Annotated in this window: 40 protein-coding genes, 1 pseudogene and 1 other annotated feature; of the genes and pseudogenes, 33 read left to right on the top strand and 8 right to left on the bottom strand. The window is 35.5% G+C overall.

Annotation, left to right across the window (positions count from 1 at the left end):
* Positions 1 to 102 precede the first annotated feature (102 nt).
* The 3 genes from JOD14_RS08970 to JOD14_RS08960 all read left to right on the top strand — a co-directional run bounded on the left by JOD14_RS08970 (position 103) and on the right by JOD14_RS08960 (position 4302).
* Positions 103 to 477, top strand: coding sequence for a phage holin family protein (locus tag JOD14_RS08970; RefSeq protein WP_204654490.1), 375 nt, complete (start codon positions 103 to 105; stop codon positions 475 to 477).
* A 272-nt stretch (positions 478 to 749) separates the two neighbouring features.
* Positions 750 to 1700: an NAD(P)-dependent oxidoreductase gene (locus JOD14_RS08965; RefSeq protein ID WP_204654489.1), complete on the top strand. Its 951-nt coding sequence runs from the start codon at positions 750 to 752 to the stop codon at positions 1698 to 1700.
* Positions 1701 to 1953: 253 nt separating this feature from the next.
* Positions 1954 to 4302, top strand: coding sequence for an ATP-dependent DNA helicase (locus tag JOD14_RS08960; protein WP_204654488.1), 2349 nt, complete (start codon positions 1954 to 1956; stop codon positions 4300 to 4302).
* A 98-nt stretch (positions 4303 to 4400) separates the two neighbouring features.
* Here JOD14_RS08960 and JOD14_RS08955 read toward each other — a convergent pair whose 3' ends face one another.
* On the bottom strand, positions 4401 to 4892 hold the full coding sequence (locus JOD14_RS08955) for a YajQ family cyclic di-GMP-binding protein (protein ID WP_204654487.1): 492 nt from the start codon (positions 4890 to 4892) through the stop codon (positions 4401 to 4403).
* A 257-nt stretch (positions 4893 to 5149) separates the two neighbouring features.
* Between JOD14_RS08955 and JOD14_RS08950 the strand changes: the two genes are divergently transcribed.
* From JOD14_RS08950 to nifJ, 30 genes and pseudogenes are all read left to right on the top strand, one after another.
* Entirely contained in the window at positions 5150 to 6067 is a 918-nt protein-coding gene (locus JOD14_RS08950) for a YitT family protein (RefSeq protein WP_204654486.1), read from the top strand.
* Between the two features lie 72 nt (positions 6068 to 6139).
* Positions 6140 to 6475, top strand: a complete 336-nt coding sequence (locus JOD14_RS08945; RefSeq protein WP_204654485.1) for a metal-sulfur cluster assembly factor — start codon at positions 6140 to 6142, stop codon at positions 6473 to 6475.
* Positions 6476 to 6563: 88 nt separating this feature from the next.
* The gene (locus tag JOD14_RS08940) at positions 6564 to 7109 is read left to right on the top strand and encodes a DUF3267 domain-containing protein (protein ID WP_204654484.1); all 546 of its coding nucleotides are present in this window, start codon (positions 6564 to 6566) and stop codon (positions 7107 to 7109) included.
* 12 nt (positions 7110 to 7121) lie between these two features.
* Positions 7122 to 7634, top strand: coding sequence for a GNAT family N-acetyltransferase (locus JOD14_RS08935; protein WP_204654483.1), 513 nt, complete (start codon positions 7122 to 7124; stop codon positions 7632 to 7634).
* Positions 7635 to 7751: 117 nt separating this feature from the next.
* Complete coding sequence (locus JOD14_RS08930) at positions 7752 to 9986, top strand: glucosaminidase domain-containing protein (protein ID WP_204654482.1); 2235 nt, start codon at positions 7752 to 7754, stop codon at positions 9984 to 9986.
* 81 nt (positions 9987 to 10067) lie between these two features.
* Entirely contained in the window at positions 10068 to 10253 is a 186-nt protein-coding gene (locus JOD14_RS08925; protein ID WP_204654481.1) for a hypothetical protein, read from the top strand.
* 104 nt (positions 10254 to 10357) lie between these two features.
* Positions 10358 to 11215, top strand: coding sequence for a viral A-type inclusion protein (locus JOD14_RS08920; RefSeq protein ID WP_204654480.1), 858 nt, complete (start codon positions 10358 to 10360; stop codon positions 11213 to 11215).
* Positions 11208 to 12104 (top strand): hypothetical protein, encoded by an 897-nt coding sequence (locus tag JOD14_RS08915; protein ID WP_204654479.1) that lies wholly within the window; start codon positions 11208 to 11210, stop codon positions 12102 to 12104. The genes JOD14_RS08920 and JOD14_RS08915 overlap by 8 nt, the downstream gene beginning before the upstream one ends.
* A complete protein-coding gene (locus JOD14_RS08910) occupies positions 12101 to 12832 on the top strand; it encodes a methyltransferase domain-containing protein (RefSeq protein ID WP_204654478.1) in 732 nt (243 codons plus the stop codon). The genes JOD14_RS08915 and JOD14_RS08910 overlap by 4 nt, the downstream gene beginning before the upstream one ends.
* Positions 12819 to 14237 carry an AcpB/EbpR/MafR family transcriptional regulator gene (locus tag JOD14_RS08905; protein WP_204654477.1) on the top strand — a complete coding sequence of 473 codons (1419 nt, stop codon included), beginning with the start codon at positions 12819 to 12821 and terminating at the stop codon, positions 14235 to 14237. Before JOD14_RS08910 ends, JOD14_RS08905 begins: the two co-directional genes overlap by 14 nt.
* 17 nt (positions 14238 to 14254) lie before the next feature.
* Entirely contained in the window at positions 14255 to 15610 is a 1356-nt protein-coding gene (locus tag JOD14_RS08900) for an FAD-dependent oxidoreductase (RefSeq protein WP_204654476.1), read from the top strand.
* Positions 15611 to 15774: 164 nt separating this feature from the next.
* Positions 15775 to 16722: an ABC transporter permease gene (locus JOD14_RS08895; protein ID WP_204654475.1), complete on the top strand. Its 948-nt coding sequence runs from the start codon at positions 15775 to 15777 to the stop codon at positions 16720 to 16722.
* On the top strand, positions 16719 to 17678 hold the full coding sequence (locus JOD14_RS08890) for an iron chelate uptake ABC transporter family permease subunit (protein ID WP_204654474.1): 960 nt from the start codon (positions 16719 to 16721) through the stop codon (positions 17676 to 17678). The genes JOD14_RS08895 and JOD14_RS08890 overlap by 4 nt, the downstream gene beginning before the upstream one ends.
* Positions 17675 to 18433, top strand: a complete 759-nt coding sequence (locus JOD14_RS08885) for an iron ABC transporter ATP-binding protein (RefSeq protein ID WP_204654473.1) — start codon at positions 17675 to 17677, stop codon at positions 18431 to 18433. Before JOD14_RS08890 ends, JOD14_RS08885 begins: the two co-directional genes overlap by 4 nt.
* A gap of 12 nt (positions 18434 to 18445) precedes the next feature.
* Positions 18446 to 19417 (top strand): siderophore ABC transporter substrate-binding protein, encoded by a 972-nt coding sequence (locus tag JOD14_RS08880; RefSeq protein WP_204654472.1) that lies wholly within the window; start codon positions 18446 to 18448, stop codon positions 19415 to 19417.
* Between the two features lie 120 nt (positions 19418 to 19537).
* Positions 19538 to 19870 (top strand): PadR family transcriptional regulator, encoded by a 333-nt coding sequence (locus JOD14_RS08875; RefSeq protein ID WP_204654471.1) that lies wholly within the window; start codon positions 19538 to 19540, stop codon positions 19868 to 19870.
* Positions 19867 to 20799 (top strand): permease prefix domain 1-containing protein, encoded by a 933-nt coding sequence (locus JOD14_RS08870; RefSeq protein ID WP_204654470.1) that lies wholly within the window; start codon positions 19867 to 19869, stop codon positions 20797 to 20799. The genes JOD14_RS08875 and JOD14_RS08870 overlap by 4 nt, the downstream gene beginning before the upstream one ends.
* 170 nt (positions 20800 to 20969) lie before the next feature.
* Positions 20970 to 21530 carry an alkyl hydroperoxide reductase subunit C gene (gene ahpC, locus JOD14_RS08865; protein ID WP_204654469.1) on the top strand — a complete coding sequence of 187 codons (561 nt, stop codon included), beginning with the start codon at positions 20970 to 20972 and terminating at the stop codon, positions 21528 to 21530.
* A 13-nt stretch (positions 21531 to 21543) separates the two neighbouring features.
* Positions 21544 to 23076: an alkyl hydroperoxide reductase subunit F gene (ahpF, locus tag JOD14_RS08860; RefSeq protein WP_204654468.1), complete on the top strand. Its 1533-nt coding sequence runs from the start codon at positions 21544 to 21546 to the stop codon at positions 23074 to 23076.
* A gap of 212 nt (positions 23077 to 23288) precedes the next feature.
* Positions 23289 to 23336 (top strand) — a sequence feature (sodium ion sensor (DUF1646 type); this cis-regulatory element may regulate processes involved in with the transportation of sodium ions).
* Positions 23337 to 23421: 85 nt separating this feature from the next.
* On the top strand, positions 23422 to 23742 hold the full coding sequence (locus tag JOD14_RS08855; protein ID WP_204654467.1) for a hypothetical protein: 321 nt from the start codon (positions 23422 to 23424) through the stop codon (positions 23740 to 23742).
* Positions 23732 to 25708, top strand: a complete 1977-nt coding sequence (locus JOD14_RS08850; RefSeq protein ID WP_204654466.1) for a V-type ATP synthase subunit I — start codon at positions 23732 to 23734, stop codon at positions 25706 to 25708. The genes JOD14_RS08855 and JOD14_RS08850 overlap by 11 nt, the downstream gene beginning before the upstream one ends.
* A complete protein-coding gene (locus tag JOD14_RS08845) occupies positions 25701 to 26174 on the top strand; it encodes a V-type ATP synthase subunit K (protein WP_204654465.1) in 474 nt (157 codons plus the stop codon). Before JOD14_RS08850 ends, JOD14_RS08845 begins: the two co-directional genes overlap by 8 nt.
* 24 nt (positions 26175 to 26198) lie before the next feature.
* Positions 26199 to 26783: a hypothetical protein gene (locus JOD14_RS08840; protein ID WP_204654464.1), complete on the top strand. Its 585-nt coding sequence runs from the start codon at positions 26199 to 26201 to the stop codon at positions 26781 to 26783.
* 11 nt (positions 26784 to 26794) lie between these two features.
* Positions 26795 to 27787, top strand: a complete 993-nt coding sequence (locus JOD14_RS08835; RefSeq protein WP_204654463.1) for a V-type ATPase subunit — start codon at positions 26795 to 26797, stop codon at positions 27785 to 27787.
* The gene (locus JOD14_RS08830) at positions 27777 to 28088 is read left to right on the top strand and encodes a V-type ATP synthase subunit F (protein ID WP_204654462.1); all 312 of its coding nucleotides are present in this window, start codon (positions 27777 to 27779) and stop codon (positions 28086 to 28088) included. The genes JOD14_RS08835 and JOD14_RS08830 overlap by 11 nt, the downstream gene beginning before the upstream one ends.
* Positions 28089 to 28101: 13 nt before the next feature.
* On the top strand, positions 28102 to 29874 hold the full coding sequence (locus tag JOD14_RS08825; protein WP_204654461.1) for a V-type ATP synthase subunit A: 1773 nt from the start codon (positions 28102 to 28104) through the stop codon (positions 29872 to 29874).
* A gap of 1 nt (position 29875) precedes the next feature.
* Positions 29876 to 31252: a V-type ATP synthase subunit B gene (locus tag JOD14_RS08820; RefSeq protein ID WP_204654460.1), complete on the top strand. Its 1377-nt coding sequence runs from the start codon at positions 29876 to 29878 to the stop codon at positions 31250 to 31252.
* Positions 31253 to 31256: 4 nt separating this feature from the next.
* Entirely contained in the window at positions 31257 to 31886 is a 630-nt protein-coding gene (locus tag JOD14_RS08815) for a V-type ATP synthase subunit D (protein ID WP_204654459.1), read from the top strand.
* A 24-nt stretch (positions 31887 to 31910) separates the two neighbouring features.
* Positions 31911 to 33266, top strand: coding sequence for a TrkH family potassium uptake protein (locus JOD14_RS08810; RefSeq protein ID WP_204654458.1), 1356 nt, complete (start codon positions 31911 to 31913; stop codon positions 33264 to 33266).
* Positions 33267 to 33415: 149 nt separating this feature from the next.
* Positions 33416 to 36946: pseudogene (nifJ, locus tag JOD14_RS08805) on the top strand (pyruvate:ferredoxin (flavodoxin) oxidoreductase); the annotation flags it as partial.
* A 140-nt stretch (positions 36947 to 37086) separates the two neighbouring features.
* On the opposite strand, the gene JOD14_RS08800 reads toward nifJ, so the two are convergent.
* The 7 genes from JOD14_RS08800 to JOD14_RS08770 all read right to left on the bottom strand — a co-directional run.
* The gene (locus JOD14_RS08800; protein ID WP_204654457.1) at positions 37087 to 38232 is read right to left on the bottom strand and encodes a cation diffusion facilitator family transporter; all 1146 of its coding nucleotides are present in this window, start codon (positions 38230 to 38232) and stop codon (positions 37087 to 37089) included.
* A 475-nt stretch (positions 38233 to 38707) separates the two neighbouring features.
* A complete protein-coding gene (locus JOD14_RS08795; RefSeq protein ID WP_204654456.1) occupies positions 38708 to 38911 on the bottom strand; it encodes a hypothetical protein in 204 nt (67 codons plus the stop codon).
* A gap of 30 nt (positions 38912 to 38941) precedes the next feature.
* Positions 38942 to 40066 (bottom strand): replication initiation factor domain-containing protein, encoded by a 1125-nt coding sequence (locus tag JOD14_RS08790; RefSeq protein WP_204654455.1) that lies wholly within the window; start codon positions 40064 to 40066, stop codon positions 38942 to 38944.
* A complete protein-coding gene (locus tag JOD14_RS08785) occupies positions 40067 to 40318 on the bottom strand; it encodes a hypothetical protein (protein WP_204654454.1) in 252 nt (83 codons plus the stop codon).
* A gap of 352 nt (positions 40319 to 40670) precedes the next feature.
* Positions 40671 to 41372, bottom strand: coding sequence for an ATPase (locus JOD14_RS08780; protein WP_204654453.1), 702 nt, complete (start codon positions 41370 to 41372; stop codon positions 40671 to 40673).
* 80 nt (positions 41373 to 41452) lie between these two features.
* Entirely contained in the window at positions 41453 to 41701 is a 249-nt protein-coding gene (locus JOD14_RS08775; protein WP_204654452.1) for a hypothetical protein, read from the bottom strand.
* Positions 41691 to 43136: hypothetical protein (locus JOD14_RS08770; RefSeq protein WP_204654451.1), on the bottom strand; the 1446-nt coding region annotated here is incomplete at its 5' end. The genes JOD14_RS08770 and JOD14_RS08775, both read right to left, overlap by 11 nt.

Here is a 43136-nt window from a genome sequence, read left to right as displayed (position 1 = left end):
ACACAATATCCAAGCAATATGATTTTAAGGAATGAAAATATTTTATTTAGTTTTCAAGGAGCGTAATTTGCTTCTAAATATATTATACGAGGAGGGAGGAGAATGCAATTAAGAGAATGGCTGGAATTAATTCGCATGCAAAAAGTTCTTTATATTTTATCATTATTATCGATTGCAATGGTGATTGACTTCATTAGTGGTACCTATGCCGCAAAACTTCGTAAGAAAATCACTTCAAAAATTGGCATTAATGGCATTATTCGAAAAATAGCAAGTTTAATTTTATTAGTCTTTTTTATTCCTGTAGCCTATATTATTCCTGGACAAACAGGAGTCGCGTTATTAACGGTTTTATATGTTGGGTATTTAGGGCTAGAAATCCAATCAATTTTAGAAAACTATCGAAAAATAGGAATCGATACAGCGCTTTTTCAAAAAATATTCGATTGGTTGAAAGAAGAAATGATGAAAAAATAAATTGAATTTAAAATTGCGACTATTATCAATGGTCGCAATTTTTTGTATAATCAAGTGTGTACTGCCTAACTAACAGCGGGATTATGCATCATTTTTATAGAAAGTAAAAGATTGAATAACACCGCCTAACCTAAAATCTATACACTCGTCTCCGATAGAAAACAGGTAAATCGATAAAACAATAATGATTATACTAAAATTAGAAAATTATTGAATAAATGCTATAATAGAGTAGACAGCAACCGTACCATAGAAAATGGAGGAGAGGTAGAATGAAAATTGTTTTATTGGAATCCCTAGGTATTGATAAAGAGAAGTTGGCTAGTGTAACGAATTTGCTAGTAGAAAATGGCCATGAATTAGTTATTTATGAAGACAAAGTTGATGAGGCAACACTGAAAACGAGGGTGAAGGATGCAGAAATCTTAGTACTGGCAAATATGCCTCTTAGCGGAGAAGTGATTGAGGCAGCAGAAAGGCTAAAATATATTTCAATCGCTTTCACAGGATATGATCATGTTGATTTAGACAAGTGTCGCGAAAAAGGAATTCAAGTATCCAATGCGGGTGGCTATAGTACGAATTCAGTCGCAGAACTAGCCATTGGACTGATGATCGGACTTTTACGTAACGTTGTCGATCTGGATGGTGTGGCAAGAAATGGAGGCACTAAAGTAGGTTATCCGCAATTCGATCTTAAGGGAAGAACCATAGGAATAATAGGGACTGGAGAAATAGGAAGTGCTGTTGCTAAATTAGGGATAGCTTTTGGCTGTAATGTGATTGCTTATAATCGGAGTAAGAATCAAGACTTAATTGATCAAGGCGTAAAATATCTGTCTTTAGATGAACTTTTAAAAGAAAGTGATATTGTTACCCTTCATATACCATTGACTGATGAAACAAGAGGGATGATTAATGAAGAAAAGTTGAAGCTTATGAAACCGACCTCGTTCTTAATTAATACAGCGATTGGCCCAGTTGTTGACAATGATGCTTTAGCAAAAGCTTTGCACGAAGGAACCATTGCGGGTGCAGGCTTAGATAGGGTTGATATGGAGCCACCAATTCCAGCAAGCTATCCATTACTAGAAGCACCAAACACAATTATTGTTCCCCATATCGGCTTTGCAACCGTAGAAGCTTTGGTAAGAAGAGCTGAAATCACCTTTAACAATATTGTTATGTGGGAAAAAGGCGAACAAGAAAATATTGTTCTATAAAGATAAAAACCTTGGCCTAGCCAGGTTTTTTTGTCTTTATAAAATATGAACGAGTCACGATAAAATTAAGTAGGACACCTAACCTAGGCATAAAAATATTTTGGTTAGATAAGCCATATTTAGTTAAGAGGTAGAGAATAAAACAGCAAAGAAAACATTGGATAAATTTGAAAATCGGTGAGCAGCAAAAGAAAACGATTATTCGCAACGATTCTTTTTTTGTGTATAATAAAAAAGCAAAGAAGGTGAATAAATGCAAAAACATAAAATTGCTGTCCGAGAATTAGTTGAATTTATTTTAAGAAAAGGTGATATTGATAACCGCAAAACAAGTAACCATACTGCGCAAGAAGGAGCTAGAATTCATCGGAAGTTACAAAAAGAAGCTGGTGAAGCGTACCAAAAAGAAGTCTTTTTAAAAACGGAATATAAACGAGCACCTTACTTAGTCCAGCTTGAAGGACGTGCAGATGGTGTGTTTAAACAAGATGAGTGTTGGACAATTGATGAAATAAAAACATCAGAAATTGCATTTGAAGACTTGCCAGTTGAGCAAAAAGAACAATATTTTGCCCAAGGAATGGTCTATGCCTATTTATTTAACCAAACCAATTGCGAAGATCGTTTAGCGGTTCGGCTGACTTACTACCAAACGCTTACACAAAAGATTCATTACGAAACGCGTGTGTTCACGAAAGAAACCCTAGAAAGTTTTTTAGAAGACTTGATGAATGAATACCATCGTTGGTTGATGTTTCAATCCGATTGGCGAAAAGTTCGGAATCTGTCTTTAATGGCATTAAAATTTCCGTATGAAGCTTACCGTAAAGGACAAAGAGAATTGGCGGTGGTTGCCTATAAGGCCTTAAAGACGCAACAAACACTTTTTGTTGAGGCACCAACGGGCACAGGAAAAACAATCTCGACGCTTTTTCCTGCGTTAAAAATTCTTGGCGAAGAATCCAATGACCGAATTTTTTATTTAACAGCTAAAACAATTACTCGCACAGTAGCAGAAGATGCAATGAAAGCTTTAAGTCAAGTAGGGGCTAAAACAAAAAGTGTCACACTGACAGCAAAAGACAAAATTTGCTTTCTTGATGAAAGAAAATGTAATCCCGATGATTGTCCTTATGCTAAAGGTTATTACAATCGCATCAATGAGACACTTTGGGATCTTATAAACCATGAAACACTAATGACACGTGAAGTGATTGAAGCCTACGCACAAAAATATCAGGTTTGCCCATTTGAACTATCACTTGATGTTAGCTTGTTTTGTGATTTAATTATAAGTGATTACAATTATTTGTTTGATCCTGTTGTTTATTTAAAAAGATTTTTTGAAGAAGAACAAGCAAAACAATATTTTCTTGTTGATGAAGCACATAACCTTGTTCCACGCTCACGAGACATGTATTCAGCAAGTATTAACGACCAAATTTTTGTTCAATTGAAAACGGAGATACCAAAAGGAGCTAGAAAAATTCACCGAAAAATAAATCAAATCCTCTCGGAGTTTGATTTATTGAAAGAACAGGCGATAAAAGATAATTGGCATTACAAGCATCAGAAACTACCCCCGGAAACGCTGGTTCAATTGTTACTTACTCTAACGGAGCAAGTAAAAGAATGGTTAGCCAAACAACAAGAAGGTTTAGGAAAACAAACGATCTTAACGCTTTATTTTGACTGTATTCGCTTTTTAAAAATTAATGAATTCTATGATGAGCATTATGAGACAACCATTGAAATTGGTTATCGACAAATACAGATTAAACAATTTTGTTTAGATCCATCCTTATTTTTAGCGGACACTTTGAATAAAGGGCAAGGCAGTTTGTTGTTTTCAGCAAGCTTTTCGCCGCTTGATTATTATCAAAAAAGTTTAGCGAATACCCAAAATTCCTATGCTTATCGTTTGCCTAGTCCTTTTCCAAAAGAAAATTTAGCGGTGTTGATTGCCAATGATATTCAAACAACTTATCAACAAAGAAAAAGCAGTATTCCAAAAATTGTCAAAGCGATTCAAAAAATGGTTTTTGCTAAAAAAGGCAATTACCTAGTGTTTTTCCCTTCTTATCAGTATTTAGATGCTGTTTATGAAGTTTTTAAAAAGACTTTTCCCGAAGTGCAGACACTCATTCAAGGAAGTGGAATGAATGAAAGTGAACGGGAAGCTTTTTTAGCTCACTTTCAAAATGATCCAGAAGCATCACTTGTTGGTTTTTGTGTACTAGGGGGCATTTTTTCTGAAGGGATTGATTTGAAAGGTTCTCGTTTAATAGGTGTCGCAATTGTGGGTGTTGGCTTACCACAAATAAATGAAGAGCAGAGTTTATTAAAAGACTATTTCCAAGGAGTTTATCAAGCAGGTTTTGATTACGCTTATAAATTGCCAGGTATGAATAAAGTCTTACAAGCAGCTGGACGAGTGATTCGAGATACTTCTGATTATGGTGTCGTCTTATTGCTTGACCAACGTTTTGCAACTGCTCAATACCATTCGTTGCTACCGGCACACTGGCTACATCGTAAAATTTGCAATAATGAGGCTGAATTAGAAATCAACCTACGCCGATTTTGGCAAAATCACCCCTAAAAAAAGCCAGAAGTCTTAAACTTTTGGCTTCAAAATATAAATATTATAAGCAATTAATACAGGGCTCGAATCGAACCCTGTATTGACTGCTGATAGTTTTAACGATAGTTGGTAAATTGTAATTCAATTGGTAAGTCAAGTTTTCGAAGTAACTGGATAACTGCTTGTAAATCGTCGCGGTTTTTACCCGTTACCCGAATTTGGTCTTCTTGAATTTGGGCTTTCACTTTTATTTTTGAATTTTTAATTGCTGTCGTGACTTTTTTGCCATTTTCTCGGTCAATACCGCTGATAAGTTGTGCAACTTGTCGAGCTTTTGAACCTAGTGCGTGTTGTGTTTCGCCAAATTGGATATTTTTAATTGGTACACCGCGTTTGACTAATTTGCCAAATAAGACATCTTTGATTTGTTCAAGTTTAAAATCGTCATCACCAACAATCGTTAAGTGATTATTTTCCATTTTTATTTCAACCGTTGAGCCTTTAAAATCAAAGCGGTTGGTCAATTCTTTTGTGGTCATTTGAATTGCATTTTTTACCTCTTCTAAATTTAATTCAGAAACAACATCAAAACTTGCTTCTTTCGTCATGTGAACGACTCCTTTATAATAAATATTAATCTGATTCAGATTGTTTTGTTTATTATAGCAATCTTTTTAGTTTCTGTAACGTATCCGTCTTTTTTATTTTGTTCACTCGAATTTTCAAGTCTAAAAAGTTGATTTTATTACTTATCAGAAAGAACTTACGTTACTGACAGTAAATTTTCATATGAAGTCTCTTTATTTTCACAAGGGAAACTGCTATTCTTATAACGATTGATTTTGAAAGGATGCTTGATAAAAGAATGAATAAAAAGCAACAGATTGAATTGTTAAAAAAAATAGGAACAATTCTCATTACAGGAGTTACAAGTGCTATCGGATTAAACTACTTTTTAGCTCCTGCTCAAGTATTATCAGCTGGGGTAAATGGTATTTCCCAAATTACCGTCGCCATTGCGCAAAACCAGTGGAACATTCATTTGAGCATGGGCGCTCTTATTTTACTTTATAACATACCGATTTTTATTTTAGGCTTTATAAAATTAGGCAGAGATGCAACGATTTTTAGTTTTTTAAATGTTCTTTCGGTTTCATTAATGACAATGGTTATTCCGGAAGGCCAATTTTCAGACAATATTTTGTTGAATGCCATCGTTGGTGGGGTATTAGTTGGCGTTGGGGTAGGGCTATCTTTAAAGCTAGGTTTTACAACAGGTGGAATGGATATTATCTCATTGATTTTTGCAAAAATGACTGGTAAAACAGTTGGAAGTTATATGATGATTTTAAATGGTATTATTATTTTAGTTGCGACGAGTATCTTTTCGGTAGAAAGTGCGCTTTACACGATTATTTCTTTATATGCGATGAGTCGGTTGATTGACGTCATGCATACTAGCCATCAAAAGATTACGGTGTTTATTGTAACAACGAGAGCAGAAGCGGTTGGTAAGAGCATTACAAGACGTTTGTTTCGTGGGATGACACTGTTGCCTTCAGTTGGCGGCTATTCTGGTTTACCAAGTAGTACAATTATGATTGTTGTGACTCGTTATGAATTATATGATTTAGAACAAGCGGTTTTAGAAGAAGATCCGAATGCTTTTATTAACGTCGTGGCAACGAACTCTATCATTGGGCGTTTTGCGAATGATGATGAGCAAAGAAGTTTTAAAGCAACCGGCGTTTTTCCAGATATTAAGATTGCTAAAAAACATTAATTTGATTCGTTTTACAAAAGAATCGAAAAATAGTATGATAAACTCTATCAATGGTAAGAGGAGGTCCTTTTTATGAGCGAAGCATATACGGAACAAGAAATTCAAGAAATTAAAGATCGTATGATGACGGCCCTAGAAACAGTAATTGATCCAGAATTAGGAATTGATATTGTCAATCTAGGATTAATATATGAAGTTGAATTTGATGGTGAAAGCGGCGAGGCAATTGTCAAAATGACATTAACAACCATGGGGTGCCCACTAGCCGATGTCATTACTGATAATATTCATGATGCATTAGAAGAAGTTACTGAAGTAAAAAAAATTGAAGTGAAACTCGTTTGGTATCCGGCTTGGACGACTGATCGCATGTCAAGATATGCGAGAATCGCCCTAGGAATCCGCTAAATTAATGAGGTCAATAGAAGGCTGTCTTTTTTATCCAATAAAAAGAGGCCTTTTTTTATTGGTAATACCAAAAAGGAGGAGCGATAACATGAAACAAATTAAAAGCTTGAATTTGATGGAAAACAAAAAGATTATTTTTAGGTTAAATATCGCTAGTGTTTTGTTAGTATTCTTATTCTTTCCATTGTTTACGGCACTTGTTTTGAAAACAAAAGACATCGATATTATGCGTTTATCTTTGAATCACTTGTTTCAAACGCTTGTTTTAGCGCTTTGTTTAATTGTTATTCACGAACTAATTCATGGCTTGTTTTTTAAATGGTTCCATCCAAAAGGAAAAGTGAAGTTTGGCTTTAAAAATGGTTTGGCGTATGCAACGAGTCCAGGCTCACTTTATAATAAATGGCAATTTGCTTGGATTAGCATTGCTCCTTTTGTTTTAATTACTTTTTCTTTATGGTTAGCACTGGAACTGAATAATCTTGAACCGATTGTCTTTATTTACTTAGCAACGTTTCACGCGAGTGCTTGTGTTGGCGATTTTTATTGGATTTATTTAATTTTTAAGGCACCTAGAAAGGCATGGGTTGAAGATACAGAAGTGGGCATTAATTTTTATCTAAAAGAAGATTAAAAGGAGTTTTATATGAAATTAAGACAAGCGACGAAAGAAGATTTACCAATAATTATGACAATTATTCAAGAGGGAATTGACGCTTTAAAGGAGCAACAATCACCTCAATGGCAAGACGGTTTTGGTCCTAATCAAGAAAAAATGGAAAAAGATATTGAAACAAATGCGTGCTATGTACTTGTTGATGGTCAAGATGAAGTGATCGCAACAGCTTCACTGATTCAAGGAATAGATCCAGTATATACAGCTATTGAAGATGGCCACTGGCTTGGTTTAAATTCATATATTGCGATTCATCGAGTGGCGATTGCAAAAGGGCAACGTGGGAAAAAGCGAGCGTCTTTACTTTTAGATTTATTAATTAGCCAAGCGAAAGAGCTAGGGTATCATGATATTCGAATTGATACGCATCGTTTGAACCTTCCAATGCAAAAAGCAATTTTAAGTAGTGGTTTTTCCTATCGCGGACTGGTCCATTTCCCAATTCCAAACGGCGAACGCTTAGCCTACCAAATCATATTGTGACCAACAAAAAAGAATTGTTGGTCTTTTTCGTATTTTATAGAAACAACATCCTACAATTTTTAAGTATTTCTAAAATGTGATATAATTAAAACAGGATTAGAATTGGAGGTTAAGCGAATGAAGATGAATAAAAAATTAACGCAAGCAATTTCGTTATTTACAGTGGCTCTTTTGCTAATTTCTTACACTCCACCAGTTTTTTCTTCAGAAAACGATCAACTATCTGAAGAAGAAAGTGTTGTCGAAAATGAGGATTTAGTCATAGAGACAGAGACGTCCACCACGCAAGAATCAATCGAAGAAGAACTTATTCCTGAAGAAACGTTCGAAAACGACTTAAACAATGAAAGCGCTAACGGTGATTTAGTAGAAGCCCCCGCTACATCTGAAGAAATAGTAGAGGAATCGACTGAATTTTCAAGTGTCTCCACGGATGTAGCGCCTGAATCTACAACAGACACTTCTGTAGAAATTTCAAGTGAAGAAAATTCAAGCCCTTCTATCAGTGAAGAAACAACAGCATCAAGTGAAGGGAGTCATTTACCAGAAACGAATTCACCGCCAATCGTTGAAACGACAGAAACAACGACAGATTTATCAAATGAGTCAAATGCACTGGATTCATCCGATTCAGCTGAACCAACTCCGGAACAAACGGCTCCACCAGCATCAAGTAATAATCCGACAGAAGAGAAAAACACGACGGAGGAATCTTTAGGAAACCAAGAAGAAAACAACTCAAAAGAAAGTCACGAAGAAATAAAACCAAATGGAATGACTCCTACTCAAAAGACTTACCCGACTCTTAATGTAAACATTGCGACACAATTACTCGCAAGAGAATTTGTGGCTTCAGATCTAAACGGCTTTGAATTACCGAATCTTTCTTTTTACCAAACAAGACAGCAAGCTGCAATTGTTTATGCTAGTTTAAAACTTCTTAGTCAACCTTATAACGTGTTAAACGAAGAAGGAAAAGGATTTGATCAGCTAGGTTTTATCCAGTTTATTTATAATAAAGTTTTTGGATTAGCGATCAATGAAGACTTTGATGATTTGCAAACAATTGGCGAAAAAATCAATCTTGCTGAAATTCAAATAGGAGATTTACTTGTTTGGGAAAAAGAGCAAAAAATGGCTATTTATTTAGGCCAAAATAAATTTATTATGGCCGATGATACGTTATTAAACGAGCAACTAGAAAACGAGGAACGAACAGAAGAAAATTTAGCGAAAATTCCAGGCGTGCGTATTTTCACCTTGCATATGGAGCAACTAGAAGATGAAACAATGTATGATCAAGATTTGTTAACACGCTATGATTTTGTGCAAATGCCCTCTTATGCGATTCAATTAAATCCAAAGCTCTCCTTATCTGCGTATGGAGAAGAACAAATCGCCAATTATCCGGTTACTTTTAACTTTCAAAAAAATGAACAAACGCTGGCCTTTATTGATTTGATCAGCGAGAGTGCTCGAGAGCTAGGGTTAAAATATGATTTGTTTGCTTCGGTTCTCATCGCTCAAGCAATTTTAGAAAGTGGATCGGGAACAAGTGGACTAGCTCGTTATCCTTACTACAATTTATTTGGAATTAAAGGAGGATTAGGCGTTGCTTCAGTGATGTTACCAACTCAAGAAGATGATGGCACAGGTAATTTATTTACAATTTCATCTGCCTTTCGCGTTTACCCTACCTATGAAGACTCACTGGCTGATTATGTTACTTTGATTCGAAATGGGCTTTCTTCAAACACTAGTTTTTACCAAAAGGTTTGGCGTTCAAATGCGAAAAATTATTTACAGGCAACGAGTGAATTAACGGGGAAATACGCAACAGATACTAGTTATTATAATAAGTTAAATTCAATTATTGCGACCTACCATTTAACACAATTTGATGAACCAAAAGTTGAAGTTGGACAAATGCTTTACGACATTAATCAAGTGCCGGCTATTTATCGTGAAAGGATGCTTTTCCCAACGTTTAACGGGCAAAATTACAATACTTCTGCTTCTTATGGTATGGATCAATGTACATGGTACGTCTTTAATCGAGTGACGCAACTTGGTGGGAAAGTTGGCGATTACATGGGCAATGGCGCGGATTGGAAAGAAACAGGGATAGCGCAAGGTTATCAAACAGCGACGACACCAAAAGCCGGGTACGTCATTAGTTTTAAACAAGGCGTTGCAGGTTATCATCCTTTATATGGCCACGTCGCTTTTGTGGAGGCCGTCACTGATGAAGGAATTTTAATTTCAGAAGGAGATGCATCTTATTTAAGTTATCGGGTGATTCCAAATGAAATTGCTTTATCGAGTGGTGTCGGTTATTTAATCCCAAATTAATGAAACCCCCTTCATTTAAAAAGAGTATTGTAAGTTTTCCCGACTCTTGATAAGATACTCTGGTAGAGGATGGTGCAAATAATGAAAAAACGATTGCGAAAAAAGAAAGCTTACAAACAGTATATTCAAGACATTTTTAAAGGTTATGAAACGATGCTAGAAAATAAGGACTTGCCCGAGTTGCATTTTTCTTATTTAAAAGAAGAAACAATTTTAAAACGCGATGAAAAAAATCAAATTCGTTTTCGAACATTTGATAAAGAATAATTAAAAGTGATTAGAAGTTTTATGATTTTTATAAAGCTTCTAATCACTTTTTTTATCAAAAAATGATACACTAGAACTAAGAGGATTTCTAAGGAGGGTGTTTTATGACTGATTCAATAAAAAAAGAAGACGTATTTGAGGAAATGTCATTTTTAGAAACGAAGGAAAATGCTTCAAGAAACATTGGTTCATTATTGAAGGATTTACAGGCATTTGAACAAGCCATACAAGAAGAAAATATTCAAGAAATTTATCGGATTTACAATGGACGCTTGCATAAGGAATTGAAAGAAACATCGAATCAAAACCATGAGATTGACCATTTACTCACTCGGAAATTTCATGATAGCTTTATTGCTCGTTTTCCTTTTATGAAGCAAAACCATAAACTTTCTTCAACTGTTACCCATTATCAAATTGGGCAGTATTATCGAGAAAGACCGGCCATCTTGATGGATGCCAGCATTCCAGAATTATTAATTTTACCAGAAGTGCAAGAAGATTGGTTGGCTACTTCGGACTCATTTGAAGAGCGCTTAGTTGCTCTTCAAACACAAATGGATGAATTAGAAGCAAAACAAATTAATGCAAAAGTGGCCCTTGCCCAAGTTGATGCAAAAATTAAAGAGCTTCAAAAAGAAAAGGCTCAAATTGAAAGTAATAAAGGATTCTTTAACCGTAGTAAAATGGAGGAAGACTTAGCTTTAATTCAACAAAAACTCCAACCGCTTGAAATAGAAAAAGAAACGTGGTTACCATTTGCAACGGATATTTCTGAAAAAAATGCTGAGAAAAAGCGATTAAAAGAACAATATAAGGCAATCGAGTTAAAACGAGCGTTGATTACGAAAGAACATCGCTTAATTGAACAATATTTTGGTTCGTTCGAAGAAATGCAAAAACAAATTACACTTTTCTTAGAGACGTACCTATCAGGTAAGGAGGGGTCTGAAAATGAATGAAGTTAATCAAACGACCGGTGATGAAACTTACGAAAGCACTTATATGATTTTAAAAAAAGAGTACCAAAATGAAATCACCTCATGGATTCAAGAATCTGAGAAGGAATTAGCGGATCTTTATTTAAGAAAAAAATTATTAGCGGCCAATTTTAAAGAGTTGCTTGAACAATATCAAACGATTATTTTACAAAATCAAGAAGTTTCAACGATTGCTAAAACCAACTTGCTAGAGTATTTCTCCTATGAACTACTCTTACCGTTTCACTCAATTGGCTTAGAAGGAACAGAACACTACAATACATGGGAAACGAAGCAGTTTTTTGTCGCTTACCAATTGGATGAACAAGGGCATTTGATTTTTTATTTCAAGTTAAAAGTATTAGATGATCGCTTTGTTGTTGATTACATCCCTTTAGTACGCTTAGATATGCAAGAAATGACGGTCACAATTGAAGAAAAGCAAGTACAAACACTAATTTCTTTATGGTTTTCTGATCATTTTCTTTCACGTAGTCAATTATCGTTATTCAATCATGACTTAAACCGTTTGCTCATTCATTTAAGAGAGCTTGGCTTTACGGTGGCACCAAGCTTACTAGATAATACGCAACCTCTTTCGTTTCATTTAGTTAGTGATTTTCCACTAACCAGTGAAATTTTAGACGAAATTTTTATAAAAACAATGGCTTCAAAGGAATATGATTTTAATAAGTTAGAAGAGCAGACGTATCAAGTACAATTAAACCAAGAACAAAATGTCATTATTCATTTAAAAGAAACGCAAACCGAACTTTATATTGACTCAAATGAAAGACGTCGTTCGATTCTTGATTTTGTGACAAGTTATCCTTTTCTAGTGCCTTTAATTGTACCCGGAAAAGAGAAATGAATTTAAACGAACAACAAACTTTTTGGGATGACTTTGCCCAAGAGTACACAGAAATTCAAGCGGAAACAGTAACAAAAATTGGGGAAGATGTTGCACATTTTTTAGCAGAAACAGCTTTGTTTCCAGTTACTTCTTTTGTTGATTTAGCTGGGGGAAGTGGGAAATATGTCCCTTACTTGCGTTCATTTTGTCAAGATTATTATTTAATTGATTTTTCAAAAGAGATGCTTCAAATTGCGAGCACACAATTTAAAGGAGAAGACATTAAATACTGGCAGATCGATCAACAGGCTTTTTTTGAACAAGCATCGCCCGCTTCTTATGATTTTATTTTTACCGCGATGAATCCGGCTTTGCAAACAAAAGCGGACCTGGATCAATTAGTCCGAATTGCAACGAAAGGCGTCGCGATATTACGATTAACGTCAGATTCCGATGTATTGTTTTCTCCTTGGGAAGAAGGGGTTGATGATTCCTTGATGGCGCAGTACAAAAATTGGTTGGACGTGGATTTTGAAAGTAAATTATTTACTTATACTATGGTAGAGGAAATTGAGCGCTCTTTTTTTGAAAATTATTTTGAAGGAGAACTTCAACAAGAGTTAATGATACAGTTACTGCAAAAGTATTTTAGTCATTCAAATACGTACCAAAACAAGCGGACGATAACGTTTGAGTTGCTGTTAGTAAAAACGTATAAATCGAGGGGAATTAATGAAGATTATTAATTTATTAGAAAAAAACCAGCAAGTTCAATTTGCTATTTTTGACTTTTTTTTAGACCATCAAACGGGTATTCATTTAAAAAAACTCGAAAAAAATATTCAAATCTCTTTCCCAACTTTACAAAAAGAAATAAGCGCTCTACAACTTGAGTTACACGCTTACCATGAAGAAGCGCAAATTGAAAAAGGGGAGGGCGATTTGTACCATCTTTTTTTACCAAATAATTTTTCAAGGAAAGGCTTTTTAAATCATTACTTGCAACAATCGCTCAATTATCAATTGTTAATTGCGATTATTCAAAGTAAAAGTATCTCTATTCCCCAATTGATGATTGATTTTCAAATTAGTGAAGCATCTTTATTTCGACGTTTTAAAGCTTTAAATCAATTGTTAGAAGAGTTTGATTTGCAAATAAAAAATAAAAAGCTTATTGGTGAAGAAAGACAAATTCGCTATTTCTATTTTCAATTGTTTTGGCAAGGGAGTTACCAAAAACAATTAAGAAAAAAATTAAACGCTTCTGTTAGTAAAAACTTGGTAGGAGTTTTAGCAAATGAATTAAAGCGAACATTTTCAAAAGAAGAAGAATTAAAGTTATTGCTTTGGTTTTATTTAATGGAATTACGGTTTAATTACCAAGGGAATAAAAAAACGCAATTGCCTATTGATGACCAGCTCGTTATTCAAGAAGACCCCATCTTTCAAATACTAAAAGAAGTTTTAGCACGCTATTTAAGTCGTTTTGCGTATCAAAACTTTGAAGACGAAACACTTTATTTGTACTTGTTTTGTTTTGCGGAAGGCTTTTTTTTAATTGATGAACAAACTTTGTATCCTTTAGAAAAAATTGCGCAAACGAATAAACAAGTGGCAAAAATATTGTTTGAAGAGGTCGCTATGCCAATAAAGACGGCTCTTTTTCTTTCACCGATTCATTGTCAAATTGCTTTTTTTAAGGGGTGTTTTGAAGAGAGTTCTTCTTTGACTCACGGACGCTTATCTGACGATCATGCAGATAAACTTCGTGCTTGTATGAATGTTATCGAAAAGAAACTATCAAAACAAGTGAGTCACAACCAGTGGCAAAAACTTGATTTAGTCTACGGCTACTTGATTTACTTTTTTGAAAGAAGTCAAGTGCAAACAATTGAAATTGGCCTGGCGTACACGAACCCGCTAATTGCTCAAAATTTCTTGATTGTCTTACAAGATAAACTCCAACTCTTACAAGGTGTTCATTTGGAATTAGCAGAACCAAATAAAAAGTATCAAATTTTAATTCAAGATGAATACATTGACTCGATGGTTTATCAAGGTGTGATTCAATTATTTTTAATTGCTAATCTATCAAATTTTGATATTGAGCGAATTGTTCAGCTGGTTCACCAATTGAAAAGAAATAATTAGGAAAAGGGGAATTCAATTTGCGTGTTTTAATTATTGGCGGTTCGCATGCAGGAATCGCAACTGCCCGACATTTAAAAAAGATTAATCCAGCAACTGAAGTAATTTTAATTGAACAATCAACCGTTTTAGGCTATATCGGTAGTAGTCTAAACTTATTTATGGAAAAATATATCGAACACCTTGAAAATTGTCGGACAACAAGTGCTAGCGAATTGATGTCAGAAGGAATCAATGTGATGCTTCAGACAAAAGCGACGCAAATTGATGAAAAAAATAAAATTTTGCATTTGCTTTTAAAAGACGGCGAAACAACGGTGAAAGATCAATTAAGTTACGATTACCTTGTTTTAGCGATGGGCTCTAGTCAATATAGCACTTCTTTTTCTCCAGAAGGACAAGATCTATTGACGAACTTCAAGAGTTTACCGCAAGCAAAGGCAGCCGCAAAAACGCTTTACGATAGTCAAAAAGTGGTTATTATTGGGGCAGGATTAATCGGTTTTGAACTAGCGGAGACACTCAGTCAATTAAATAAAAAAGTGGTCTTGCTCGATCGGATGAACCAAGCGTTATTTCGTTATTTCGACAAAGAGATTTTATCGATTTTTTTATCCAATATTCCAGCTAACGTCGAATTAAAATTAAATAGTAATGTTGAACGAATTCAATTTGATGAGACAAATAAGTTTAAAGGTGTCTATTTAAGTGGGAATGAATTTATTCAAGGCGATACGATTGTTTATGCGATTAATCCAAGGCCTAATATTGATTTGGTAAAAGATTTACTTGAAATGAATCGAGATGGTACGATTTGCACAAATGAATTTCTTCAAACTTCAGATAAGAGCATCTATGCAGTGGGGGATCTTGTTTCAGTCTTTTTTAACCAACAAGAAAATATGAGTTATATTCCTTTGGTAACTAACGCTTATCGGACGGGGATTATTGCAGCAACGAATATTTTATTAAATGAAAAAAGACGTTTGCCGGTGGTGCAACGAACGATTGCGAGTCATCTCTTTGATTTTTATGTGGCGAGTACCGGAATGAATGAAGAGGAAGCACCGTATTATGGTTTGAGTGTTGCTTCTGTTACTAAAACATACACGAAAAGCGCCTTGTTTGGCAAAGACGATTCTTTTGAAATGACTTTAAAATTTGTCTTTGAACAACAAACTGGTCGCTTAGTTGGCGGGCAATTAATTTCTAATCGCGAAAAGTCATTAGAGCTCATTAATACATTATCGGCGTTAATTACGAGCCATGTGACGCTAGATGCAGTTTTGACGATGGATTTTTACTTTAACCCTAAGTTTTCTAACCCCGTTCATTTTTTCAACGATCTGGCTTTGGAAGGAATTTTATTAAAATAATAATAAGTAAGGAAGTACACAAGCGAATGTTCGTGTATTCCCTTGCTTTTTTTTGAGCCTTTAACATATTTTAAAAATAAGGTTGCTATTTAGTGAAAAATAACATAAACTAACTTAGAGAATGATAATCATTCTCATTTGAAAAATAAAGGAAGGAGTTCATCATGAGAAAGGTTCTATTTGGACTGGTACTAATCGCATTAATTGTTCTTTCTCTGTTTGTAGGTGTACATAGTGTTTCACTTCGAGGGGTTCTCGTTGGCGATGAACTTCAAAGGCTTTTGTTGGTCAAAACAAGAATTCCACGGACAATTAGTTTGGTTTTAGCCGGTGGCATGTTGAGTTTATCGGGAAAAATTATGCAGCATTTAATGCAAAATAAATTCGTTTCAGCAGGGACAATCGGGATGACAGATAGTGCGCGGTTAGGTATTTTATTTGTTATGTTGTTCATTCCAAATGGATCAATTTTAACCCGTTCGTTGGTTGCATTTATTTTTTCATACTTAGGAGTGCTACTTTTTTTAAGTTTAAGTCGCGTACTTCCAAAAGGCGATCCGATGATTTTGCCTTTAACTGGGGTAATGTTTGGGAATATTATCGGTTCACTCGCTACGTTTTTAGCCTATCAAAATCAACTGGTTCAAAATCTATCTTCTTGGCTTCAAGGAAACTTTGCAACAGTGATGGCAGGTAGTTACGAATTAATTTATATTACAATTCCCGTCTTTTTTCTATTATATTTACTTGGTTATCAGATCACCGTGGCAGGATTAGGGGAAGAACACGCAACAAACTTAGGCTTAAATTACCAAAAGCTACAGTGGATTGTCTTTGCTTTAGTTGCTTTAGGTAGTAGTTCAGTCTTAATTATGGTCGGCAGCATCCCGTTTTTAGGGGTTGTCGTTCCCAATTTGGTATCTCTGTACTATGGCGACCATCTTAAAAATACGGTCGGGTTAACCGTGGTTTCAGGTAGTATCTTTCTTTTAATTTGTGATATTTTAGCGCGTATTATTATTGCGCCTTATGAAATTCCAGTTAGTGTCGTTGTTGGTGTAATCGGCGGTATCCTTTTCTTATTCATTTTAACGAGGAGGAAGCGCACATGAAAAACACAAATTATTGGTTAAAGATTTTAGGTTTGACCATTTTGAGTCTTATTTTTATTGTTTTATTTTTAACTTATAACACACATGGAAACTGGGCATTTGCTTTTTCTTTAAGAGGAAAGAAAGTAGCAACTTTCATTGTGGTTGCCTTAGCGACTTCGATTAGCACGATTTCATTTCAAACATTGACTGGTAATCAGTTTTTAACACCGGGCATCTTAGGATTAGATAACTTGTATGTCTTCATTCAAACAATCTTATTCTTTTTTGTCGGAGGAATTACGATGTTATCACAAGAATCATTGTGGATGTTTTTTGCCAATGTTGTGATTATGACAACGCTAAGTGTTTTTTTCCTACTTTACTTTTTAGAAAAAACAACAGGGAATCTCTTCTTATTGTTGATGGTTGGTATGGTAAGTGGCACGTTGTTTTCAAGTTTAAGTACTTTTATGCAAGTGCTAATGGATCCAAATGAATATGACTTACTCCAAGGAAAGCTATTCGCTAGTTTTAGTAATGTGAATAGTCAATATTTATTGGTTGCAACGTTGTTAATTGTGTTAGGTTCTGCTTATCTATGGTATGTAGCGCCTGAATTAAACGTTTTGTTACTTGGCAACGATCAAAGCATCAACTTGGGGATTCAACTAGCCTCTTTTCAAACGCGGGCACTAATTAGTATTATCTTACTGACAGGAGTAGCAACTGCTCTAGTTGGCCCAACGATTTTCTTAGGGTTTATTGTTGCGACAATTAGCTACCGTTTGTTTGACACTTACCAGCATCATCGCTTGTTTTTAGGGAGTTTCTTAGTGGGAATTCTACTTTTAGTTAGTGGGCAATTCTTAGTTGAGCAAATTTTCCACTGGCGAACAACAATTAGTATTGTGATTCAATTTGTTGGAGGCGTATTTTTCCTTCTTAAAATTATTGCCGAAAGGAGAAAATCATGATTAAAACAACCGCTATTTCAAAAAAATATGCTGATAAGGTTATTTTATCTGACATAGAAGTTGATTTACCAAAAGGGCAATTAATTGCGTTTATCGGGCCCAATGGTGCTGGGAAAAGCACGTTTTTATCGCTTATTAGTCGCTTACAGCCACAATCAACAGGGGAGATTTATATCGACCGAGATGAGATTCGCAATTGGAAGTCAAAAGAGCTAGCGAAAAAGTTAGCTATTTTAAAACAAAGCAATGGTGTACAACTCAACATCTCCGTTTATGATTTAGTTTCGTTTGGTCGTTTTCCATACAACCGTGGTAAATTAACAAAGGCGGATAGTCAGATAATTGATGAAGCGATTTGTAAAATGGAGCTAGAAGAATTAAAGCATGCCTCCATTCATGAACTTTCAGGAGGCCAGCTACAGCGCGTTTACATCGCGATGATTTTAGCGCAAGACACAGAATATATTTTATTAGACGAACCATTGAATAATTTAGATTTAAATCATGCGAATCAAATGATGCAACTATTAAAAAAATTAGTCAAAGAACAACAAAAAACAGTCATCATCGTTTTACACGATATTAATTTTGCTTCAGGTTTTGCCGATTACATTGTTGCTATGAAAGATGGAAAGATTTTTGCCCAAGGACAAACCGAAGAAATTATTGTTCCTGAAGTTTTAAATCGTCTTTATAGCATGGACGTTAGAGTTTGTGAAATTGAAGGAAAACGATTTTGTATGTATTTTAATTAGGGGGATTTATTTATGAAAAAAGTATTTAAAGGTATTTTAGTTTTTACAGCAGTCCTAACATTAGCAGCTTGTGGGCAAGGAAAAACAAATGAAAGTTCATTAACGAAAGAATCAACCCTTTCTTCTACCTCAAGCGAAGCAAAGAAAGACACACTAGAAATTACGGATGCTGAAGGAACCGTAACGGTGCCTTTTCAACCAAAAAAAGTGGTTGTTTTTGATAACAGTGCTTTAGATACGATGCAAGTCTTGGGCGTAAGTGAAACAGTAATTGGCGCAGCAACCGATAGTTTACCGGAATTTCTGGCAAGCTTTAGTGATGTTGAATCAGCAGGTGGCATTAAAGAACCTGATTTAGAAAAAATTAATCAATTAGCGCCAGATTTAATTATTATTTCGGGTCGTCAAAGAGATTTTAAAGCAGATTTAGAAAAAATTGCACCAACTATCTTTTTGAACGTAGATGCAGCGGATACCTGGAATTCAGTGAAACACAATGTTGAAGTTATCGCTCAAATTTTTGGAAAAGAAGACGTTGCAACTGAAAAACTAGCGGCACTTCAAACAAAAATTGATGAAACAAGTGAAAAAGCACAAGCGAGTGGTTTAAAATCACTTGTCGTATTAGTTAACGAAGGTAGTTTATCTGCTTACGGCCAAGGTTCTCGTTTTGGCATTGTTCATGATACGTTTGGTTTTTTACAAGCAGATGATAACATTGAAGCTTCTACGCATGGTCAAAACGTTTCATATGAATATATTTTAGAAAAAAACCCAGATCTTCTTTTTGTTATTGACCGTACAAAAGCAATTGGTGGCGATGCTTCACAAAATGCTGTAGCGGATAATGACTTAGTGAAAGAAACAAATGCCGGTAAAAATAATAAAGTAATTGCTTTAAACCCACAAGTTTGGTACTTAGCTGGTTCTGGCTTAGAGTCGATTGAAATTATGTTAGACGATGTTAACCACGCGTTTGAATAAAATAACAAAAAAAGTAAAGCAGAGAAGTCATTCAATGATTTCTTTGCTTTTTTACTTTACCTGTCGTAGTAGTTGCGTTATAATTACTACGACAGGTAAAGTAAAGATAGGAGGTTACCGATGATTACTAGTGATAGTATCCGTGGTTATAACGATACGATTATATTGTCACTCTTGGCAAATGGTGACTCTTATGGTTATGAATTATCTAAGCAAATTCGAGAAGGGACGAAAGAAGCTTATAGCATCAAGGAAACAACGATGTATTCCGCTTTTACGCGCCTCGAAAAAGCAGGTTACATTACTTCATACCCTGGGGATATAACCCATGGTAAAAAAAGAACTTATTATGCCATCACTAAATTAGGTCGCGCTTTTTTAAATGAAAAAGAACTCGAATGGCAAACAACTAAAAAAGTCGTTGATTATTTTCTAAAAGGAGAGATAAAATGAAAATTATTAGAGATTACATTGAAGTTTTATTTTTGCAAGTTCCAATATCGGAACAAACCAATCAAGTCAAAGAAGATTTAATTGGTAATAGCGAAGATTATTATTTCGCTCTGATTGAAGAAGGGAAATCGGAAAAAGAGGCCTTAGGAATTGTTATTAGTGAATTTGGTACATTAGATGAAATTTTAGCAGTCCTTGGAATTAGTGAAGAAGAGCGAAAAACAAGCCCAGTGGCGGAAGACTTTCTAATGGATGACGCGCTGGAATACTGGCAGGAAAGTCGAAAATTTGCTTTTAACTTGTCATTTGGTTTTCTAATTGGTTTTGCATCACTAGCGATTGTGCCCTTTTGGGGGAGCGGTAATGGAGGAGTATTGACAACGTTATCAGCCTTGCTCACTTGTTTATTGGCACTTATTTCCTTATTGTTTATTTTCATCAGTTATAAAGAACAGCGACAACGAATTAAAGAAATAAAAAAAAGAACGATTTCTGAAAAAGTTCGCGTACTTGCTTTTGAAAAGATGGAAGATTACCATCGGAGTTACCAATTTAGTCTATGCTTAAGTTTTATTAGTTATGGGATGTCTATTCCGGTTTTATTTATTTTAATCGAACTTTTTTATTTGCCAATTGCTGGAGTTGTTTTCTTTTTTGCTCTTTGTGGTTTAGGGACATTCTTGTTGCTCTATGCTTCGATTATTCAAAGAGAATACAAACGTTTATCCAAAAATAAGCAACGACGAAAAATAAAATGGTGGCATCGTTTGAAATATGATGAAGAGATTTATTGGGTGATCGTTACTATCTTTTATTTCTTAATCTCATTTATGTTTCGTGCGTGGTTATACAGTTGGTTAGTTTTTTTAGTTGGTTACGTGATTGCGGAAATATTAATGAAAAATAAAGCCACCTCGACTTATAATTGAGAATACAGCCTCCTAATTGAGAATGAACTGCAATTAGGAGGCTTGTTTTGTGCAGATTGAAATTATTAATAAATTCTAAAGCGTATCGTTTGAATAATCATTTTTAATCCTGTATAGTCGTTATTAGAGAAAATAATCTCAAATAATTATTCTAATTGGAGGAATTTTTCATGTCATTAATTGGGAAAGAAATTATCGAGTTTAATGCAAATGCTTATCATAAAGGAGAGTTCATTGAAGTATCTTCAGAAGACTTCAAAGGTAAATGGAACGTTGTTTGCTTTTATCCAGCAGACTTTACGTTTGTCTGCCCAACAGAGTTAGAAGACTTACAAGATCAATATGCTACTTTACAAAGTTTAGGGGTAGAAGTTTACTCTGTTTCAACAGATACTCATTTTACTCACAAAGCTTGGCATGACCACTCAGATGCGATTGGAAAAATCGAGTACATCATGATTGGTGATCCTTCTCATGCAATTTCATTAGGCTTTGATGTCTTAGGAGAAGATGGCTTAGCACAACGCGGAACCTTCATCATTGATCCAGACGGTATTGTACAAGCGATGGAAATTAACGCAGACGGTATTGGGCGTGATGCAAGCTCATTAATTGATAAAATTCGAGCAGCTCAATATGTTCGAACACATCCAGGTGAAGTATGCCCGGCAAAATGGAAAGAAGGCGCAGAAACCTTAAAACCAAGCTTAGATTTAGTAGGTAAAATTTAAGGAGGTTCTTTTCATGGCTTTAGATAAAGAAACAAAAGATCAATTAGGACAATATTTGGAATTATTAGAGTCAGAAGTTGTGTTCCAAGCGAGTTTAGGCACCGATGACAATTCGGTTAAAGTAAAAGACTTTTTAGAAGAAATCACAGCGATGTCGAATCGTCTTTCACTGGAATTCATTGATTTAGAAAGAAAACCAAGTTTTAAAATTGCCAAAAAAGGGCAAGCAAGTGGGGTTATTTTTGCTGGGTTACCTTTAGGGCACGAATTTACTTCTTTTATTTTAGCTTTACTCCAAGTTAGCGGTCGTGCTCCTAAAGTAGATGAAGCGATTATTAATCAAATCAAAGCGATTAAAGAACCTCATTCTTTTGAAACGTACGTTAGTTTAACTTGTCATAACTGTCCGGATGTTGTACAAGCATTGAACATTATGGCCGTTTTAAATCCTTTAATCACCCACACAATGGTTGAAGGTGGCATGTTCCAAGATGAAATTGAAGCAAAAAAAATCATGGCTGTGCCAACTGTTTTTAGTAGTGATGTTGAATTTGCGAGCGGACGTCTCACAATCGAACAATTGGTTGAAAAAATTACTGGTCCAGCTAGTGCAGACGAGTTTAACGACAAAGGGATCTTTGATGTGTTAGTCGTTGGTGGTGGCCCTGCCGGCAATAGTGCTGCAATTTATGCAGCACGTAAAGGGATCAAAACCGGAATGGTTGTTGAAACATATGGTGGTCAAGTAATGGATACGGTAGGTATTGAAAATATGATCGGTACTCCTTATACAGAAGGTCCTAAATTAATGGCCCAAATTGAAGGTCATGCGAAAGAATACCCAATTGATATTATGAAAAATCAACGAGCAAAAACCATTCGAAAAAACGAACTGATTGAAGTTGAGCTAGAAAATGGCGCAATCTTAAAAACAAAGACAGCAATTCTGGCGGTTGGTGCAAGCTGGCGGAATGTGAATGTGCCAGGGGAAGAAGCGTTTCGGACAAAAGGGGTAACAAATTGCCCGCACTGTGATGGACCACTATTTACTGGGAAAGACGTAGCAGTAATTGGTGGCGGAAATTCTGGTATTGAAGCAGCGTTAGATTTAGCAGGATTAGCTAAACATGTTTATGTTTTAGAGTTCTTGCCTGAATTAAAAGCCGATCAAGTATTACAAGACCGTGCGAATGAACATGCGAATATTACCATCTTAAAAAATGTCGCAACGAAAGAAATCACCGGGACAAACGAAGTCGATGGTATTTCATACATTGACCGCGCGACGAATGAAGAACACCATTTAGCGTTAGAAGGTGTCTTTGTCCAAATTGGGTTGGTTCCAAATAGCAATTGGCTAAAAGAAACCGAGGTGGCATTAAATGAACGTGGCGAGATTACCGTTGACGCCCACCAAATGACCAACATTCCAGGTATTTTTGCAGCCGGTGACTGTACGGATAGCGCGTATAAACAAATCATTATTTCAATGGGAGCTGGCGCATCTGCTGCGTTAGGCGCATTTGATTATTTAATTCGTCAATAAAGATTCAATCAAAAGAACCTCTTAAAGTTTTTTAAGAGGTTCTTTTATCCCTAAAACTGGTAAATCGACGGATACCCGTAGTGGCACACAAGAGTTATTTTTTTGGAAGGGACACTTAATCAGCAACTAGTAAAAAAACATATACTTGTAACACTTGACTTTAAAGTTAAATATTTGCTATATTATTTAAAGTAAAGAGATAAATAAAAAATGGTTGGGCTAATGCTTCAAGGATGTTATTCTTCAAGGGGTGAGAAGAATTTATTTGAAGTGGCTATAGAACGTTTAGAGCATACTTCAAAATACTGAAGTATGCTCTTTTTTTATGGAAGGGGGGACTACACCGTGAAAGAAGCTTTAGAAAAAATTCGTTGCGTAGAGGAGTCAAACCAAGCAGCTTATCATGAGTTAGAACAAGAGATGAATCGCTACGAACAACAAAAGAAAATAGAAATCCAAAATCTAGAGAAAAGTCAAAAAGAACTTCGAATCAAAGCGTTAAATGACTTGGAAAATTCGTTGATTGAAGAAGAAGAACGATATCGGATGTTTTTGTTGCAACAAACAAAAGAAAACAACCAAAGAGATGAAACGCTTTATGAAGAACATAAAGAAACATTGATTCAACAGATAATTAATGAAATGAGGGGAAACTATGGGGGTTAGTCGCTTAAGTAAAATGACTCTCTTAGCTGAAAAGGAGTTTCATGAAGGCTTATTAAAAAAACTCCAAAGCATTCAATCCGTTGAAATTGAAGACATTTTAGAAGTGGAAGAAAACGCAGAATGGTTAACCACGTATTTTCCTGAGCTAGATAAACCAGATTTAACGAACATGAACCAATATAATTTATGGTTAAATCAAATTAGACAAGGGATTATCTTTGTACGTAACAACGGATCCGCTAAGCAAAAAATAAGAGAGCTACGCCGAACGACCTATTCTTTGCAAGAATTAGAAGAAAAATTCGATGAACAAGCACTCGTTGATACTTTAAATCAACTAACTGCTTTAAAAACAAATTGGGAAAATCTTTTAAAAACGCAAAAATATTGGAATGAGGCGCAAATTTGGGCAACACAATGGTCGCAATACGATATTGATCCAAGTTATAAATTAACAACAGTTGAGACGTTATTAGCAAAAGTCCCAGCTGAATTATGGGAAGAAGTGCGGGCTTTTCTGATTAATCAAGAAGATATTTATTTTGAGTTAAATTATACAACTGAAAAAGAAGTCCGTTTTAGTCTCGCTTTATTTAAAGAGCGTCTTGAAAAAATCCAAACACAATTAGTGGCATTCGGTGTTTCATTTGAACAAAACCCATATGGTACAAACCCAAAAGAGCTATTTGTTCAATCTAAGAAAGAATTAGAAACAATTGTTGAAAAAATAAAACACTTAACCAGAGAAATTGGCTATTTCAAACAACGGGTCGTCGATTTACAATTAAACGAAGAAATTCTCTTAGCAAAAATAGCTCGTGAGCAAGTAAAAGAACAACTGGTCTATTCCAAGCATTTAATCGTTATTCGCGTTTGGATTAGCACAACTGAGCAAGAAGCTTTAGTAGCTGCTTTAGAAAATGAATTTAATCATTCCATTTATTGCTCTTTTGACGAGCCAACGCGGCAGCAAATTGAAACAAACCAAGTGCCAACGAAATTGAAAAATAATTGGTTTGTCGCACCGTTTGAAATTTTGACCGCAATGTATTCGGTACCCAAATACGAAGAAATTGATCCCACACCATGGATGGCCCCTTTTTATCTCGTCTTTTTTGGTATGATGGTTGCCGATTTAGGCTATGGTGCTTTAATTTTTCTCGCCACCACTTTCGCTTTAAGAAAGTTAACTTTACCTAAAAGTACGACAAAATTCGTCCGCTTATTTCAGCTCCTATCCATTTCGATTATGGTTTGGGGGATTATTTATGGCAGTGCTTTTGGTTTAACGTTACCATTTCAACTATTGGCGCCAACTGAAGACTTTATGACGATTTTTGCTTTATCCGTTATTTTTGGTGGGATTCAAATTTATACGGGACTATTCTTGGCGGCTAAAGAGAATATCAAGAAAAAGCAATACTTGACAGCCGTTAGTGCAGGCTTTTCTTGGCAAGGGATTTTAACAGGTATTTTTGTAGCTGCCGCAGGTAGTCTTGTTTTTGATTCAAGTCTACTTGTAACCGTGGGGACGGCTTTGGCTTTATTTAGTGCCTTTTTAGTCATTGTTATTCCGATGATCCAAAGCAAATCAAAAGTGGGTGGCTTCTTTAGTGGTCTTTACGAACTCTATGGGGTAACTGGCTATATTGGAGACTTTGTGAGTTACAGTCGCTTAATGGCATTAGGAATTTCTGGTGGGAGTATTGCGATGGCTTTTAATATGCTTGTTGCAACAATGCCCGCCGCTGCTAAGTATAGCGTTGGGATTTTATTAATTGTTGCGTTACATGCCCTAAATATCTTCTTATCATTATTAGGCGCTTATGTCCATGCAGCACGGTTACAGTATGTTGAGTTTTTTGGGAAATTTTATGAAGGTGGCGGACGTCCATTTAATACGTTTAAAGCCGCTGAAAAATATATTAATTTAGATGAAAATATGGGAGGAAAAAAGAATGATTAATTACATTTTAGAAAACAATGCGGGAATTTTATTTGCCATTTTAGCGATGGGAACAGCAACTATTTTTTCAGGGATTGGCTCAGCAATTGGGGTTGGAAAAGCCGGCGAAGCAGCTGCTGCTTTGATGACGAATCAACCAGAAAAATTTGGTCAATCATTGATTTTACAATTATTGCCAGCAACCCAAGGACTTTATGGATTTGCCATTGCAGCAATGATTTTTACAAGTTTATCAACCGATATGTCAATTGTTACCGGTCTATCTTACTTAGGTGCTTCTTTGCCAGTCGCTTTCACTGGTTTAAGCTCAGCAATTCCACAAGGGAAAGTTTCTGCTGCAGGGATTCAAATTTTAGCTAAGAAACCAGAACACTTCTTTAAAGGCGTAATGTATGCCGTAATGGTTGAAATGTATGCAATCTTAGGCTTTGTTATTTCATTCTTATTATTAGGGAGTATCAATTAATTTTTGAAAAAAGGAGCGAGTTCTATGGATGCAATTCAAAAAATAATTGGAAAAATCAATGAGCAAGCACAGGCCGAACGACAAGAGTTTGAAAAAAATCGTTTAGCTGAAATTGATACAAATTTTTTGGTTGAGCAAAGAAAAATAATGCAAGAGCACGAACAGCAACTTGTCAAACAAACAGAACAAATGCAAAAAAGATTCCAACAACAAAAGAACCGTTTAGAAGTCGAAAATCGACAAGAAATTTTGAAAAAAAAGCAAGCCTATTTAGAAAAATTATTTGAAGAAGCTCATACTGAAATGACACAATGGACACTAGCGCAACACCGCACCTTTGCGGAAGTTGTTTTAGCAAAACTAGCGATAACAAAAGGGGTATTCATTCCAGGTGGCCTTGTTGAAAACGGTACTTACCCAAAAGAATGGCTTGAAGAAGTTGCAAATAAGCAAAACAAAAAGCTCACTTTAGCTTCACCAAGCGCTGTTTTAGAGTACGGCTTTTTAATCGAACATGAAGGCGTGCAGTACAACTTTTTATATCGAGATCTATTAACAGAAGAGCGTAGAAACAAAGGAAGAGAATTTATGCAAGTCTTATTTTCATAAGGAGGGGTGAAATGAAGAATAGTTATCATACCGTCAATCCAATTGTTCGTATCAAGGAAAATGAATTGCTTTCAAAAGAACAATTCGAACAATTAATTCAAGCCAATTCATTTCAAAAAATTGCTGAAATTTTAACACCAACTGTTTATGGAAAATACTTAACAGAAAATTATCAATATGATTTTGAACAGTCGTTAAATCAAGAATTGGTACAAACTTATGAAGAACTCATCGAAATCGTTCCTTATCCAGAACTCGTTTGGTTATATACAATGCGCTTTACTTTTCATAATTTGAAAATTATAACTAAGGGAGAAAAAATCAAGGAAAATTATGATTATTTGTTCATCCCTGATGGCTTTTATACCATTGAAGACTTAAGAAGTGCGATTCAGACCGGTGAATCAAGTGTTTTACCTAAAACCATCATTCAGTGTATTAAAGAAGTCCGGCAGTATTTTGAAGAATCAAAAATACTGCAAGGAATTGATGTCATTTATGATCGGTATTACTATAGAGAACAACGTCGGATTGCAGAACAGCTAAATGATGCAGAATTACTTGAGGAAGTCATTCAATCAATTGATTTATTAAACATTACGACAACCGCTCGTTGCTTACTGCAAAAAAGAACCTATGCATTTATGACAACCGTTGTCTCTAGTATGGGAAGTTTTGACAAAGAAGAATTGCTTTCTTTTGCCCAACAACCATTAAGTGTTTTTATTGATTATATTAGACAGTCAAAATACGGTGAGTTGTTAGGTCCTGCATTGACGGATAAAACAATTGATTTTGCTAAAGTTAATATTTTAAAAGATAATTACTTAACAAAGGTTTTGCAAATTGCTCAAACGCAAGCATTTGGACCTCTACCGTTAATGGCTTTTTTAAATGCAAAAGATATCGAAGTCATGAACTTGCGTTTAATTATTGTAGGTAAAAGAAGTGGCTTTACGGAAGAAGCAATTAGAGAAAGGATGCGTTTGCTTTATGACTTATAAAATTGGAGTAATTGGTGATAAAGAATCGATAATGCCTTTCAAATTATTTGGTTTTTCTGTCCATTATGGAATTAACGAAGCAGCAATTAAACAAGCATTAGAAAAAATGGTTGCTGAAAAATATGGCGTGATTTATATTACAGAAACTTGTGCGAAACAAATTCCACAACAAATTGCGGCATTAAAGCAACACCTCACACCCGCAGTTGTGTTAATACCTGATCATGATGGGACAAAAGGCATCGGTTTAAACGAAATTCAAAAAAATGTCGAAAAAGCAGTTGGACAAAATATTTTATAAGGGAGCGGATCAAATGGAAGTTGGGACAATTATAAAAGTATCAGGTCCCTTAGTAATGGCTCGAAACATGGGACATGCAAGTATTCAAGATATTTGTTATGTTGGCGATTTAGGTGTTGTGGGCGAAATTATTGAGATGCGAGGCGATATTGCATCGATTCAGGTTTACGAAGAAACAGCAGGAATCGGACCCGGCGAACCTGTACGATCAACAGGTGAGGCGTTGTCCGTTGAACTAGCACCAGGAATCATCAGCCAAATGTTTGATGGTATTCAACGACCGCTTGACGTTTTTGCTGAAAAAACAAAGAGTAATTTCTTAGGTCGTGGCGTGCAATTGCCAGCTTTGGATCATCAAAAGAAATGGTCTTTTCAAGCAAGTGCCAAAGTAGGCGATCAAGTAGAACCAGGTGATATTTTAGGTGTCGTACAAGAAACAAAAGTCATCGCGCACAAGATTATGGTTCCAATCGGCCTAAAAGGGACAATCATTGAAATTACGAGTGGCGATTATACAATTGATGAGAAAATTGCCGTTATTCAATCAGATAACGGTGAAAAAGAAATTACCATGTTACAAAAATGGCCGGTTCGTAAAGCACGACCGGTGCGAGAAAAAATCAATCCAAACGTCCCAATGATTACAGGGCAACGAGTGATTGATACGTTCTTCCCTGTTACTAAAGGTGGTGCTGCAGCCGTTCCAGGTCCGTTTGGGGCAGGGAAAACAGTTGTACAACATCAAATTGCTAAATGGGCGGATGTCGATTTAGTTGTTTATGTTGGTTGCGGTGAGCGCGGGAATGAGATGACCGACGTAATGAATGAGTTTCCTGAATTGATTGACCCAAAAACAGGAGAATCTTTGATGGAACGTACGGTTTTAATCGCCAACACTTCAAACATGCCCGTTGCTGCTCGAGAAGCCTCTATTTATACAGGAATTACAATTGCTGAGTATTTCCGCGATATGGGCTATTCTGTTGCGATTATGGCGGATTCTACTTCGCGTTGGGCTGAGGCTTTACGTGAGATGTCTGGTCGCTTAGAAGAAATGCCAGGCGATGAGGGCTATCCTGCGTACTTAGGAAGTCGTCTAGCAGAATATTATGAACGTGCGGGACGCGTGATTACGCTAGGTACACAACGTAATGAAGGAAGTATTACTGCGATTAGTGCCGTCTCACCTTCTGGGGGAGATATTTCAGAGCCAGTTACTCAAAATACTTTACGTGTCGTAAAAGTTTTTTGGGGATTAGACTCGCTACTTGCACAACAAAGACATTTCCCTTCAATTGATTGGTTAAAGAGTTATTCTTTGTATTTAAATGAAGTCGGTGAATACTTAGATCAACAATTACAAGTGGAGTGGTCAGAGCTAGTAACTGAAGCAATGCGTATTTTACAAAAAGAATCCGAGTTAAATGAGATTGTTCGTTTAGTCGGTATTGATTCCTTGTCAGCAAAAGACCAATTAACCCTTGAAACAGCAAAACAAATTCGGGAAGATTATTTGCAACAAAATGCCTTTGATGAGGTCGATACCTTTACCTCAAGAGAAAAACAGTTTCATATGCTACATACTATCTTGCATTTCCATACGGAAGGCCAAAAAGCTTTAGAACTAGGTGCGTATTTACCTGAAATTATGGAAGGTACGATCCAATTACGTGATAAAATTGCACGAATGAAGTATGTTTCAGAAAATGAGCTTGTTAAAATTACACAATTAGAAAATGAAATTCGTGAAACGCTAAAAGAAATTTTACAAAAAGGAGGGCTTTAATTTGATTAAAGAATATAAAACCATTGGCGAAGTCGTAGGCCCTTTAATGGCAGTGGATCGTGTTTCGGGAGTCAAGTACGAAGAATTAATTGAAGTCCGCTTGCAAAATGGTGAAATTCGCCAAGGTCAAGTACTTGAAATTCAAGAGGATAAAGCACTTGTTCAAATTTTTGAAGGGACAAGTGGAATTAACTTAAGAGATTCCACGGTTCGCTTTTTAGGTCATCCATTACAATTAGGTGTTTCAGAAGATATGGTCGGTCGTATTTTTGATGGCTTAGGTCGAGTTCGTGATGGCGGCGCTGAAATATTACCTGAAAAAATGATGGACATTAACGGTGAAGTAATTAACCCTGTTTCGCGCGATTATCCAGATGAATTTATTCAAACAGGGATTTCTTCAATTGACCATTTAAATACTTTAGTTCGTGGACAAAAGTTACCTGTTTTCTCAGGTTCTGGTTTACCCCATAAAGAATTAGCCGCTCAAATTGCCCGACAAGCAGCCGTCTTGAATACCGATGATGATTTCGCGGTTGTTTTTGCTGGTATTGGAATTACCTTTGAAGAAGCCGAATATTTTATGGAAAATTTCCGTCAAACAGGCGCGATTGATCGCTCCGTTGTCTTTATGAACTTAGCCAATGATCCAGCAATTGAACGGATTGCAACGCCTAAAATGGCTTTAACCGCTGCTGAATATTTAGCATATGAAAAAGGCATGCATGTTTTAGTTATTATGACCGATATGACAAACTATTGCGAAGCCTTACGGGAGATTTCAGCCGCACGTCGTGAAGTACCAGGACGTCGTGGCTATCCAGGGTACTTATATACAAACTTAGCGACTTTATATGAACGAGCAGGCCGGATTCGTGGATTAAAAGGATCCGTTACTCAAATTCCTATACTAACGATGCCAGAAGATGACAAAACGCACCCAATCCCTGACTTAACTGGTTATATTACAGAAGGTCAAATTATTTTATCGCGCGATTTATATAAAAAGGGGATTCAACCACCAATTGACGTTTTACCATCTTTATCACGGCTAAAAGATAAAGGAACAGGCGAAGGTAAAACAAGAGGGGATCATGCGGCAACGATGAACCAACTTTTCTCAGCCTATGCACAAGGCAAACAAGCAAAAGAATTAGCTGTTGTGTTAGGGGAGTCTGCTTTATCAGAGACAGATCGAATTTATGCGCAATTTGCCGATCGTTTTGAAACCCAATACGTAAATCAAGGGTATCAAGTCAATCGTTCAATTGTTGAAACGTTAAATCTTGGTTGGGAACTACTTAATATGCTTCCAAGAACGGAGTTGAAGCGCATTAAAGATGAGATGATTGACGAATATCTGCCAGAAAAGAGGTAGAAAAATGGCGATTAGAAATGTAAATCCTACGCGCATGGAGCTAGCTCGGTTGTCTAAACAACTGGGCACAGCTAAGCGCGGACATAAATTATTAAAAGACAAACAAGATGAGTTAATGCGGCAATTTATTTTATTGATTCGTAAAAACAATACACTTCGTAAAGAAACTGAGGTAGAAATGATTGAGGCGATGCGAGCTTTTCGTTTAGCCAATGCAACATTAAATGAACACTTTATCGAAGAGTTATTTATCTTACCGGCTACAAATGTTTCTTTAGATATTTCGAAAAAAAATATTATGAGTGTTGTTGTACCTGTGATGAATTTCGAGTATGATGAGCAATATATTAATACTCCTTTAGAATATGGCTTTTTAAATTCCAATATGCCTTTAGATGAATCCATCGACAAATTTACGAACGTATTGCCTAAATTACTTGAATTAACTGAAATTGAGAAGACTTGTCAGCTAATGGCTGAAGAAATTGAAAAAACACGCCGTCGAGTAAATGCTTTGGAATATATGACGATTCCTGAGTTAGAAGAGACAATCTATTTCATTAAAATGAAACTAGAAGAAAGTGAAAGAGCTGGTGTGACACGGATGATAAAAGTTAAAAACATGAGGAAGTAATTATCCATAAAGTGAGGCGGTCACATGATCTTCAAAAAGAAACGCTTAAATATTACGACACCACAGTTCATTTCACTCGGTTTTTTTGCAGTGATTATAATCGGTACGACATTATTAAGTTTGCCGATATCCTCGCGTTCAGGTGAATTTACGAATTTCCTAGATGCGTTATTTACTGCAACGTCTGCAACTTGTGTGACAGGCTTAACCACTTTGTCAACTGCAGGCCATTGGAGCTTCTTTGGCAAGGTGGTTATTCTTATTTTGATTGAAATTGGTGGACTTGGCTTTATGTGTTTACCCGTTCTTTTCTACTTGTTGACACGGAAAAAAATTGGATTAGGGATGCGAATTGCTTTAAAACAATCACTTAATATTGAAACTCAATCCGGTGAACTTAGTTTAATGATTTATATTATGAAGAATGCATTCTTTATTCAATTTCTAGGCTTTATTTTATTAGCTATTGATTTTATCCCTCGTTTTGGCCTGAAAAGTGGTATTTGGTATAGTTTTTTTCATGCAACTTCAGCTTTTTGCAATGCGGGTTTTGATATTTTTGGTGATAGTCTGAGCCAATTTCAACATGATCCTTGGGTTTTATCGGTGATTAGCGCCTTAATTATTTCAGGTGGTTTAGGTTTTATTGTTTGGTATGATGTCCTTGATTATAAAAAAGAAAAACGCTTAAGCTTACATAGTCAAATTGCCTTGATGGTGACGACTGTTCTTTTGGTAGGTGGCACCTTAGGCTTCTTACTGGTAGAAAACAACAGTGCCATGCTAGTCGAAGGGAATGCTATTGTTCGTTTTTTTAATACGGTGTTTATGTCAGTAACGCCTCGAACCGCTGGATTTTATTCAATTGACTATTTTTCAATGTCACATGCCGGCCTTTTATTAACAATTATTTTAATGTTTATTGGAGGGACTTCAGGCTCAACTGCGGGTGGCTTTAAGACCACAACTTTTGGTGTCTTACTAATTAAAGTCGTGAATATTTTTAAAGGAAAAGAGCATACTGAGTTTCGTGGACGAACAATTAAGGAATCAACCATTTCTCGTGCGTTAGTTTTGTTTTTCTTGCTACTATCTCTAGTTATAGCCAGTACCATGATCTTATCGATTACAGAAACGGTTCCCGACGTAAACGAACTTGGTCTGGAGTATATTGTTTTTGAAGTCGTTTCTGCTTTAGGAACTGTTGGGCTAACGATGGGCTTAACACCTCAACTAACAACGATTGGAAAATTGATTATTATTTCTTTAATGTTTATTGGCCGGGTAGGAATTATGACCGTTGCTTTTTCCTTGGTGACACGTAATTTAAATCGAAAATCAACTTTTAAATACCCTGAAGAGACCGTGATTATTGGTTAGCTTAAAAAAACCACTCATTTTAGTGGTTTTTTTATTTGCAATTTTTTATAAAAAAGTAGCGCATTTTTGTTTTTTTGTGTTAGGCTAACCGTAGTGAAATAAAATACAAGCAAAAGAAATAAAGAGAGGTTTAAACAATGAAAGCAATGATGGATGGAAATACAGCGGCAGCCTATATTTCCTATGCCTTCACTGAATTAGCAGCGATTTATCCAATTACGCCAAGTTCAACAATGGCCGAGCTGGTTGATCAATGGGCTGCTGAAGGCAAAAAGAATTTATTTGGACAAGTCGTTAAAATTGTTGAGATGCAATCAGAGGCTGGAGCAGCTGGCGTAGTACATGGTTCGTTAAAAACGGGCGCCCTAACAACTACATACACTGCTTCACAAGGGCTTTTATTAATGTTGCCCAATATGTATAAAATCGCTGGTGAGCTCTTACCAAGCGTATTTCACGTAGCCAGTCGTGCTTTAACAACGAATGCTTTAAATATTTTTGGGGATCATTCGGATGTGATGGCTGCTCGTCAGACAGGATTTGTCATGCTTGCACAAAGTAGTGTACAAGAAGTGATGGATTTATCAGCTGTGTCGCACTTAGCAACTCTAGAAGCGCGATTGCCTATTTTGAACTTTTTTGATGGTTTTCGAACAAGTCATGAAATTCAAAAAATTGACGTGATTGACTACGCAGACTTAAAACCATTAATCAATGAAGAAGCATTATTAAATTTCCGCAAGCGTGCAATGAATCCAAATCAACCAACCGTCAGTGGAACAAATCAAAACCCTGATATCCACTTTCAACAAAGAGAAACAATCAACTCTTACTATGACGCGTTGCCAGCAATTGTTCAAAAATATATGGATCAAATCAATCACTTGCGAGGGACAAACTATGAGTTAGTTAATTACTATGGGGCAAGCGATGCACAAGAAGTGATTGTTAGCATTGGATCGGTCGCGCAAACAATTGAACAAACCATTGACTATTTAACAGCGCAAGGGCGAAAAGTTGGGTTTATTAATATTCATTTGTATCGACCATTTCCAATCCGTGAATTTTTAAATAAAATACCGACTACTGTCAAAAGTTTAGCCGTCTTAGATCGGAGCAAAGAACCTGGAGCAGGTGGGGAGCCATTGTTACTTGACGTTCAAAGTGCGTTGTATGATTCAGAATTGCGGCCAATTGTTATTGGCGGACGCTATGGCTTAGGTTCAAAGGATACAACACCTGATCAAATTGTTGCTGTTTTTGATGAACTTCGTCGGCCAAGAAGTGAACAAAAAAACCGTTTTACGATTGGGATTCAAGATGATATCACGCACCTATCGCTTCCAACGAAGGGGCGAATGGACTTAACTGAAAAAGAGATTTTCCAAGCGAAATTTTGGGGATTTGGTTCAGATGGAACGGTCGGAGCCAACAAAGCTAGTATTAAATTAATTGGCGAAAAAACGGATCAATTTATCCAAGGATATTTTTATTATGATTCAAAAAAATCAGGTGGTTTAACGGTTTCACATTTGCGTTTTGGCGCTAAACCAATTCGTTCTGCTTATTTAATTGACCATGCTGATTTTATTGCGTGCCATACACCTGCTTATATTCATAGTTATGATGTGTTAAAAGGTTTGAAAAAAGGGGGCACTTTCTTACTGAATACGACTTGGAATAAGGAGCAAATTGAGAAGTTTTTACCTAAAGCGATGAAACGTTATTTAGCTGAAAATGAAATTCAATTTTATACAATTAATGCCATGCAGCTAGCGATGGAAACAGGGTTACGTAATCGGATTAATACCATTATGCAGACGGCTTTTTTCCAACTAACTAAAATCCTTCCAGAAGAAGAAATCATTTCACTCCTTAAAGAAGAGGCGCACAAAGCTTATGGACATAAGTCAGATAAAATTGTAGCAATTAATCTGGCGGCGATTGATCGTACCATTGAATTGCTTCAAAAATTCGAGGTGCCTAATGAGTGGCGTACAATTGAGGTAGTCGAGAAAAAATCAACGAACACGAATCGTTACGTTCGCGAGGTTGTTGAACCCGTGAATGCCTTAGAAGGGAATTCTTTAAGCGTGGGGACTTTAATTCAAAATCAAATGACAGAAGGAAATATGCCTTTAGGAACGACGGCTGTTGAAAAGCGTGGTATCGCTTTGGAAGTACCAGAATGGTTAAGCGATCGTTGTACCATGTGTAATGAATGTGCTTTTGTCTGTCCACACGCTGCCATCCGTCCTTTCTTAGCAGACGAAGAGGAAATGAAAGACGCACCTGAAGACTATATTGTTCGCGAAATGCGTGGGAAAAATGGGCTGAAGTACCGGATTCAAGTTTCGATTGAAGATTGTACCGGCTGTGGACTATGTGTTGAAGCTTGTCCTGCCAAAGGGAAAGCGCTGGTGATGAAACCTTACGAAGAGCAAAAAGAAGAAGCAATGAATTGGGCTTTTTCAATGACTTTACGTCAAAAAGAAAACCCCGCTCGTCCGGGAACGGTTTTAGGGACGCAATTTGAAAAACCATTGTTAGAATTTTCAAGTGCTTGTTCAGGTTGCGGAGAAACGCCATACGTTAAATTACTCACGCAAATGTATGGTGATCGGATGATGATTGCTAATGCGACCGGTTGTTCTTCCATTTGGGGCGCGGCGGCTCCTGTTTCACCGTATACAACGAATGATAAAGGACAAGGGCCAGCATGGTCAAATTCTTTATTAGAGGACAATGCAGAGTTTGGCTATGGAATGTTTTTAGCGAATTTAACGCGTCGTGAAGCACTTGCACAAAAGATGAGTGAAATAATAGCAACGGTTCCTATTTCTTCAGAACTTGCTGAACAAATGACGGATTGGGTGACACATTTAACAGTGAGTGAAGGAACCCAGCAACGGGCACAAAAACTAATCGCAGCCTTAAAAGCAGAAGTAAGTCAACAACCTGTTTTGCTAGAAATTTTAGCGCAAAAAGATTTATTTGTGAAACCTAGCCAATGGATGATTGGGGGAGATGGCTGGGCCTATGATATTGGTTATGGCGGCATTGATCATGTTTTAGCCTCAGGGGCAGATGTTAATTTGCTTGTACTTGATAATGAAGTCTACTCAAATACCGGAGGACAAGTTTCAAAAGCAACGCCATTAGCTGCGATTGCGAAATTTGCAGCCAATGGAAAGTATGTTTCAAAAAAAGATTTAGGGATGATGGCGATGACGTATGGCAATGTTTATGTAGCGCAAATTGCTTCAGGAGCAAACCAAATGCAAACGATTCGCGCATTTGAAGAAGCCGAAAAATTCCCAGGACCTTCAATTATTATTGCTTATACGCCATGTATTGCACATGGACTAGTTGGTGGGATGCGTCAGTCGATTAAAGAAGCACAAGACGCTGTTCATTCAGGTTACTGGTCTTTATATCGCTACAACCCGTTATTGCGTGAAAAAGGGAAGAGACCAATGAGTTTAGACTTTAAAAAACCTGAATTTAGTAAACTGCCTGATTTTTTACGTACACAAACCCGTTTTTCTTCACTTGAGAAGAACTATCCAGCAGAAGCAATTCAACTATTTGCTAAAACTACGCAAGATGCACAGACGCGGTTTTATAATTATGCTCGCTTGTCAGGTGATGAAGAGAAAATTCGCGCAAAAATAGAAAAAAACGATTAATCGTTAAAATAAAACGCACGCCTTTTCATGATTTGAAATAGCTGTGCGTTTTATTTTGTTCAAATGTTTCAAAAAAGATCGAAGGGGCGCTTAATGGGAAATACTAAGCAAATACCCTTCAATCTTTTTACTTATTTACTTAAAACATAATTACGATCAAATTCAATATAGAGATGGTATTTGTAGCCAATCTTATGATAGATATCGTGTGTGATTTTTTGATATAACTCTTCATCAGATGTTGTTATTGAATCCGGAACAACGACATCAAAATGAAGATTCGATACTGTAGCTGTTTCTTCAACTCTAAAATCATGAAAATGGAAATTTTTATCGTAGGATTTCAAAGTTTCTTTAATTACCTTATAGAGGGCGTTTTGCTCGTCATTATTCAAAACAATTGGGTCTAAATGCGTGGCTAAAAGAATGGCAAACTTATCTTTAAATTCTTTCTCTATTGCGTCCGTTACTTGATGCGCATGAAGCAAGTCCCATCTAGAATCAACTTCGATATCAACCGTAGCAAAGAACATGTTTGGTCCATATTTATGTAAAACTAAGTCATGATAGCCTACGAGATTATCATATGAATTTAGAACTTCCTCCATTTGATAGATTAAATTAGGATCAGGTCGAGTGCCCAATAAGTCATTTGAGGAATCTTTAATTGAATCATATCCGCCGCGCAAAATAATAGCCGCTACAAACACTCCGACATAACCATCAATCAACCAACCAAATTGCGTTTCAACAAGATAAGAGAGGATGATAACTAAGTTCATAAACATATCATATAGGCTATCTTTCATTAATGTTTCGATTGCTGTTGAATGAACAGCCATATTTTTGTTTTTTTTATAATAAAAATAAGCCAGTCCACCCTTAATTAAAATAGAAAGGATTAATAAAATTAAAACAAGTGGGGAACGATTAATGCCCTCAGGTTTGAATATTTTTTGAATCGAGCTAATTAAAAATTGCAACCCGACAAAAGAAATGATAATTGCTGTAAATAGGCCACTTAAATATTCCGCTCTTTGATGACCGTAAGGGTGCTCACGATCAGCGGGTTTATTGGCGATATGAAAACCCATAATTGTTAATATAGAATTAAAAGTATCACCTAAACTATTCATAGCATCCGCCATAATCGAGACGCTATTACCTATTAGCCCTGCAATTAATTTTATAATAACGAGGATAATATTTGTTATTAAACCAAAGATACCAGTTCGAATTCCTTCTTTCACACGAATCCGTTGTTCATTTTGCCTCATTTTTATCCTCCTTGTCGTTCATTTAGGTAGTTTAAAAATCCTAGCATTTATTTGATAAAAAGTCAAAATGAAATTGATAAGCAGTAAAGATAAAATTAGTTTGATAAAGAACAAACGATTGAAAAGTTAGAAATCGTTATTAGTGGTTTCTAAAATTAGAGAAACATGCTTGAGTTATTAATAATGTTTTATGGCCATACCAATGAATATGAATAATCTGGGCTAAATAAAAAACAATTAAACTACAAAGATAATAAATCGAACAAATAAAAAAAGATAAACATTGAATTTGCTTAGTTTTAAGTATTAGTAGAATATTTAAGCTGCCTGTTGCTAAAAAGAGGGAGGTCTAAGAGAAAAAACAGCTATTTTAGCAATATTCATTTTATTTTTATTTTAGTTTACATAATATACATTATATAAAGTTGCTAAGTCTTAAAGAAGCCTGTGAGCTTATTTTTTTTGCTCTTTTTTACTATAAATAAGACTTACTACCTGTATAAACCTGCTCTACATAATAAACTGGCGTTAAATTTATATCACACATCATTTTTATTTTCGGATTATAAAAAAGTTTTCCATCACGTTTTAACAAATAATGAAACATTTCTTCTTCAAATAAATCTGTAAAACCTAAACCGCATTTTAAATACTCTTTTAAATTGTCAAATTCAATCATTTTATTTTCCTCACAAAGCTTTTAAAGACATTATACACTTGTTAGCGATTCAATCCAATCTATATTAGTTTTTTTCAATTCTTTTATATCTTGTTTCATTTTATCTTTAATTGCAATACGCTTGTTTATATCCATTTTAAAATCACTAGCCATCTGCTTCTGCTTATCAGACATTTGAGCTTGACCACGAGCCACAGCGTAATCAAATAATAATGAATCATTCCCTAATGCTTCATATAGCATTGCAAAGCTTCCTAGAACTTGTGTATCAATCCAATGCTTAGACCGCATAACCGACTTGTCAGGCGCTTGCATTGATAAACTAATCTTACCAACACCACCCAAAAAACTATCCCACCAACGAGCATTTTTCCACCTATCTTTATGAGAATCTTTCCCCTTAACCTTAAACGCTAGATATTTATTTAACACACCTTTCACAAAATCGCCTAAATCATTATAATCATGAATAATCACATCAATAGCAGCCATAGCCCTTTTTCCTCTTAACTGTAATTCAGTACGTTGCCAAAAAGTAACATCATCATTAAAGATTTTATTATTTGCTAATCGTTCTTGATACTTATCATAAAAGCGAATCATAACATCACCTTTACCAAAATAAATTGTTTGTCCTTTCGTAGAACCATCTTCTAGCGCTATTTCTTCAAAATTCCGAGCGGTACGAAAACGAGAAGTAACAAGCCCATTTTTCACACATTTTTCAATTTGTTTAATTTTAAAATAGCCTTTAAAATCATCTATTGCAATATCTAAACGAGTGATATTAATTTGATAACCAACAATATAACCAAAAAAATCAACCCAAGTTAACCCTAACTTTTCTAAATTTTCTTCTAGTTGTCTACAGCCTTGACCAGACAAATTTATAAACATACCCATTGTAGCAGAATGCCCCTCATAAAATATCTGAATATGACCATTCACAGCTTTTTTAGAATAACCATTTATGCCACCATCAGAACAATCAAAATCTTTCGAATCTAAGAAAAAAGCAGCTGCAATTTCTTCCCAGTTTTTGACATTGAAAAAAGTGCAGGAAAACCAGTCTACACAAGAGGTTAGAGGTTTTAAGCTTGGTGTGATACCCCCCCTGTTAGTAGAGGGGGGATTTTTTTGTTTTTCATCTATCATCTAACTATCCGCCCCTTTTAAAATAACATGTTTAATAGAGTTGATAAAAAAATAAGGCGTGTTAGAAATCCCTTTTTTTGTAATCGAAAAAGTAACAAGAACTTTATCTTTTTCTTTAAATTCAGTCAAATCTATTTTTTTATTCACTTTAAAAGAAAAAACTTGCTTTTGTGGCGTTTCTAAATAAATCACTTGAAAAAAACGATCGCGATAATTTTCTAAAACTATTTTTTTTACTATCATTTCAAACATAGTATAAACACCTTTCTAAAAATAAGACCTTGCCCCTTTAAAAAGGGTCAAACCCCTAAATTTTTTTAATCTTATCCCCCTTCCCCCTTTCTCAAAAGGGGAACCTTTCGCCAAGTGGCAGGCTTTTCGGCATTGCATACCGAAAAACATTTCTTGATGGTTTTTAGATTATTTTTATCAAGGCATAAATTCCTTTCGCTCACGCTACAGTCAGACATTTATACTTGACAAAATCACGCAACAACCACTTTTTAAAGTTCGTAAATACATATAATTTAGGCACACCAGGCATCAACATAGTTCGTCTTTTTGTAGCATTTGTAATGACACCAGGCAAGCCAATCGTTCGTTATTAATTCATAACATAAACATTTGTATTTTTCTTTTCTTCTTTCGCTTGCTCTTGTAAAGTGCGAATAACTGCATATGAATCGTAAAGTTCTCTTAATTCGTCTGTCTGTACAAAACTAACTTTTCTTAATGGAAACATTTTTCTTTTTTCTTCAGGTCTATCTATATTATGATTATATTCATCAGCATCATAGAAGCGGCTAACAGTCCAACGTTTAAAAATAGTACGACACATCACAACGTTAAATGTTTGTTCTCTCAAAGCTTTGCTAACACGAGTAAACACTTGTGAAGTACCTAAAATCTTAATTCCTTGCTTTCTTTGTTGCGTAACCACTCTTAAAACATCTCTCGAAACTTTACTAAAACTATCAAAATCATTTTGAATTTCGTCCCACAAAATCAACGTTCCACAAGCGCCCACTTCATTCGCTCTTAAAACAGCGTTTGTAATATCCGTTAAACTTTTTAAACTTTCATTTTCATGCACATAACCAAAATTCGAACAAATGTATAAATTAGGATATTTCAAACGAAGTTGTTCCGCTTCATGCACCATGCTCATTGTTTTGCCTGCTCCTTGCCTCCCAGTAAACAAAGTTAAACCAAAGTCACTAAAAGGAATTATCCCCTGCTTTTTCAATGCTCTAGCATGTTTATAATCTTTCCACATATATTTTAATAATAAAATTCTTTTCCCCATGTTAATAACCTTTCTTTTATCAATAAAATTATTTTGTAGGTTCGTTTGCTAAAGCAAACTTCCCTACAAAACAATTTTTATTAAATAAACGGAATTTTTTTATAAATGAAATTAAATATTTTTAAAATAAAATTTATATTTTGAACTGATATAATTACTGATATACAAGCGATCATAGTACCAACTGGAAAAAAATAATCAGCAAGGCCAAGCATTTCTCTAAAAAAAGTTGTATCAGGCATTGAAAAATTAATTTCAACAGACGGAACAACTGAAAGAAGTAAATCGACTAACCCGAAAATTAAACCTGTTAATAACTCAATTATCATTGATTAAATCGCCTCCCCCAGTAAATCGCCTAAAGACATACCAACCAGTATTAAACCAAAGCATTAAAGCCGCTAAACCTCTAAATTTAGGAACAAAACTATCTAATATACTCATTTCAGGCTTAAATTCTACCCCCAAAAAATCAAAAGTAAGTTCAGACGCAACATCTTTTTGAATCGGTTGAAACATTTCTTTAATATCATCAGCTAGCGACAAGAAACCACTGAATTTTACATCAAATTTCAATTTCACTTGTTCAAAACTAGCTGTTAAAAAGTCCATATTTTTAGGTATAAGCAACGCAATTATCTTATCTAGTAAACTATCAAAAAAATCTAAAAGCTTACTCAACGTACTACCAACATTATTAATTGCAGTTTCTAATAGACTACCAAGCGTTTTAATAGCTGTTTCTAATAAACTGAAACCACCTTTAACAATTTCTTCAAGTAGTTTACGCATCAATTTACCAAACCAACCTTCTTCGGCTTCGCCTGGTGAAATATTCAAATCTTTTAACATTTTTTCTAAACGTGCATAATCAAAAGGCGGAACATTAACAACTGCTGGTATACTTGGTTTTTCGTAAATCAGTTTAAGCCAATTTGTAACAATTGCTAAAATGTCATTTGTGCTGATTAATTTAGTATTAATCATATCAAGCCAATCATTCATTATCTCTGACCAGTTATTATTTAAAAGCAACAAATCATTTGTAAGATTCCAAGAAATTAAAATTTCAGTCCAATTTTTATCCCAATCTTCGCGAAGTGTTTCGAATAAGACACCAAAAAATACAGCCATTTGAAAATCGCTAAACTTCTTGTAAGCGACCCAAAAAACACCATTTTTAGAGTCCGTAAAATAGTTTGAAAAAGTTGTCTTGATTGTTTCATCAATCATTGCTAAACCGTCCACAATCGCTAACGTTTGACTTTTTATCGTACCTGTTAAAAAAGTTTGAAACGCTCCATTCGATTTAAACAAACTAGCAAAATTAACAATTTCTGTTTTAATACCACTTAGAGCATTTGTTACTAGTAAAATTTGGGCGATTAGCGTTGTTTTTAAGCTATCAACTGCAGTCTTAACATCTATTGTACGATCACGAACAACATCAATCGCATGTACAACAATTGCTAAGTCAATCATATCTGTAAGATTCCAATTTTCTATTGATTTAATGCGATTTTCATGATTATTAATAGAAGTATTTGCAACACTCTCAAATGTCTGTAAATTTTTAATGCGATCATCAACTGTATATGACCACGTCCATAAACCGTTAACATCTGTTCTTAAATCAGTTAACGATTTAGTAGCTCCGGTGCGCCAATTTTTTAAATCAGTAATTGAAGAATTCGCGACACTCTCAAATGTCTGTAAATTTTTAATACGATCATCAACTGTATATGACCACGACCATAAACCGTT

Source organism: Enterococcus lemanii (genome assembly GCF_016909125.1).
In the GTDB taxonomy this organism is placed as follows: domain Bacteria; phylum Bacillota; class Bacilli; order Lactobacillales; family Enterococcaceae; genus Enterococcus_I; species Enterococcus_I lemanii.
The sequence above is the reverse complement of the archived record's forward strand: the minus strand, read 5'-3'. Positions and strand labels throughout refer to the sequence as shown.

Coding starts and splice junctions, on each gene's coding strand:
- JOD14_RS08970 (WP_204654490.1), top strand. CDS start 103: ATGCAATTAAGAGAATGGCTGGAATTAATTCGCATGCAAAAAGTTCTT.
- JOD14_RS08965 (WP_204654489.1), top strand. CDS start 750: ATGAAAATTGTTTTATTGGAATCCCTAGGTATTGATAAAGAGAAGTTG.
- JOD14_RS08960 (WP_204654488.1), top strand. CDS start 1,954: ATGCAAAAACATAAAATTGCTGTCCGAGAATTAGTTGAATTTATTTTA.
- JOD14_RS08955 (WP_204654487.1), bottom strand. CDS start 4,892: ATGACGAAAGAAGCAAGTTTTGATGTTGTTTCTGAATTAAATTTAGAA.
- JOD14_RS08950 (WP_204654486.1), top strand. CDS start 5,150: ATGAATAAAAAGCAACAGATTGAATTGTTAAAAAAAATAGGAACAATT.
- JOD14_RS08945 (WP_204654485.1), top strand. CDS start 6,140: ATGAGCGAAGCATATACGGAACAAGAAATTCAAGAAATTAAAGATCGT.
- JOD14_RS08940 (WP_204654484.1), top strand. CDS start 6,564: ATGAAACAAATTAAAAGCTTGAATTTGATGGAAAACAAAAAGATTATT.
- JOD14_RS08935 (WP_204654483.1), top strand. CDS start 7,122: ATGAAATTAAGACAAGCGACGAAAGAAGATTTACCAATAATTATGACA.
- JOD14_RS08930 (WP_204654482.1), top strand. CDS start 7,752: ATGAAGATGAATAAAAAATTAACGCAAGCAATTTCGTTATTTACAGTG.
- JOD14_RS08925 (WP_204654481.1), top strand. CDS start 10,068: ATGAAAAAACGATTGCGAAAAAAGAAAGCTTACAAACAGTATATTCAA.
- JOD14_RS08920 (WP_204654480.1), top strand. CDS start 10,358: ATGACTGATTCAATAAAAAAAGAAGACGTATTTGAGGAAATGTCATTT.
- JOD14_RS08915 (WP_204654479.1), top strand. CDS start 11,208: ATGAATGAAGTTAATCAAACGACCGGTGATGAAACTTACGAAAGCACT.
- JOD14_RS08910 (WP_204654478.1), top strand. CDS start 12,101: ATGAATTTAAACGAACAACAAACTTTTTGGGATGACTTTGCCCAAGAG.
- JOD14_RS08905 (WP_204654477.1), top strand. CDS start 12,819: ATGAAGATTATTAATTTATTAGAAAAAAACCAGCAAGTTCAATTTGCT.
- JOD14_RS08895 (WP_204654475.1), top strand. CDS start 15,775: ATGAGAAAGGTTCTATTTGGACTGGTACTAATCGCATTAATTGTTCTT.
- JOD14_RS08890 (WP_204654474.1), top strand. CDS start 16,719: ATGAAAAACACAAATTATTGGTTAAAGATTTTAGGTTTGACCATTTTG.
- JOD14_RS08885 (WP_204654473.1), top strand. CDS start 17,675: ATGATTAAAACAACCGCTATTTCAAAAAAATATGCTGATAAGGTTATT.
- JOD14_RS08880 (WP_204654472.1), top strand. CDS start 18,446: ATGAAAAAAGTATTTAAAGGTATTTTAGTTTTTACAGCAGTCCTAACA.
- JOD14_RS08875 (WP_204654471.1), top strand. CDS start 19,538: ATGATTACTAGTGATAGTATCCGTGGTTATAACGATACGATTATATTG.
- JOD14_RS08870 (WP_204654470.1), top strand. CDS start 19,867: ATGAAAATTATTAGAGATTACATTGAAGTTTTATTTTTGCAAGTTCCA.
- ahpC (WP_204654469.1), top strand. CDS start 20,970: ATGTCATTAATTGGGAAAGAAATTATCGAGTTTAATGCAAATGCTTAT.
- ahpF (WP_204654468.1), top strand. CDS start 21,544: ATGGCTTTAGATAAAGAAACAAAAGATCAATTAGGACAATATTTGGAA.
- JOD14_RS08850 (WP_204654466.1), top strand. CDS start 23,732: ATGGGGGTTAGTCGCTTAAGTAAAATGACTCTCTTAGCTGAAAAGGAG.
- JOD14_RS08845 (WP_204654465.1), top strand. CDS start 25,701: ATGATTAATTACATTTTAGAAAACAATGCGGGAATTTTATTTGCCATT.
- JOD14_RS08840 (WP_204654464.1), top strand. CDS start 26,199: ATGGATGCAATTCAAAAAATAATTGGAAAAATCAATGAGCAAGCACAG.
- JOD14_RS08835 (WP_204654463.1), top strand. CDS start 26,795: ATGAAGAATAGTTATCATACCGTCAATCCAATTGTTCGTATCAAGGAA.
- JOD14_RS08830 (WP_204654462.1), top strand. CDS start 27,777: ATGACTTATAAAATTGGAGTAATTGGTGATAAAGAATCGATAATGCCT.
- JOD14_RS08825 (WP_204654461.1), top strand. CDS start 28,102: ATGGAAGTTGGGACAATTATAAAAGTATCAGGTCCCTTAGTAATGGCT.
- JOD14_RS08815 (WP_204654459.1), top strand. CDS start 31,257: ATGGCGATTAGAAATGTAAATCCTACGCGCATGGAGCTAGCTCGGTTG.
- JOD14_RS08810 (WP_204654458.1), top strand. CDS start 31,911: ATGATCTTCAAAAAGAAACGCTTAAATATTACGACACCACAGTTCATT.
- JOD14_RS08800 (WP_204654457.1), bottom strand. CDS start 38,232: ATGAGGCAAAATGAACAACGGATTCGTGTGAAAGAAGGAATTCGAACT.
- JOD14_RS08795 (WP_204654456.1), bottom strand. CDS start 38,911: ATGATTGAATTTGACAATTTAAAAGAGTATTTAAAATGCGGTTTAGGT.
- JOD14_RS08790 (WP_204654455.1), bottom strand. CDS start 40,066: ATGATAGATGAAAAACAAAAAAATCCCCCCTCTACTAACAGGGGGGGT.
- JOD14_RS08785 (WP_204654454.1), bottom strand. CDS start 40,318: ATGTTTGAAATGATAGTAAAAAAAATAGTTTTAGAAAATTATCGCGAT.
- JOD14_RS08780 (WP_204654453.1), bottom strand. CDS start 41,372: ATGGGGAAAAGAATTTTATTATTAAAATATATGTGGAAAGATTATAAA.
- JOD14_RS08775 (WP_204654452.1), bottom strand. CDS start 41,701: ATGATAATTGAGTTATTAACAGGTTTAATTTTCGGGTTAGTCGATTTA.